The following is a 55,651-nucleotide window of genomic DNA, read 5'->3' as shown; positions in this document are numbered from 1 at the left end:
CCGTGCTGGCGTACCAGCTCGAACACCAGTACCGCCAGACCGGCAGCGGGGCCGCTGACCTGTAGCGGCGATCCGGCAAGGAACCCGACGACAATGCCGCCGATAATCCCAGTAATCAGGCCTTTCGCCGGTGGCATGCCCGAGGCGATCGCAATGCCCATGCACAACGGCAGGGCCACCAGGAAGACCACCACCGATGCCAGCAACTCACGCGGCAGGGCCGCTTTCAACTGTGTAATGTTCACCGTGTTTCTCCTTTCTCTAGTCGCACGGCCATTCCCCTGGCCGTGGGCACGTTTGCCCCTGACAAGCGCGCAGGCGCGGGCCGCCAGCGAGCACGCCGGCAGGGCAGTCAGGGAATTCAAGGCAGCCGAAGGCCGCGCCACACCCCTGTAGGGTGCAGCCGGCTATCAAGGTTCTAGCGGCGGACGGGTCGCTTAGTAGCGGCCTCTCGGAGTGGCGCAGGGAACGGGTTCACCAGCGGCCAAGGGCAGGAAGCTGTCGCTGGCGGCGTCGTAGGCTTCGATCTTGCTGGTCTCGATGTCGTACACCCAACCATGAATGAACAGCTCACCGGCCGCCAGGCGCGAAGCCACCGAAGGATGGGTGCGCAAGTGATGCAACTGGGCGATGACGTTCTCTTTGGTCAGCACTTGCATCGTCTCGTGCTCGCTGCCGCAGGAGCAGTTGTTCTCGACCACGGTGCGGGCTACTTCAGCGTGGCGCAACCAGGCGCCAACGGTAGGCATCTTGGTCAGCGACTGCGGGTTGAGTACCGCACGCATGGCGCCGCAGTCGGAGTGGCCACAGATGATGATGTGGTGCACTTTAAGCGCCATTACGGCGTACTCGATGGCGCTGGAAACGCCCCCGTTCATCTGGCCATAAGGCGGTACCACGTTACCCACGTTACGGGTTACGAACAGGTCGCCTGGCGAGCTTTGGGTGATCAGCTCGGGAACGATGCGCGAATCGGCACAGGTGATGAACATGGCGCGTGGTGTTTGCGCGGTGGCGAGCTTCTTGAACAGCTCTTGCTGATCAGGGAAAACATCATGGTGAAAGCGCAGGAAGCCGTCGACGATGTGCTTAAGGGCAGCATCGGCGCTTTCCGCGGGGACCTGCGGTACGACCTTGGATGGGTCCTTGACGGGCATGATTCATCCTCTTGACGGTGTGTAGGTAAATCCATTTTACCGGTGAAAGATTCAGGCTATGCAGGGTTTTAGATGACACGCACGGGCCATAGATCACAGTCGGTGTGGACTTATTACCTACGCTAGCGGGGAAAACTTAACTGAAACTTAATTAGAAGGCTCTAGAACGGGCGTTCCAGAGAAAAAGGCGGGAGTTGGATAATAGCAAAAAAACATCAGTTGCCAATATGTATTAGCGCAATTATTGGTTGTTATTAGTAGCGTTGTGAGCAATGCGCAGCCCTTGTGTGAGCGGGATCAAGTCAGAACAGCGTCATCTGCCCACCCGGCGGGCAGAACGCCGAGCAATCCAGCGCCTGCGCCTCGCGCCCTTCGAAATCCAGCCGCTTCATTGCCTTGGCAAAGCGCTGCGCCAGCAACTCGGCAAACACCCCTTCACCACGCATGCGTACGCCGAACCGGCTGTCATACAGCGCGCCACTGCGGCTCTGGCGGATCAGGCTCAACACATGCGCCGCCCGCTGCGGGTAATGGTCCTGTAACCACTGCTCGAACAACGGCGCCACTTCCAGCGGCAGGCGCAGCATCATGTAGGCCGCACTCTGTGCGCCAGCCTCCCTGGCCGCCTCCAGCAGGCGCTCCAGCTCACTGTCGTTGATCATTGGAATCATTGGCGAACACAAAACACCCACCGGTACGCCCGCTTCACGCAATACTCGGATGGCCCTCAACCTCGCACCGGGTGAGGCCGCTCGGGGTTCGAGCACGCGCTTGAGGCTGTCGTCCAGCGTGGTCAGGCTGATCATCACCCGTGCCAGGCGCTGGCGGGCCATCTCAGCCAGCAGGTCAAGGTCGCGCAGCACCAGTGAACCCTTGGTGACAATGGTCACCGGGTGACGAAAACGCAGTAACACTTCGAGCAAGCGCCGGGTCAGTAACTGTTCCCGCTCAATCGGCTGGTAGGGGTCGGTGTTGGAGCCCAGATTGATCGGCGCGCACACGTAGCCCGGTTTGCTCAATTGCTGTGCCAGCACCTCGGCTGCGTTGGTCTTGGCTATCAGTTTGGTCTCGAAATCCAGGCCGGGAGAAAGGTCCCAGTAGGCGTGCGAGGGGCGGGCATAGCAGTAGATGCAGCCATGCTCGCAGCCACGGTAAGGGTTGATGGAGCGATCGAAAGGGAGGTCGGGTGAAGTGTTGCGGCTGATCACCGACTTGGCTGTCTCAATCCGCACCTCGGTGCCCTGGGTTTGCGGCACTTCCTGGTACCAGCCATCATCTTCCGCCACCGAATGACCAGGGGCAAAGCGGTTGTGTGGGTTGTGCGCCGTGCCACGGCCCTTTTGCGGTGCTGGAGGAATCATGGCTCACCTATATACTGTATTCATATACAGTATCGTGCATGCCGGGATCTTTCCAGCACCTCTGGTCTGACTACTTCAGGCCATGCCAGCTGAGATACGCTGCCTGGCTCGATGGCCGCCCAAGAAACGCCTCGATGCCTTCACGTAACGGGCGCGATGCCCCTGGAGCGAACAGTGCTTCCTGCAGTGCCCGACCCGTGGCTTCGTTCAACAGGCCCTCGGCTTCGAAGCGGGTGAACAAATCGAAGGCATGCACATCCGACCACAGGTAGGCGTAGTAACCAGCATCGTAGCCGTTCACAAGGTGGTCGAAGGCATGCGCCGGATGTTCGAAATCAGCCAGCGGCCAGTAACCACAACGTTCGCGGGCATCACCCAATCGCTGTTCCAAGGACCTGCCATCGTTTGGTGTGCCATGCAGGTCCATGTCGAACAACGCCAGGCACAGATCACTCGCGATCTCCTCCACGCCCTGCTGTCGTAACTGCTGCAGGCACTCATCGGCTTGCTTGCGGGATAGTTGACGGCCGTCCTGCGTGCGCGCCGAGATCGCCACCAGATAGTCCGCGTCCCAGACCCAACGCTCGAACAGCTTGCCGAACAACTCCACACCATCGGTGCCCAGCTCGGTCACGTTGGACATGACGTGGTTCGTCGTACGTACCAGCAGGTGGTGCAAGGCATGGCCGAATTCATGGAAAAGCTTGCGCAGTGACAAATGATCGAGCAACGGCTGTAAACCTGACAGCGCTTGCGGCACATCACTGAACACCACCACCGAGGCTGCCTGGTAGATACCCTCTGCATCGACCCGACGATTCCTTACATAGGTGGTAAACACCGCGTCTGGCTGCTTGCCTGCGTGTTGCACGGCATCCAGATACAGAAAACCAATGAAAGCGCTGTCCTGCCACACCTCGAACGGCTGCACGCTGTCATCCCAAGCAGGCAGCGCTTTGGGCTGCAGCACTACACCAAACAACTTCTGCGCCAATTGCTGCAACGCACTGACAACGGTATTCAGCGGGAAGTAATCGCGCAGCGCTTCGGCAGGAAACTCACTGCGCGAAGCACGCCGCAGGTACTCGAAATCCCAGGGTAGGGGTTGGCCCAGGCCCTGCTCGGCAGCCCCGCGCTCCACCTGCGAACGCCACCGCAACATGGCAGGTCGCACATGATCGGCCAGATCGTGGAGAAAACCGCACACCTGGGCTACCGAACCCGCACTCTTCACCTGCAAGCTCTGCTCCAGATGGCCGGAGTAACCGAGCAGGAGGGCCTTCGCCTCAAGCAACTGCGCCAGTTGCTGCAGATACGTGCCGTTGTCCTGTTGCGGATCATGGCTGACGCCGCGGGCGTGGAAAGCCCGGTACACACGCTCACGGAGCTGGCGGTTGCCAGCATGTTTGAGCACCTCACGAGTAGTCACCGTGTCACACGCAATCAACCACCCCTGCTTACCTGCTTGTTGTGCTCCTGCAGCCAATTCGTCGCGTACCCGCTGTGGTATGCCGCTCAGTTCGGCTTCATCGGTGATATTCAAGCCCGGCCGGTTGATGTTGCTGCGGAACGCCTCGCGTGCGGTGCCAATCTGCGCCTGAAGGTTTGCCAGACGCGCTTTGCCTGCGGAGTCGAGTAACGCGCCGCCAGCGGCGAACTTGTCCAGATGCCAACGCAAGGTGGCGCGCTTCCCGGCATCCAGTTGTTTGCCGATGTCACTGCCGGCCAAGCGTTCATACAGCTCATGCAAGCCAGTGTTGGCGAACTTCTGTTCGAAGCATGCCGTCGCTCTGCCGTAGAAATCGATGATGGCGTTGGCCCAGGCCGTATCCCGGCCGACCAGTGGTGAAGCGGCATACAACACTGCCAGCAGCTGGCTATCCAGCCCATCCACCGCCAGCACCATGTCATCCCAGGTGGGCATGGTTCGTTGATCACGGATGATGCGTTCTACACCGTTCTCGTGTGCCAGCAGCACGTGAGCGAATGCCGCCTGCATGTTTTCGAGGGTGATGGAGGAGTAATCGACGGGGATATGGCTATTTTGCAGAAGAGGGTTGGCCATGACGCACACCTTGCTGGTAGAAATGAGCAAGAGAGCTTGCATGGCCAACGTGCGCCAGGTGGCCTGACTATCTAACACCTGTCCATGCCTGCCCGGGCATTGCACCCGGGCGGCATGACTGTATTACTCAGCCGGCTTTTTCAGCTTCGGATTTGGGAAGAACTGCACGGTCTGCACCTTGGCCGGCGCGGCTTTCGGCGTCAGGTGGTTGACCCGGGTGCCCAGTTCTTTCGGCACCGACAAGCCCTGCTCGTTGAGGGTGTCGGTAAAGCCGCAAGCCACACACTCACGGTGCGGTATGCCGTCTTCGTTCCACATCATCAGCTTGTCGGGCTCGCTGCACGCCGGGCACACGGCACCGGCAATGAAGCGCTTCTTTGTCTTGTTCACAGCTACCTCACTCATGCTGCAGCGTCCTCGGTGAGACCACTGTGGCGCAGCAATGCATCGATGGAAGGCTCACGGCCACGGAAGTCGACGAACAGCTCCATCGGCTCGCGCGAACCACCACGGGCCAGGATCGCCTCGCGGAAGGCGCGGCCGGTCTCGGCGTTCAGCACGCCTTCTTCCTCGAAGCGCGAGAAGGCGTCAGCCGACAGCACTTCGGCCCACTTGTAGCTGTAGTAGCCCGCCGCGTAACCGCCCGCGAAAATGTGCGCAAAGCTGTTGGGGAAGCGGTTGTAAGCCGGCGGGCGCATGACCGACACCTCGTCACGCACACCTTCGAGCACCTGCAATACGCTGCGGCCGTCGCCATGGCTGGCGTGCAGCTCGAAATCGAACAGCGAGAACTCCAGCTGGCGCACCATCATCATGCCCGACTGGAAGTTTTTCGCGGCCAGCATCTTGTCCAGCAGGTCCTGGGGCAGGGCGGCGCCGGTTTCGTAGTGACCCGAAATCAGTGCCAGGCCTTCCGGCTCCCAGCACCAGTTTTCCATGAACTGGCTTGGCAGCTCGACCGCATCCCAGGCCACGCCGTTGATGCCGGACACGCCGGCATGCTCGATGCGGGTCAGCATGTGGTGCAGGCCGTGACCGAACTCGTGGAACAGGGTGGTGACTTCATCGTGGGTCAGCAACGCGGGCTTGCCGGGCGCGGCCGGAGTGAAGTTGCACACCAGGTTGGCCACCGGGCTCTGCAGCTGGCCGCCGACAGTGCGGCGACGGTCACGGGCGCCGTCCATCCAGGCGCCGCCACGCTTGTTGGCGCGGGCGTACAGGTCGAAGAAGAAACGGCCAACGTGCTGACCATTTTCCTTGATCTCGAACAGGCGTACGTCCGGGTGCCAACTGTCGAAGCCTTCAAGCTCGGCGATTTCGATGCCGTACAGGCGCTGCACGATGCTGAACAGGCCGCCCAGCACCTTGTCGATCGGGAAATAGGCGCGCAGGGCTTCCTGCGACACGCTGTAGCGCTGCTCGCGCAGCTTCTCGCCAAAGTAGCCGGCATCCCAGCTGGCCAGCTCGGGGCAGCCTTGTTCGGCAGCGTAGGCCTTGAGCTGTTGCAGGTCCTGGGCAGCGAACGGCTTGGAGCGCTTGGCCAAGTCACGCAGGAAGCTCAGCACCTGGTCGCTGGACTCGGCCATCTTGGTGGCCAGGCTCAGCTCGGCGTAGTTCTTGTAGCCCAGCAGTTCGGCCAGCTCCTGGCGCAGGTCGAGGATTTCGCGCATCACCGGGCCATTGTCGAACTGGCCGGCATTCGGGCCCTGGTCGGAGGCGCGGGTGCAGTAGGCGGCGTATAGCTCTTCGCGCAGGGCGCGGTCACTGGCATAGGTCATCACCGCGTAGTAGCTGGGGAACTCAAGGGTGATCAGCCAGCCGTCCAGGCCCTTGGCCTGGGCTGCAGCGGCCATCTGCGCCTTGGCCGAATCGGTCAGGCCGGCCAGCGCAGCTTCGTCGGTAACATGTTTGGTCCATGCCTGAGTGGCGTCGAGCAGCTGATTGGAGAAACGGCTGCCCAGCTCGCTGAGCTTGCTCTGCACCTCGGCGTAACGCTGCTGCTTGTCCGCTGGCAGGTCGATACCCGACAGGCGGAAGTCACGCAGGGCATGCTCGAGGATAGTCTTTTGCGCCACGTCGAAGCTGGCGGCCTCCGGGCTGTTGATCAGCGCCTGGTAGGCTTCGAACAGCGCGCGGTTCTGGCCCAGTTCGGTAGAGTAGGCACTCAGGGCTGGCAGGCAAGACTCGTAAGCCTCGCGCAGCTCGGCGCTGTTGCACACCGCATTGAGGTGGCTGACCGGGCTCCAGGCCGCGCCCAGGCGGTCGTTCAGTTCGTCCATGGCCAGCACCAGGCCGGCCCATGTAGGGTTCTTGCCCTGCTTTTCTAGGATCTCGGCAATGGCTTTACGGTTGTCGGCCAGGATCGCTTCGATCGCCGGCAACACGTGTTCGGCACGAATTTGCGAGAAGGGCGGCAGATCGTGGGATTGCAGAAGCGGGTTGTTCGCAGTCACGGTTTGGATACCTTGGCAGAAGAAACACTGCCCCATCTTAATTACAATCGACGCCGACCGCAGCAGGCAGCCTGCCTATCGGCACAGATGAGAGACGCTATCATGGCCATTCGCAGCTTCCAGCAACACACTCCGAAAGTTGGGCCCAGGGCCTTCGTCGACCGTTCGGCGGTGGTGCTGGGCGACGTGGAGATCGGTGAAGACAGTTCGGTCTGGCCGTTGACCGTGGTGCGCGGCGACATGCACCGCATCCGCATTGGCGCGCGCACCAGCGTGCAGGACGGCAGCGTGCTGCACATTACCCACGCCGGGCCTTTCAACCCGGACGGTTTCCCGCTGATCATCGGCGACGAAGTGACCATCGGGCACAAAGTGATGCTGCATGGCTGCACCTTGGGCAACCGCATCCTGGTGGGCATGGGCAGCACCATCATGGACGGTGCCATCGTCGAGGACGAAGTGATCATCGGCGCTGGCAGCCTGGTGCCGCCGGGCAAACGCCTGGTCAGTGGCTACCTGTACATGGGTAGCCCGGTGAAACAGGCCCGGCTGCTGAATGACAAGGAGCGCGCATTTTTCTCCTACAGCGCCGGCAACTACGTGAAGCTCAAGGACCAACACCTGGCCGAAGGCTACGATCAACCTGAATGACCGCATTCGCGGGCGCGCCCGCTCCCACGGGTTCAGTGGAGCCATCAAGGCCTGCGCTGTACCTGTGAGAGCGGGCATGCCCGCGAAGAAGGCCACGCAGCTCTCAAGTGGAACCCTGTACATGCACCAGCAAAACATCCTCTTCGACCTCGACGGCACCCTGACCGACCCACGCCTGGGCATCACTCGCTCGATCCAGTACGCCCTGGCCAAGCTGGGCATCGATGAACCGGACCTGGCCCGCCTCGAACACTTCATCGGCCCACCCCTGCTGCAGGCTTTCATGCAGTTCTACAACTTCGACGAAGCCAAGGCCTGGGATGCGGTGAACTTCTACCGGGAGCGCTTCCGCGTGACCGGGCTGTACGAAAACCTGGTGTTCGCTGGCGTCCCCGAATTGCTCGAAGCCCTGAACGGCCAGGGCCGCACGCTGTACATTGCCACGTCAAAACCGTGGGAGTTCGCCCGCGAAATCGCCCGGCACTTCGCCTTCGATCATCACTTCAAGGTGATCTACGGCAGTGAGCTGGACGGCACGCGCACCAACAAGGTCGAGCTAATTCGCCATTTGCTGGATGAAGAAGGGCTGGACCCTGCACAGACGCTGATGATCGGTGACCGCAAGCATGACCTGATCGGCGCGCGCAGCAACGGGCTGCAGGCAGTAGCGGTGGGGTACGGGTTTGGCAGCCGGGAAGAGTTGATGGCAGAGGAGCCTGCCTTCCACTTTGCCACCTTGGCCGAGATGCATCAGGCATTCCTCAAGGCGTGACGGCCCTGGGGGCTGCCTTGCGGCCCCCTGGATCTTACCGGCCAGCCATCAACCCCTGTAGCGCTGCCTTTCTCTCATCAATGGGCAAACGCCCCAATTGCTCGACTCGCTCATAAAACCGGGCCCAGTCACCATCAACCTCATGGAACAGCGCGGCAAACGCCGGCACCCACTGGTCATACAGCCCGAACGGCAACAACTTGGCATTATTCATCGGCCCATGCATCCAGGCGTCATAGCGTTTGTCCCCACCCCATTGGCCATCACGCAACTGCCGGTATTCCTGCCTTAACCGGTCGAACTCCGCCCGCTTGGCCAGCCGCTTGTGCGCATCATCCAAAGGCCCGTCATAAATGGCCTGCAATCGCTCACGACAGGCCAGCACCAGGCGGATGAACTGGTCACGCTGCTGCTGCCTCTGCCCTGCGCCAACCGCTGCCAGCCCGCGCGCCGCCCGCCATTGCCGCGTGCCCTCCTGCTCGACGAACGAGGCGAAGGATTCATTGAATTCGGTATCGTCCTGCACGTAGAAGCGCTGGTGGGCCAGTTCATGGAAGATCAACGTAGCCAGGCGCTCATCGCCCCAGCCCACCATCGACGACAGAATCGGGTCATCGAACCAACCCAGGGTCGAATAAGCTTCCACGCCCCCGACGTAAACATCCAGGCCATCCTGGCGCATCAACGCCGCCGCGCCCCGCGCCGCGCCTTGCTGGTAGTAGCCGCGGTACGCCACGCACCCTGCTATCGGAAAGCAGTGCGTTACCGGTTGCAACGACAACTCGGGCGTGGCGAACACATTCCACACCACGTAGGGGCGGCCAAGGTCGGCGTATACCCGGTAGCTGCGGTTGTCTGGCAGTTTCAATTGCTGGCTGGCAAACACCCGCGCCTGTTCGGCCTGTTGCAGGTGCGCGCGCAAAGGTGCAGGGGTAGCAGGGTCGGCCAATACCTGCTCTACAGGCTGCCGCGCCCGCAGCAACTGCCACTGGCCCTCGGCCAGCTGCCCATAGTAGGCGACATTGCTGCAACCGTTCAGCAGGAGCGCCGCAAGCAGCGGAACCAAACGGGTGAAAATGCGGTCGAGTGCCCCAAGGCCTGAGCGCTGCATAAGAAAAAGTCGAAGCATCCGGTACTGTCTGACTCGCTCAAGACCATTTCGCTCCAAGACTATCTCGCCAAGGGGGAGTTTCGCCATGCGTGCATTGTTGGTCGCCGGCTCACTGTTGTTGATCTCTGCCTGTTCAACATTGCCAGACCCAGACCCGAATCAGGCGTGGGTCGACCTCACGCGCTACGACAACACCTCGCTGTACGCCGTGCAGGTAGATGAGCGTGACTGGGCTGACAGCCGCTATTTCGAGGTTCAACCCGGCAGCCACGAACTGACCGTGCGCTATCAGTTTCCGGTTAATCCCAGCAATATCGGCCCCGTCAATGAGCCACTATGGCGCGATTGCCAGGTCAAGCTGACCTTCAAGGACTTCAGCGCCGGGCAGCGTTATCAACTGCAGGCTGGCAGCATTGGCTTCCGCCCTTGGATAAAACTCTACGACCACCAGCAAAAACTGCTGGGTCAAGGGCTGCCGGCGGGTTGTCAGCGCACCTGAACCGCACAAACGGCGCTATGCTTGTTACTTGTAAATCGCAAGTGGGAGTTTCGCCATGCGCCAGCCCATGATGCTGATCGCCCTCAGTACACTGGGGGCTTGCGCCAGCCCCTTGCCGCCAGTCGACCCGAAGCAGGCGTGGGTCGACCTGTACACCATGACTCCCGGCCGGGTGATCATGGCCGACCGCCTCGATGGCAAGCGCCTGGAGGATGGCCGTTACTTTCAGGTGACGCCGGGCAAGCACGAACTGGTGGTGCGCTTTGATTATGAAATCTACTCGGGCGGCATCATGTCAGAACCCAGGGACCGAACCTGTTACCTGACCGTACGCTTTGACAACTTCAAGGCCGGCGAGCGCTATCGCCTGGAGGCGCGAGCGCCAGTGATGGAGCCGCAGGTGCTGCTGTATGACGCCAACCGCAAGGTGGTGGTGAACGAGCCTAGCGAGGTGTTCTGCATACCGTGAATTCGGGGCTGCATTGCAGCCCCGAGCTCTGATGCTTATCGATCGTTCTTCTGGTAGATAATCTTCTTCGTCCCGCCATCGCAGGTCCCGACGACCATGTTCTGGTCCTCGACCTCGCTGTTGGGCACGATCTCCAGCGTGTAGGACGTAACCCCTTGGGCCTGGATCTTGGCCTCGATCTCGGCTTTCAGCTCCTCGCATGGCTTGACGGCCGCCAGCGCAGACGTGGCGACAAGGGTAGCCAACACAGCGATAGCTACGCGAATCATGGAACGGCTCCTGGAAAGGGCAGTGGCGCTGCCGACGTTCTTTAGACTACAGCAAACCACTACCGTTGCACCGCTTCACCCCACCAACGCGGCATCCAGGCTGATCTTCGCATTCAAAACCTTGGACACCGGGCAGCCTTCCTTCGCCTTGCTGGCAATCTCCAGGAATAGAGCCTCGCTGGCCCCGGGTACCTTGGCCCTGAGCACCAGGTGCACGGCAGTAATGGCAAAACCGTCCACTTGCTTGTCGAGCGTCACCTCTGCAGCCGTGTCGATCCGCTCTGCGGTAAGCCCCGCCTCGCCGAGCATCATTGATAGCGCCATCGAGAAACAACCGGCATGCGCCGCGCCGATCAGCTCCTCCGGGTTGGTACCGGGTGTGCCCTCGAAACGTGTATTGAAGCCATAAGGGTTCTGCTTGAGTGCGCCGCTTTCGGTAGAAAGCAGACCTTTCCCATCCTTCAGGCCACCTTGCCAGATCGCCGATGCTGTCTTTTTCATGATGCCTCCTGATCACTGGGTTGCTTGCCTACGGTTCAGAGGCCCGCCGCCTGCCGCAAGTTCAGAGCAATATGCTTGCAGGCATTGAATCCAACGAATGCGCCCATACAGAATCAAAAAGGCCTCTGGCCAATCATTCTTGCGGAGGCTCCATGACGCAGCTGCGTGACCTGAAGATTTCTACCCTGGACCTGGTGCCCGTGCGCGCCGACGCCGGCCCCGCGCAATCGCTGCGCAACTCGCTGGACCTGGCGCAGCATGTCGAGCGCTTTGGCTATAACCGTTTTTGGGTGGCCGAGCACCACAACATGGACGGCATCGCCAGTTCGGCGACTTCGGTGCTGATCGGCTACCTGGCCGGTGGGACCTCACGTATTCGCGTGGGCTCTGGCGGGGTAATGCTGCCCAACCATGCGCCGCTGGTAATTGCCGAGCAGTTCGGCACCTTGGCCAGCCTGTATCCGGGGCGTATCGACCTTGGCTTGGGCCGTGCGCCGGGTTCGGACCAAATGACCGCCTATGCCCTGCGACGCGAGCGCGCTGGCAGCCCGGATGACTTCCCGGACGATGTCGAGGAGCTTTCGCGCTACCTCGGGCCACGCACCGATGATCAAAAAGTGATCGCCGTACCCGGGCACGACACCGACGTGCCAATGTGGTTGCTGGGATCCAGCCTGTTCAGCGCCCAGCTGGCCGGCATGCGCGGCATGCCCTACGCCTTCGCCTCGCATTTCGCACCACGCTACATGCACGAGGCGATTCGCGTATATCGCAACCATTTCAGGCCCTCGACCACGCTGGATAAGCCGTATGTGATGCTGGGCATACCCATGGTGGTGGCGCAGACCGACGAGAAGGCCGAATACCTGGCAACCTCGGTCTACCAACGCATCCTGGCGCTGATTCGCGGACAGAGCCTGATGCAGAAGCCACCCGTGGAGAGCATGGATGGGCTGTGGTTGCCCCATGAGCGAGAGACGGTGGGCAGCTTCCTGGGGTTGGCCATGATTGGCAGCCCGCAGAAGGTAAAGGCCAAGGTAGAAGTGCTAATGGACCAGACGGGTGCGGATGAACTGATCTTTACCTGTGACTTGTATGAACATGCGGACCGCATTCGGTCATATGAGCTGATGGCGCAGGCCCTCAAGACCGAGTGACCCTCGTCGCGGGCTCGCCCGTTTCCACAGGTTGACTGAAGCCTTCAAGGCCTGCGCTGTACCTGTGGGAGCGGGCAAGCCCGCGAATGAGCGGGGCCATCAGCCGCGGCGGTACACAATCTCCTTGGTGCCGGCCTCGCAGCTACCAATGACCTTGCCCGCCGGCTCGCCTTTTTTGACGATCTCCAGCTTGTAGCCAGTGACGCCCTTGGCATCCAGCTTGGCCGCAATTTCCGCCTTCAACTCCTCGCACGGTTTGCCCGCTGCCAGCGCACCACCGGCCAGGGTCATCAGGCCCAGCGCCAGAATCAGTTTTTTCATCACTCGCTTTCCTTGTGCAGATGAAATCAGAAGGGGACCCCACCAAGGCGCCCCGTTCCTGAATACCTCATCACGCCGAGATCATGCAGCCCGACGCTATATCAGCTATTGGCGATACGGAAGCCGACCTTCAGCGTGACCTGGAAGTGCGCCGCCTTGTTGTCACGGATATGGCCACGGGTATCGACCACTTCGAACCATTCCAGGTGCTTGATGCTTTTGCCGGCTTCAGCCAGAGCATTGTTGATGGCGTCTTCGATACTGGTGGGCGAAGACCCTACCAGTTCGATTTTCTTGTAGGTGTGATGATCGGTCATGAGTGCTCTCCATGGGTGACAGTGAGTTTCAGCCTAGCAGCGCAGGCCTGGTTTACCTGCGAGCAGTCACTGTCAGCGAAAGTTCGATCGCACTTTCTCGCAGGCCAAGGGTCGCAAACCTTAGAGCCCATACTGCAAAGGAGAGTCAACATGCACCGTAACTCGCTGCGTAAAACGTCCCTGGAAAGCATGGAAGCAGAGATCGAGAGCCTTCTGAAAAGCTTGGAAAACCTCAAGCATGATGCGTCGGAAGAGTCCCAGAAGTCGGTGAAGGCAATCCGCAGCAACGCTGAAAGCGCACTGCGTCATTCGCGCAGCCTACTGAGCGATGCGTACGAGGAAGTGAAGCAGCGCACCCGCCAGACCGGCATAGCCACCCGGGACTACGCCCAGGAACACCCCTACACAACCGCTGGTGTGGCCATTGGTGCGTTGGGCCTGCTGGCGGCCTACCTGATGTGCAAGCGAAACTAAGCGCCCTGCCGCGCAAGTTCCGCCCGTAACCACTGCGCCAACTGCTCGGCGCGCCCGTCTGCGGCGCGCCGTGGCACCCACAATGCCAGCGCCGCCTGGGTAGGTGAAAACCCCCACGGCGCACTCAAACGGCCCGCCCGCAGGTCATCGGCGACCAGTGGCTGCGGTGCAATCGCAACGCCCAATCCGGCCACGGCAGCTTCCAGCAGGTAATACAGGTGCTCGAAGGCCTGGCCATAGTGAATGGCCGCCGGGTCCAGGCCCTGTTGCACCGCCCAGGTCGGCCAGGCTTGCGGGCGTGAAGTGGTGTGCAGCAAGGCTTCGCCCAGCAGTGCCTGGGCGGGCGCCCCCCGCAAGCGCTGGAAGCCTGCGAAATGCGGGCTGAGCACCGGTCCGATACATTCCTCGGCCAGCACATGCACCTGCATATCCGCCGGCCACGGTGGCTCGGCATACACCAGCAACGCATCCAGCCCAGGCCGCCGCGGGTCAAGGTCGCCCTCACCCGCCGACAGATGCAAGCGCAGCTCAGGCAAATCCGCCTGCAACCGCCCCAGCCGCGGGATAAACCAGCGTGCCAGCAGGCTGCCCGAGCAGCCCAGCACGAACGGCGCCTCGCTCACATCACGGCTGAGTTCGGAACACACGCTGCGCAGCCGGTCGAAGGCCTCACCGCTGGCATCGCGCAGACGAACGCCTGCATCTGTGAGTTTGATGCCGCGCCCGTCCTTGACGAACAGGGCGACGCCCAGATGCTCCTCAAGCACCTTGATCTGCCGGCTGACGGCGCCGTGGGTGACGTGCAGCGCTTCAGCTGCCTGGCTGACACTGTTCAGCCTGGCTGTAGCCTCGAAGGCACGCAGGGCATTGAGGGGAGGGAGGTCGTGGGCCATTTTACCTGTGAGTTTTTCTGACAAGTTTGCGCAATCTTATCGGTTTTCAGCCGAGCTTGCCGTGGTTAGAGTAAAGCCCATCACTCATTCACTACGCCTTGGAGCGCCCCATGTCCCAGTCCCAATACCGCCCCGGCCCCGACGCCAATGGCCTGTTCGGCTCGTTTGGCGGCCGCTATGTGGCCGAAACCCTGATGCCACTGGTGCTGGACCTGGCCCGCGAATACGAAGCTGCCAAGGCAGACCCCAAGTTCCTTGAAGAGCTGGCGTACTTCCAGCGCGACTACATCGGCCGCCCTAACCCGCTGTACTTCGCCGAGCGCCTGACCGAGCATTGCGGCGGGGCGAAGATTTTCTTCAAGCGTGAAGAGCTCAACCATACCGGCGCGCACAAGGTGAACAACTGCATCGGCCAGGTGCTGCTGGCCAAGCGCATGGGCAAAAAGCGCCTGATCGCCGAAACCGGCGCCGGCATGCACGGTGTCGCCACCGCCACCGTCGCCGCGCGCTTCGGCCTGCCTTGCGTGATCTACATGGGCGCTACCGACATCGAGCGCCAGCAGGCGAACGTGTTCCGCATGAAACTGCTGGGCGCCGAGATCGTGCCGGTTACCGCCGGCACCGGCACCCTGAAAGACGCCATGAACGAAGCCCTGCGTGACTGGGTTACCAACGTCGAAGACACCTTCTACCTGATCGGCACTGTGGCTGGCCCACACCCGTACCCCGCCATGGTCCGCGATTTCCAGTCGATCATCGGCAAAGAGACCCGTGCCCAGTTGCAAGAGAAGGAAGGCCGCCTGCCTGATAGCCTGGTTGCCTGCGTCGGCGGTGGCTCCAATGCCATGGGCCTGTTCCATGAATTCCTCGAAGAGCCAAGCGTGCAGATCATCGGCGTTGAAGCCGGTGGCCATGGCGTACACACCGACAAGCACGCCGCCAGCCTGAACGGCGGCGTACCGGGCGTGTTGCACGGCAATCGCACCTACCTGTTGCAGGACCAAGACGGCCAGATCACCGATGCCCACTCTATTTCCGCAGGCCTGGACTACCCGGGCATCGGCCCGGAGCACGCCTATCTGCATGAGGTAAAGCGCGTCGAGTACGTCAGCATCACCGACGACGAAGCATTGGATGCGTTCCACGCAACCTGCCGTCTGGAAGGCATCATCCCAGCCCTGGAAAGCTCCCACGCCTTGGCCGAAGCGATCAAGCGCGCACCGAAGCTGCCCAAGGACCACCTGATGGTCGTGTGCCTGTCGGGCCGCGGCGACAAAGACATGCAAACCGTCATGAACCACATGGCCGCCCAGGAGAAACAGGCATGAGCCGTCTTGAACAACGCTTCGCCGAGCTGAAGGCCGAAGGCCGCTCGGCACTGGTCACCTTCGTCACAGCTGGCGACCCGGGCTACGACGCCTCGCTGCAGATCCTCAAGGGCCTGCCGGCTGCTGGCGCCGACGTGATCGAGCTGGGCATGCCGTTCACCGACCCGATGGCCGATGGCGTGGCCATCCAGCTGGCCACCCTGCGCGCCCTTGAAGCTGGCCAGACCTTGGCCAAGACCCTGCAGATGGTTCGCGAATTCCGTGTGGATAACCAGACCACGCCAATCGTGCTGATGGGCTACTACAACCCTATCCACCGCTTTGGTGTGGACACGTTCGTGACTGAAGCCAAGGCAGCGGGCGTCGATGGCCTGATCATCGTCGACCTTCCGCCAGAGCACGACGCCGAACTGGCTACCCCGGCCCAGGCCGCAGGCATCGACTTCATCCGCCTGACCACCCCGACCACCGACGACGCGCGCCTGCCGCGCGTGCTGGAGCGCAGCTCCGGGTTCGTCTACTACGTGTCGGTGGCCGGCGTGACCGGTGCCGGTTCGGCGACCACCGAGCATGTGACCGAAGCCATTGCCCGCCTGCGCCGGCATACCGATCTGCCGATCAGCGTTGGCTTCGGCATTCGCACGCCGGAACAGGCTGCGAACATTGCCCGCCTGGCGGATGGTGTGGTGGTGGGCTCGGCACTGGTCGACAAGATTGCCCAGGCCAAAAGCGCCGATCAGGCGGTGACCGATGTATTGAGCCTGTGCTCGGCATTGGCTGAAGGGGTGCGCGGCGCGCGCCGCTAAACCGCGTCGTCTGCTTCGCGGGTAAACCCGCTCCTACGGAACCAGCGCCACCCTCTGGCTCTGCGATAGCGTATAGGAGCGGGTTAACCCACGAAGCGGCCAGCACAGGCTACTCCCGCCTAGCCCCCAAAAATCGACAGATTCAATGGCCGCACGGCCCCCATCCAGATCGCATGATCCCGGTGATCCGCCAGTTCATCCCCGGTTTCCGGATGCATGAATACCACCAGGCCCTTGCGGTACAGCGCCAACCAAGGCAAAACCACCCCCACCACTTCCGGCCCGAACGCCAGCTGGCAACTCCAGTCCGGATGCGGCCCAACCGGTTTCTGGTGCATGCGCCCCATGGTCACGGGAAACAGCCGAGCCGCCTCCTCGCACAGTTCCCGGGCCTGCTCCATGGTGGCTGCGTCGTAATAAACGTGGGCGTGGTAACCCTTGATCCTCTGCACGATAACTCCTGATTGCGGTCCAACCATCACCACCTGTACACGGAGTGATGCAGTGAAAAACGCCGAAACCCCAGTATTCAAACTGGTCCTGTTCGGGCCTGAAAGCAGCTTGGGCAATGCCCTGGTGGCCGAACTGCTATCGCGCCAACACGAAGTCACCGCCGTGGTGGATGACCTCAACCGCCACACCGCCCGCCCCGGCCTGCACTTCAAGATAGGCGGGCTGAACAGTGCCGACCAGGCGGAGCAGGGCGCGGCAGGCGGTTCAGCGGTAATCGCCCTTTTATCGACGCTGGCGTCAGGTGACCTGCCGGGGCAAGCACGCCTGAGCGAAGCGCTGGTGGCGGGGCTTGAGCGTACGACTATACGCCGGCTATTGCTGGTGGGCGATTTCGCTGTGCTGGACGAGCCGAACAAGTACAGCCCAGCAGAGCGGGAGAGCGTGGATCAGGTAGTTGATGGGTTGCAGCGCAGCGCGCTGCGCTGGACCTTGATCAATACCCCGCAGCCGCTGCCGGACGCGGCGTGGGCGCGTGTGGCGGCGGGGATCGTGGATATGCTGGAGCTGGACCTGCACCGGGGCGAGCATCTTAACTTCGTGGTCTAGATGACCGCGCAGCCTCGGGGCTCAGCGGTTGCGCTCCTGCTCCAACCAATCCACGAACCGCTCGATCAACGCTCCACGCCGCTTGCGCGGTGGCAACACCGCGTAATAGCCGCGTTGCGAACGCAAGCTCCCCTCCAGCGGCCGACACAGCAACCCTTGCTCCACCAACCCATCCACCAGGTGCCCCCAGCCAATCGCCACTCCTTGCCCGGCAATCGCTGCCTGAATCAGCAAGGTATAGTTATCAAACCGCAACTGCCCCGCCGGCGGTGGGCTGGTCACACCAAACCCGCGAAATACCCCCGCCCAGTCAAACCAGCGGCTGGCCTGCTCGCCCTTCAAATGCAGCAGCGGCAATCGTTGCAAGGCCACAGCTGACAAGGCTTTGCCATGAATCAGACGGGGGCTGCACACCGGGAACACTTCCTCATCGAATAGCCAACGGCTTTCTCCTTGGTGAAAGCGTCCATCGCCAAACAGCACCGCCACATCGATGTCCGGGCGCAACATGCCCTGGCTGCGCTCACCCGTCACCAGGCTCACATCCACCTGTGGATAAGCCTCATGAAAGCGTTGCAGCCTTGGCATCAACCAGAACGCCGCAAAGGCAAAGTCGGTGGCCACCTGCAGCACTTCATGCTGGCCACGCCCGCTGGCCTGGGCGATACCGTCATCCATGGCCTGCAGCCCCTGTTGCACCTGTTCGAACAGCACCTGGCCAGCCTCGGTCAGCTCGATGCCCCGGTAAATGCGGTCAAACAAGCGCGTGCCCAACTGTGCCTCCAGGCGCTTCACCTGCTGGCTCACTGCCGGCTGCGTGGTACCCAACTCCAGCGCCGCAGCGGTAAAGCCACGCAGGCGCGCAGCAGCCTCGAATACACGCAAGGTATCCAGCGACAACCCGGCAAGGTGGTCAAACATAAGCGTAGCTAATCCCAGTCATTGCCCGCCATGGGCTTTACCCATGTTATCCACAGTCGCATCTTGGTAGGCAAGCGGTTCGCATAACCCTCAACGATGGAAGCCCCCATGACGCGTCCGAATATCCTGTTCATCATGGCCGACCAGATGGCCGCGCCCTTGCTGCCGATCTACGGCCCTTCGCCCATCCAGATGCCGCACCTCGGCCGCCTGGCCGAGCAAGCCGTGGTGTTCGACTCGGCCTACTGCAACAGCCCGCTGTGCGCACCATCACGCTTCACCCTGGTCAGCGGTCAGTTGCCCAGCCGTATTGGCGCCTACGATAACGCGGCCGACTTCCCTGCCGATGTGCCAACCTACGCCCATTACCTGCGTCGCCTGGGCTACCGCACCGCGCTGTCAGGCAAGATGCACTTCTGCGGCCCCGACCAGTTGCACGGCTATGAAGAACGCCTGACCAGCGACATCTACCCGGCCGACTATGGTTGGGCGGTGAACTGGGACGAACCCGATGTGCGTCCAAGCTGGTACCACAACATGTCCTCGGTGCTGCAAGCCGGTCCGTGCGTGCGCACCAATCAGCTGGATTTCGACGAGGAGGTGGTGTTCAAGGCGCGTCAGTACCTGTACGACCATGTGCGCGAAAACGATGGCCGGCCATTTTGCCTGACCGTTTCGATGACTCACCCGCATGACCCCTACACCATTGCCAAACGCTACTGGGACCGCTACGAAGGTGTGGATATCCCCATGCCCCGTGCCGAGTTCGGCCAGGCAGAACTCGACCCGCATTCGCAGCGCCTGCTGAAGGTCTACGACCTGTGGAACAAGCCACTGCCTGTGGACAAGATCCGCGATGCCCGCCGTGCCTACTTCGGCGCGTGCAGCTATATCGATGACAACATTGGCCAGCTGCTGCAGACCCTGGAGGAATGCAACCTGTCCGATGACACACTGATCGTGTTTTCCGGCGACCACGGCGACATGCTTGGCGAGCGTGGCCTCTGGTACAAAATGCACTGGTTCGAAATGTCGGCGCGGGTACCGTTGCTGATCCATGCGCCGAAGCGCTTTGCAGCGGGCCGGGTAACTGCCTCGGTGTCGACCTGCGACCTGCTGCCAACCTTGGTCGAACTGGCTGGCGGCGCTGTGGATAAAGACCTGCATCTGGATGGCCGCTCACTGTTGGGCCACCTGCAAGGGCAGGGCGGTCACGACGAGGTGATCGGCGAGTACATGGCCGAAGGCACCGTCGGCCCGCTGATGATGATCCGCCGCGGGCACTATAAGTTCGTGTACAGCGAAGACGACCCGTGTCTACTCTATGACCTGAGCCGCGACCCGCACGAGCGGGAGAACCTCACTGGCAGCCCGGACCACCAGACGCTGCTACAGGCATTTGTCGATGAAGCGCAACAGCGCTGGGACATCCCCAACCTGCGCCAGCAGGTACTGGCCAGCCAGCGCCGCCGCCGGCTGGTGGCCGAAGCGCTGGCCATCGGCAAGCTGAAAAGCTGGGACCACCAACCATTGGTGGACGCCAGCCAACAGTACATGCGCAACCACATCGATCTCGATGACCTCGAACGCAAGGCACGTTATCCACAGCCCGCCCCCCTGGATTGAGAAGAGAGGCCGCCATGCACAAGTTCTCCGCCGCCGTGTTCGCCCTGGCCCTGAGCGCCACCACGGCCCACGCCGCAGACAGCGACGCGCAATGCAGTACCGTGAAAATGGCCGACCCCGGCTGGAGTGATATTGCCTCGACCAATGCCGTGGCACGCCTGTTACTGGAAAGCCTGGGTTACCAGGTGAAGATCGACAGCCTGGCCGTACCGATCATCTATGGCGGCCTCAAGGACGGCCAGGTCGACGCCTTCCTCGGCAACTGGATGCCCGCACATCAAGGTTTCCATGACAAGTTCATCGCCAACGGCGATGTGCAGCAGCTGTCGCGCAACCTGGAGGGAACCGAGTTCACCCTCGCAGTGCCCGACTATGTATGGAATGCCGGGGTGAAGGACTTCGCTGACCTGCAAAAACACGCCGGGCAGTTCGACAAAAAGCTGTACGGAATCGGCTCCGGCGCCCCGGCCAACCTGTCGCTCAAGAAAATCATCGACAAGAATGAATTCAACCTCGGCCAGTGGAAGCTGGTGGAGTCCAGCGAGCAGGCGATGCTGGCTCAGGTCGACCGGGCGGTGAAGAAGCAGCAATTCATCACCTTCCTTGGCTGGACCCCGCACCCGATGAACGTGAAACTGAAAATGCATTACCTGACCGGTGGGGAAAAGTGGTTCGGCAGCAAGGGCGAGGTATACACGCTGACCCGCAAGGGTTATCCACAAGCCTGCCCCAATGCGGCGAAGCTGCTAGGTAACCTCAAGTTCACACTGGACATGGAAAACAGCATCATGGCAGAGGTTGTGGACAAGAAGATCAGCTTCGATGAAGCGGCCAAGGCCTGGGTGAAAGCGCATCCTGAACGGTTGGATGGGTGGTTGGCCGGGGTTACCACCAAGGCCGATGGGGATGCCCTGGAGGCCGTCAAAGCCAAACTGTAATCTCACAAAGACACACCAACCCTGTGGGAGCGGGCGCGCCCGCGAACACCGGCAAAGCCGGTGCCAAGCAACGCGTTGGCTTTTTCGCGGGCATGCCCGCTCCCACAGGGCTTGGCGACCCCTTAAGGATTGTGGATAACCCATGCATCGCCTCTCTTTACTGCTGCCCTTCCTCAGCTGGCTTCCCCGCCAATCGGGCCGCAGCCTGCGCCAGGACCTGCTGGTAGGCCTGAGCGGCGCCATCCTCGCCCTGCCGCAATCCATCGCCTACGCCCTGATCGCCGGCCTGCCCGCCGAATATGGGCTTTACGCTGCCATCGTGCCGGTACTGATCGCCTGCCTGTGGGGCTCTTCCTGGTACCTGATCTGCGGCCCGACCGCCGCCATTTCCATCGTGCTCTACGCCAGCATCAGCCCGCTGGCCGTGGCCGGTAGCGCTGACTACATCACGCTGGTGTTGCTGCTGACCTTTCTTGGCGGCATTTTCCAGCTGCTGCTCGGGCTGTTGCGCTTCGGCGCGCTGGTCAATTTCGTCTCCCATTCCGTGGTGCTCGGTTTCACGCTGGGTGCCGCCATCGTCATTGCCTTGGGCCAACTGCCCAACCTGCTGGGCATGGCCCTGCCCAGCCAGTCCACCGCGCTGAAGACCGTGCAAGACCTGGCCAGCCACGCAGGCGAGGTCGACCTGCCTTCCTTGCTGCTGGGCCTGGCCACCATAGTGATCGGTGTGGCCTTCAAACTCTGGCGCCCACGCTGGCCGAGCTTGTTGATAAGCCTGATCCTGGTCAGCTTGCTGGCGTGGCTGATGCCGGGCTTCTTTGGCCATGTGCCGCGGGTGGCAGCGTTCACCGGGCAACTCCCGCCTTTCAGCCCGCTGCCTTTGCTGGACGTGGAGCTCATGTTGCGTCTGCTGCCCAGCGCCGTGGCGGTAGGCATGCTGGGGTTGGTCACCAGCCTGTCGATTGCCCGTTCGTTGTCGGCACGTTCAGAACAACTGATCGACCCGGACCAGGAAATACGCGCACAGGGCCTGTCGAACATTGCCGGTGCATTTTTCTCTGGTTACCTGTCTGCCGGCTCCTTCACCCGCTCGGGCCTGAGCTACGAGGCGGGCGCCCGCTCGCCCATGGCCGGGGTGTTTTCGGCGCTGTGGGTGGCATTATTCGCCGTGACCGGCGCCGGCCTGATCGCGCACCTGCCGATACCAGCCATGGCCGGCAGCATTTTGCTGATCTGCTGGGGGTTGGTGGACCACCGAGGGATCCGTGCATTGTTCCGGGTCAGCCGCTCGGAGTTTCTGGTGATGGCGCTGACAGCTGCAGCGACATTGCTGCTGGAGCTGCAGACAGCCATCTATGCCGGGGTGCTGGCTTCGCTGTTCTTCTATTTGAAGCGCACCTCACGACCACGGATCCAACAAAGCCGTGAAGGGGATGCGGATGTACTGCGGGTAGGTGGGTCGATTTTCTTTGGTGCGGCGCATTACCTGCAGGTGCGCTTGCAGCGCTGCCAAGGGCCGCATGTAGTGATCGATGCCCGGCAGGTGAATTTCATCGATTACTCGGGTGTGGACATGTTGCACCGCGAGGCGCGGCGGTTGCGGCGATTGGGGGGGAGTTTGACCTTGCACCGGGCCAGGCCGCAGGTGATCGAGGAATTGCAGAAGCTGGAAGGGGTGGAGTTGTGCCCGATCCGGTTTGAGGATTGATTGGGGCCGCAAAGCGGCCCTGCAATCTCAGCCCCTGGCAAGTTGCCGACGCAGTTCGGCCAATACCGGCGCCGTATCGGGCCTCACGCCACGCCAGATAAAGAAGGCTTCAGCCGCCTGTTCAGCCAGCATCCCCAACCCATCCAGTACCTTGGCAGCCCCCAGCTTGGTAGCCCACTGGCAAAACGGCGTTGGCTCCTTGCCATACATCATGTCGTAGCAAACCGTACGACCCGCCTCGACCAGGCTGTCGGCAATCGGTGGCATTTCCCCGGCCAAGCTCGCCGAGGTGGCGTTGATGATCACATCCACAGGTTCCTGCAACCAGGCAAACCCGCTGGCCACCACCGGCCCCAGTTCATCGAACTCACGCGCCAGCTGCTCGGCCTTTTCCACGGTACGGTTGGCAATCACCAGCGACTGCGGCTTGTGCGCCAGAATAGGCTCCAGCACGCCGCGCACGGCGCCACCGGCACCGAGGATGAGAATGCGCTTGCCCGCCAGCTCGACCCCGGCATTCACCGTCAGGTCGCGCACCAGGCCAGCGCCATCGGTGTTGTCGCCCTGCAGGGTGCCATCAGCCAGTTTGCTCAGCGTGTTCACTGCGCCAGCGCGCCGGGCACGCGGGGTCAGGCTGTCGCACAGGCGGTAAGCCTCTTCCTTGAACGGCACGGTGACGTTGCCGCCACTGCCTTGCTTGAAGAAGCCGCGCGCGCAGTCGCTGAACTCGTCCAGCGGCGCCAGCAGAGTGGCATATTCCAGGTCCTGACCGGTCTGCTCGGCGAACAGGCGGTGGATCAGCGGCGACTTGCTGTGGCCGATGGGGTTACCAAAAACGACGTACTGGTCCATGACGGCTCCTTGTTTATCCACAGGCTTACTGGCCGAGCCAGTCGCGGTCCTGCAGGAAGTACTCTGTCAGGCGTGCCTCTTCACTGCCGGGCGCGGCCTTCCAGTCATAGCCCCAACGCACCTGCGGTGGCAGCGACATGAGGATGGATTCGGTGCGGCCACCGGATTGCAGGCCGAACAGGGTGCCACGGTCGTAGACCAGATTGAACTCCACGTAGCGGCCGCGGCGGTATTCCTGGAACTCGCGCTGTTGCGGGGTGTAAGGCGTGTCTTTGCGGCGCTGGACGATCGGCAGGTAGGCGTTGATGTAGGCATCGCCAATGGCACGGATGAAGGCGAAGCAAGTGTCGAAGTCCCACTCGTTCAGGTCATCGAAGAACAAGCCGCCGATACCCCGTGGCTCGCCACGGTGCTTGAGGTGGAAGTAGCGATCGCACCAGGCCTTGTAGCGTGGGTACACGTCGGCGCCAAACGGCGCGCAGGCCTGCTCGGCCACTCGGTGCCAGTGAATGCAGTCTTCTTCGTTGCCATAGTATGGCGTCAGGTCAAAGCCGCCGCCGAACCACCATACGGCCTCTTCACCTTCCTTTTCGGCAATGAAGAAGCGAACGTTGGCGTGGGAAGTGGGCACATGCGGGTTGTGCGGGTGTATCACCAGCGACACGCCCAAGGCTTCGAAACCACGGCCTGCCAGTTCGGGGCGGTGGGCACTGGCCGACGGCGGCAGGCCGGCACCAAACACATGGGAGAAGTTGACCCCGCCTTTTTCGATCACTTTGCCATCACCGATAACCCGCGTGCGGCCCCCGCCACCGGCTTCGCGCACCCAGGCGTCCTCGACGAAGCGGGCACCGCCGTCTTCTGTTTCGAGGGCAGAGCAGATACGGTCTTGCAGGTCGAGCAGGTAGGCTTTCACGGCCTCGGTGCGGCTAGTCATCGGGTCACCAGGAACGGGCAGGGAAGAATTCGCCGCGTAGCATACCACCGCCAGCGCGCGCGCCGCAGTTGACGACGACCAAGCAAAGGCGTCCGATAGAAGGCCTTTCCCGATCCCGACTACAGGAGTGCGAGATGGCCAAGCGTATCCAGTTCAGCCAGCATGGTGGCCCGGAAGTGCTGCAGTTTGTGGAATTCGAACCCACCCCGCCCGGGCCACAGCAGGTGCGTGTGCGTAACCATGCGATCGGCCTGAACTTCATCGATACCTACTTCCGAAGCGGGCTGTATGCACCGCCGTCCCTGCCTTCTGGGCTGGGTACAGAAGCGGCAGGTGTGGTTGAGGCCGTGGGCCAAGGCGTGTCCCGGCTGAAGGTAGGAGACCGTGTGGCACATGCCGGCGGCCCGCTGGGCGCCTACAGCGAGGTGCATACGCTACCGGAAGCCAACCTGGTCAAGCTGCCGGACACCATCAGCTTCGAGCAGGCGGCAGCGGTGATGCTCAAGGGTTTGACCGTACAGTACCTGCTGAAGCAGACCTATGAGGTGAAGGCGGGTGATGTGATCCTGTTCCATGCCGCAGCCGGTGGTGTAGGGTCGCTGGCTTGCCAATGGGCCAAGGCCCTGGGCGCCAAGCTGATCGGCACCGTGAGCTCTGCCGAGAAGGCCGAGCGGGCCAAGGCGCTGGGGGCTTGGGCGACCATCGACTACAGCCGTGAAGATGTGGCCAAGCGCGTACTGGAGCTGACCGACGGCAAGAAATGTCCGGTGGTGTATGACGGCGTGGGTGCCGACACCTGGCTGACCTCGCTGGACTGCCTGCAGCCACGCGGGTTGATGGTGAGCTTTGGCAACGCTTCCGGTGCGGTGAGCGGGGTGAACCTGGGGATTCTGGCGCAGAAGGGCTCGCTGTATGTCACCCGGCCGACCTTGGCGAGCTATGCCAACAATGCCGAGAACACCCAGGCCATGGCCGATGACCTGTTTGCGATGATTGCGAGCGGGAAGCTGGTTGTGGATATCCAGCAGCGGTATCCACTGAGCGAGGCGGCCAAGGCGCAGGCAGAGCTGTCGGCGCGGCGGACTGTAGGATCGACTGTACTAATCCCCTGAGCCACGCACATTCCCTGTAGGAGCGGGTTTACCCGCGAAGAAGCCACCGCGATGGATGGCACCGGCTTTGCCGGTGTTCGCGGGCAAGCCCGCTCCCACAGGTACTGAGTCGGCCTCGATAGCAGCGCTATGCCTTGGAGGCTGGGCGTGACGGCAATGGAGTCGACTCGATGCCATCGAGTATCGCCTCGATCACACCCTCTGCCATTTCAATCGCATGCAGGTTCGACCAGAACATGCCACGGCCTTCTTCACGCATGTAGTCCAAAGCTTTGTAGCCGGTTTCGTAAGCGCTGCGCAGGTACAGGGCTACGTGGACCAGAGCGTCCTCGGCAGAAATGTTTGGGTTGACGGTGAAGAGTGGATCGTGGCCGGCATCGCAGCGGCCGAAGGGGCGGGTGGAGGTGCAGGGTAGGGGTGGATCGGGGACTATTTTCTTCATCATTGGAAAATGCTCCTCAAGGCCGCCAACCTTCACTACCACGTGAATGGGTGGCGACTGTACGCGAGGTGGTAGACCCGGGCATTTTCCAATCCAGGCAGGCTCGAAAGCCTCCCACGCACAGCCACCATAGACTGTCATGGAAAAAATGCATCCGGGCTACCACACCCGATCGCCAAGTTATTCGGCGACGGATAGAGCCTAGAGGCAGAGGTTCCCACTTAGAAGGTGATGGAAGGAGACGCGGTTCGTAGGATATTTCCGAAGTGCCCAGCTGGACAGCCATTTTGGCAAAAATCAGAAAACCCTGATCACGCAAATGGCAACAGGAGGCGCATGCACAGCACGCGATAGAAAGGGCACTGCCTTGACCATGCTGGTTTGGAAGCGAAGCGTTTCTGCTTCAGGTTGTACTGGTGCGTCGGCTGAACTCAAGTTATCCGGGTGAGTACATCCTTACCATTTGGGCCGCTTATGCGGCCTTTGTTTTTTCGGGCGATAGGGCCTAGGCCACCCCCTCAATCGATTTGGCGCACGCAGACCGCGTAACGGCAACCAGGCGCTCGCCTTGGTTTCTGTGGTGTCGCGCAGATCGAGCGCCGCCCGCGCGGCGCATCGCGAGCTGCGCTCGCTCCTACGTTTGTTTCGGGCCAATTATTTCTGTGCCATTTGCGCGCGAACGCTTTGGCGTATGGCTCAAGATCGCATCGTAAAAACAAGGCGGTCGCGCGCGCCTGTAACAGGCGTTCCTGGCCAAAAACAAACGTAGGAGCGAGCGCAGCTCGCGATGCGCCGCGCGGGCGGCGCTCGATCTCATAGGCGAAGAGAGCTTCAAGGCAGGCACCCGTCAGCCCTCACACAATCGCCCGCCAACCGAGACAAATCAGAAAAATCTGCAGAAGGCTTGTGGAAAGATGTCAGCCCGGCCGAACAACTTCGCCGGTTGCCAGGTTGCGAATCACACTCGGGTTCTTCCGCCCGCCCAGAGCGCCACCCAGCACCAGGTCCAACTGGCCATGGAAGTACTGCTCAACCCGCAACCGGGTCTTCGCCGCCGGGCGCCCGCCAGGGTTGCACGAGGTGGAAATCAACGGCCCCACCAGCGCGCACAGCTCACGCACCACCGGGTGATCACTGACCCGCAGCGCCACCGTGTCATGCTGCCCGGTCACCCATTCGGGCAACAGGTCCTGGTGCGGCACCAGCCAGGTGTTCGGCCCCGGCCAGGTGCTGCTCATGCGGTCGATCCAGTCTTCGGGGAAGTCCTCGAACAGGAAGTCGAACTGACGGATATTGTCAGCGATCAGAATCAGCCCTTTATCCACAGGACGCGACTTCAGCGCCAGCAGGCGATACACCGCATCCTCGTTCCATGGGTCGCAGCCCAGGCCCCAGACCGCTTCCGTCGGGTAGGCGATCACCGCGCCCGCCCGGATCTCACGTGCGGCTTGTTGCACACGAAAACTGCTCACCATTGCTGTTTCTCCGCCTATATACCTTGCATGTGAGCAGTGTACTTAGCCCGCGCGGGCAAACCAACGCCCGGCTTCATTGCTGACCCGGCCTTCCAGCTCCAGCTCGGTCAACTGCGCCAGCACGTCGGCCAATGGCAGCTCGCTACAGTGGGCCAGGCTTTCACTGGTCTGGGGTGCGGCATGCAGCAGGGCAAGCAGGGGATGGTCAAATCTGTCCACAACCGCAGGCGGCAGGTTCTGCCAACCCTGCAAGCTTTCCAGGATCTGCTCCACAGTTTCCACCAGCAGCGCCCCATCACGAATCAGCTGGTGACACCCCTTGGCCCCCGGGTGATGAATGGAGCCCGGAATGGCGTACACCTCGCGGCCTTGTTCCGCCGCCAGACGCGCCGTGATCAGCGAGCCGCTGGCGAGGCTCGCCTCGACCACCAGCACACCGAGCGACAGCCCACTGATGATGCGGTTGCGCCGTGGGAAGTTGCCGGGCAGCGGCCCGGCATCCAGGGGATACTCGGAAACCAGCGCACTGCCATTGTCGATCATCGCCTGCGCAAGGTCCCGATGCCGCTGTGGATAAAGTTTTTGCAACCCCGTACCGAGCACGGCAATCGTGCCGCCGCCAGCCTGCAACGCGGCCCGATGAGCGGCACCGTCGACACCTACCGCCAGCCCGCTGGTAATGGTGAAACCAGCCTGCGCGAGGTAGCGGGAAAATGCCCGGGCGGTGTCGAGCGCCGGGGGTGTGGCACGTCTGCTGCCCACGATCGCCAGCTGAGGACGATCGAGCAAGGCAGGTTCGCCAGCGACAAAAAGCAGCGGCGGGGCATCGTCGATTTCTGCCAGCAAGGCTGGGTAGTCTGGGCCGTCCCACATCAGCAAATGCTGGCCAGGGCGCTCCAGCCAAGCCATTGCGGCCAGTGCGCCATCGCGCACCTCGGCACTGCGCCGGGCATCGATGGTAGCTTGGGGGATGCCCAACGCTCGCCAGGCCGAAGCGGGAGCACTGAGCGCAGAGGAGGCACTGCCGAAGGCTTCGAGCAACGTTCGAAAGCGCCGCAATCCAGCCTCGGGGAGGCGATGCAGGCGTAAGCGTGCCTCCAGTTCGGCAGGCGGGCAGGGCGACGAATGGTGACTGGGCATTGAGATCATCCTTGATCGAAACAGGGCCATTTACGTGGTACAAGCTGTGGATAACTCTGTGAGTAACACTTTGAAAAGCTGTCCATTGACTGGGGGCTATCAAGCCCATAGTCACCCTAGACGAGCTTGCCAGGTGCCGAAATCCCCGTTTCCCTTTATTATGTGTGCTCAGTTTTCAACCGAACGCACAGTGACTGCCTGACCTTATGGCCATCTTGAACATTCTCGAATTCCCGGACCCGCGCCTGCGCACCCTCGCCAAACCGGTGACGGAGTTCGACGACGCCCTGCGTCAGCTGATCGACGACATGTTTGAAACCATGTACGAAGCCCCTGGCATCGGCCTGGCCGCTACCCAGGTGAACGTGCACAAGCAGGTTGTGGTCATGGACCTCAGCGAAGACCGCAGCGAACCGCGCGTCTTCATCAACCCGTCGGTCGAAGAGCTGACCCATGACATGGGCCAGTACCAGGAGGGCTGCCTGTCGGTACCGGGCTTCTACGAAAACGTCGACCGCCCGCTGCGTGTCCGGGTCAAGGCCCAGGACCGCGACGGCAAGCCGTTCGAACTGGAATGCGAAGGCCTGCTGGCGGTGTGCGTACAGCACGAATTCGACCACCTCAACGGCAAGCTGTTCGTCGACTACCTGTCGCAGCTCAAGCGCGACCGGATCAAGAAGAAGCTGGAAAAGCAGCACCGCCAGCAAGCCTGATCCCTACCTTCCTGAAGGCTTGCTCCGGCAAGCCTTTTTCTTTTTTGAAGCGAGAACTCCATGCGCATCGTCTTTGCAGGCACTCCAGAGTTTGCCGCCGAACACCTCAAGGCCCTGCTCGACAGCCCCTACGAGATCGTGGCCGTCTACACCCAGCCCGACCGCCCCGCCGGTCGTGGACAGAAGCTGATGCCAAGTGCGGTCAAGGCACTGGCAGTGGCCCATGACATCCCGGTGTTCCAGCCGCAGACCCTGCGCGACGCCGATGCGCAGGCCGAACTGGCCGCACTGAAACCCGACCTGATGGTAGTGGTCGCCTACGGCCTGATCCTGCCACAGGTGGTGCTGGATATCCCGCGCCTGGGCTGCATCAACAGCCACGCCTCCCTGCTGCCACGCTGGCGCGGTGCGGCGCCGATCCAGCGTGCCGTGGAAGCCGGCGACGCCGAAAGCGGCGTGACCGTAATGCGCATGGAAGCTGGCCTGGACACCGGCCCGATGCTGCTCAAGGTAGTCACCCCGATCAGCGCCGAGGACACCGGCGGCACCTTGCACGATCGTCTGGCCGAAATGGGCCCGCCCGCAGTCGTTCAGGCCATCGCCGGCCTGGCAGACGGTTCGCTGCAAGGTGAAGTACAGGATGATGCCCTGGCCACCTACGCGCACAAACTGAACAAGGACGAAGCGCGTATCGACTGGACCCGCCCGGCGATCGAACTGGAACGCCTGATCCGCGCCTTCAACCCATGGCCGGTGTGCCACAGCACCCTGGATGGTGAAAGCGTAAAGGTGCTGGCCGCCAACCTGTCCACAGGCCAAGGCGCCCCGGGCGAGATACTTTCCGCCAGCAAGGACGGCCTCGTAGTTGCGTGCGGTGACCAAGCCCTGAGCCTGACCCGCCTGCAACTGCCTGGTGGCAAGGCATTGAGCTTCAGTGACCTGTTCAACAGCCGCCGCGAGAAGTTCGCCGCCGGCAAGGTGCTGGGCCAATGAACCCACGCCTCGCCGCCGCCCGTGCGCTTGCTGCTGTGCTCAGCGGCAAGGCTTCGCTGAACAGCTCGCTGCCCGCGCAACTGGACAAGGTAGATGAACGCGACCGCGGCCTGACCCAGGACCTGGCGTTCGGCACCGCACGCTGGCAGCCACGCCTCGACCTGCTGGCCGCACAGCTGCTGCAAAAACCGTTCAAAGCAGCCGATGCCGATGTTCAGGCACTGCTGCTGGTCGGCCTGTACCAGCTGTTCTACACACGCATTCCGGCCCATGCCGCCATCGGCGAGACCGTGGGCTGTGCCGACAAACTGAAGAAGCCGTGGGCCAAGGGCTTGCTCAATGCCGTGCTGCGCCGAGCACAGCGCGAAGGCGAGGAACTGCTCGCCGGCATGGAGCGCGACCCGGTGGTGCGTACCGCCCACCCGCGCTGGTTGCAGAAGGCGCTGAAAGCCTTCTGGCCAGAGCAGTGGGAAGCCATCTGCGCCGCCAACAATGCCCACCCGCCGATGATTCTGCGGGTCAATCGCCGTCACCATAGCCGCGATGCCTACTTGGCACTGCTGGCCGAAGCCGGCATTGGCGCCAGCGCATGCCAGTACAGCCGGGATGGCATCGTACTGGCCGAAGCCTGTGACGTGCGCGGCCTGCCAGGCTTCGCCGAAGGCTGGGTGAGCGTGCAGGACGAAGCTGCGCAGCTATCTGCCGACCTGCTGGAACTGGCCCCCGGCCAACGCGTGCTCGATGCTTGCTGCGCACCGGGCGGCAAAACCTGCCACCTGCTGGAGGCCGAGGCTGGCCTGGCGCACATGGTGGCCATCGATCTCGAAGCCAAGCGGCTGACCCGCGTGCGAGAAAACCTCGACCGCCTGCAGCTGGACGCCGAGCTGATCGCCTGCGATGCACGCGACACTGCCAGCTGGTGGGACGGCAAGCCATTCCAGCGCATTCTGCTCGACGCGCCGTGCTCGGCCACCGGCGTAATTCGCCGCCACCCGGACATCAAGCTGGCCCGCCAAGCCGACGACATCCCGGCTTTGGCCACGCTGCAAGGCGAGCTGCTCGATGCCCTGTGGCCGACCTTGGAAGTGGGCGGCATGCTGCTATACGCCACCTGCTCCACCTTGCCGACCGAGAACACTGAAGTGATCAAAGCCTTCCTCGCGCGCACCCCGGGCGCCCGTGAGCTGGACCTGGCGACCGAAGCCGGCCTGCGCCAGCCCCACGGCCGTCAGTTGCTGGCCCAGGAAGGCGGCCACGACGGTTTCTACTATGCCAAGCTGATCAAGATCGCCGCCTCGCGCGGATAAGAACAAAGGATAGGGAGTAGCGCATGAAGATCATCATCCTCGGCGCAGGGCAGGTAGGCGGTACGCTGGCTGAACACCTGGCCAGCGAAGCCAACGACATTACCGTGGTCGACACCGACAGCGACCGCCTGCGCGACCTCGGCGACCGCCTGGACATCCGCACTGTCCAGGGCCGCGGCTCACTGCCGACGGTGCTGCGCCAGGCCGGTGCCGACGACGCCGACATGCTGGTGGCGGTAACCAACAGTGACGAGACCAACATGGTTGCCTGCCAGGTGGCCTATTCGCTGTTCCATACCCCGACCAAGATTGCACGGGTGCGCGAATCGTCCTACCTGACCCGCGAAGAGCTGTTCGACAACGACCATATCCCGGTCGACGTTCTGATCAGCCCCGAGCAGGTGGTGACCAATTACATCAAGCGCCTGATCGAACACCCAGGCTCGCTGCAAGTGATCGACTTCGCCGAAGGCAAGGCCCAGCTCGTGGCAGTGAAGGCCTACTATGGCGGCCCGCTGGTCGGCCAGCAATTGCGCCAGATCCGTGCGCACATGCCCAACGTCGACACCCGCGTGGCAGCCATCTTCCGCCGCGACCGGCCGATCACCCCGCGTGGCGACACGGTGATCGAAGCCGACGACGAGGTGTTCTTCATTGCCGCAAAGAAAGATATCCGCGCGGTGATGGGCGAACTGCGCCGCATCGACGAGACCAATAAACGCATTGTCATCGCCGGCGGCGGGCAGATTGGCGAGCGCCTGGCGGAAGCCATCGAAAGCCGATATCAGGTGAAGATCATCGAGATGAGCCCGGCGCGTTGTCGCCACCTCTCCGATACCCTCGAAAGCACTGTAGTCCTGCAAGGCAGCGCCTCGGACAAAGACCTGATGCTCGAAGAGAACATCGCCGACGCCGATATTTTCCTGGCCCTGACCAACGATGACGAAGCCAACATCATGTCGTCGCTGCTGGCCAAGCGCCTGGGCGCAGGCAAGGTGATGACCATCATCAACAACCCGGCTTATGTCGACCTGGTGCAGGGCGGCGAAATCGACATTGCTATCAGCCCGCAGCTCGCCACCATCGGCACCCTGCTGGCGCACGTCCGTCGCGGCGACATCGTCAGTGTGCACTCGCTGCGCCGTGGTGCAGCCGAGGCTATCGAGGCGGTGGCACACGGGGACTCGAAGTCGAGCAAGGTGGTCGGCAAGGCAATCGAAGACATCACGCTGCCACCGGGCACCACGATTGGTGCGATCATCCGTGATGAAGAGGTGATGATTGCCCATGACGACACCATGATCGAATCAGGGGACCATGTGATCCTCTTCGTTGTGGATAAAAAGCATATTCGCGATGTGGAGAAGCTGTTCCACGTCGGCTTGAGTTTCTTCTAGGAGAAGAGGGCATGCGCGAGTCGCTGGAGAAGATGCTGGCCAAAGGTGTGGATAACCCGCTGCTGAGGTTTGGCCTGGGCAAGGCCTGGCTGGATGAAGGCAACGGCGCTGAAGCAGCGGTGCACCTGGCGCGCTGTGTAGAGCAGGATCCGAAATACTCGGCAGCATGGAAGCTGCTGGGCAAGGCCTATCAGTTGCAGGGCGACCTGGCGGCGGCGCGCAAGGCGTGGGAAGACGGGATCGTGGCGGCGCAGGCCCATGGTGACAAGCAGGCCGAAAAAGAGATGACCGTATTCCTGAAGAAGCTCAACAAAGCAGCGGGTTGACGCGGCCCCTGTAGGAGCGGGTTTACCCGCGAATGCGTCGGTGAATCAAACATCGCATTCGCGGGTAAACCCGCTCCTACAGAGGGCGGTGAATGGCTTAATACCAGCGCGGCTCGCCAGCCGGGCGCTTCTTGAAGCGCTTCATGCTCCACATGTACTGGCTCGGGTACTCACGCACATAGCGCTCGACCACCTTGCTCATCGCCGCCGCCGACACGTTCACATCGGTGCTGTACATCTCTTCCGGAGCAGCTTCGAGGAACACCTTGAAGCCCGAGCCATCAGGCAACCGCAGCGCATGCAGGAACACGCCTACCGCCTTGCCACCGGCCAGCATGTTCGGCACGAACTTGCTGGTCAGCGCCTGGGTGCCGAGGAACGGCACGAACACGCCCGCCGATTCCGCCGGCTCCGGGTCGGCAGGAATACCCACCTGGCCACCACGACGCACTTCCTTGATCACGCTGAGGATGCCTTCCTTGGTCGACGGTGCCACGCGATTGCCCATCTGCACACGCTGCTCGCGCAGCAGGTCATCCACCGCCTTCAACTTCGGCGGGCGGTAGAAGATGATCGGTTTGCACTGGTTACAGTAGAAGTGGTTCAACACTTCCCAGTTGCCCAGGTGGCTGGTGATGCCGACCACGCCTTTACCCGAGGCCAGGGCCTGCTCCAGCACTTCCAGGCCATGCACTTCCTTGACCAGCTCCAGCGAGCGCTGTGGCGGCCATATCCAGGCACAGGCACTTTCGACAAAGGATTTACCGATATCCCGCAGCGCCTGGCCCACCAGTTGCTCACGGGCAACCGGGTCCATCTCCGGGAAACATTTGGCCAGGTTGATCCGTACCACGTTGCGCGAACTGTTGGGGATTTTCCACATCAGCCAGCCAATACCGGCGCCGACACGCTGCACAGCGCCCCAGGGCAGCTTGGCAAACAGGCGCAGCACCCCGACCATCAGGGCGCCCTTGAACTTTTCCACAGGCGAATTCCTTATTTCAGCAAGGCGCGCATTGTAACCCTCAGCGCGACAAGGCGGCGTAGCGATCGCAGTCGGTGGTGTGGTCCATGACCATGCCGGTGGCCTGCATGAAGGCGTAGCAAATAGTCGGACCGACGAACGTGAAGCCAGCTTTCTGCAGGGCCTTGCTCATTGCCTTGGCTTCATCGGTAACCGCCGGCACGTCGCCGCGAGCCTTGAAGTGGTTGATCTTCGGCGAGCCGCCGACGAACGACCACAGCCATTCGGCAGGGTTATCCACAGCCAGCCAGGCCTGGGCGTTGCGCCGCGCAGCCTTGAGCTTGAGGCGATTGCGGATGATGCCTGCATCCTGCATCAATTCTTCGATACGTTCGTCGCTCATGGCCGCCAGCTTTAAGGGGTCGAAGCCGTACATCACCTGGCGATAACGCTCGCGTTTGCGCAAAACGGTAATCCACGAAAGCCCCGCCTGGAACCCTTCGAGCAAAAGCATCTCGAAGAGCAACGCCGGGTCGCGCTGTGGCATTCCCCATTCCTGGTCGTGGTAGGCCTGGTACAACGGATCGTCGGTACACCAAAAGCAGCGTGGCATAAGGCTCCAATGAGTAGAGGGCGAGGCGAATCAGGTTATACTCCCGCTCTTTACATCCGCATCCCCAGATACAGGTGAATTTCGTGAGCCAGCCTACGCCAGCCGTGCGTACCTTCCAAGACCTGATCCTCGCCCTGCAGAACTACTGGGCAGCTCAAGGTTGTGTGGTACTTCAGCCCTACGATATGGAAGTAGGCGCCGGCACTTTCCACACCGCTACATTCCTGCGCGCCGTGGGTCCAGAAACCTGGAACGCCGCCTATGTGCAGCCTAGCCGTCGTCCTGCCGACGGGCGGTATGGCGAAAACCCCAACCGCCTGCAGCACTACTACCAGTTCCAGGTGGTGCTCAAACCGAACCCGGCCAACTTCCAGGAGCTGTACCTCGGCTCGCTGAAAGCCATCGGCCTGGATCCGCTGGTGCACGACATTCGTTTCGTCGAAGACAACTGGGAATCGCCGACCCTCGGCGCCTGGGGTCTGGGCTGGGAAATCTGGCTCAACGGCATGGAAGTCACCCAGTTCACCTACTTCCAGCAGGTAGGCGGCATCGAGTGCTACCCGGTCACCGGTGAAATCACCTACGGCCTGGAGCGCCTGGCCATGTACATCCAGGGCGTCGATTCGGTTTACGACCTGGTGTGGGCCGACGGCCCGTTCGGCAAGGTCACCTACGGTGACGTGTTCCACCAGAACGAGGTGGAGCAGTCGACCTACAACTTTGAACATGCCAACGTCGACAAGCTGTTCGAACTGTTCGATTTCTACGAAAGCGAAGCCAACCGCCTGATCAAGCTGGAGCTGCCGCTGCCGACCTATGAAATGGTCCTGAAGGCCTCGCACACCTTCAACCTGCTGGACGCCCGCCGCGCCATCTCGGTAACCGAGCGCCAGCGTTACATCCTGCGTGTACGTACCCTGGCCCGGGACGTGGCGCAAAGCTATCTGCAAGCCCGCGCACGCCTGGGCTTCCCGATGGCCACCCCTGAACTGCGTGACGAAGTGTTGGCTAAGCTGGAGGCTGCACAATGAGTGCTCAAGATTTTCTGGTAGAACTGGGCACCGAAGAGCTGCCACCCAAGGCCCTCGCCAACCTCGGCGACGCTTTCCTGGCCGGTATCGAAAAAGGCCTGCAGGCGGCTGGCCTGAACTACACCGCCAAGCAGGTGTACGCCGCGCCGCGTCGTCTGGCCGTACTGATTCGCCAGCTGGACGTGCAGCAGCCTGACCGCAGCATCAACATCGACGGCCCGCCCCTGCAGGCAGCCTTCAACGCCGAAGGCCAGCCGACCCAGGCTGCGCTGGGCTTTGCCAAGAAGTGCGGTGTTGAACTGGCCGAAATCGACCAGAGCGGCCCCAAGCTGCGCTTCTCCCAGCACATCCCGGGCAAGGCCACCACTGACCTGCTGCCGACCATCGTCGAAGATTCGCTGAACGACCTGCCGATCCCCAAGCGCATGCGTTGGGCGACCAGCCGTGAAGAGTTCGTACGCCCGACCCAATGGCTGGTAATGCTGCTGGGCGACCAAGTGGTCGACTGCACCATTCTGTCGCAGAAGGCCGGCCGTGAATCCCGTGGCCACCGCTTCCACCATCCGGAAGCCGTGGTCATCACCACACCGGCAAACTATGTCGAAGACCTGCGTAAAGCGTACGTGCTGGCCGACTTCGCCGAGCGCCGCGAGCTGATCAGCAAACGCACCGCCGAGCTTGCCATGCAGCAGGAAGGCACTGCCATCGTGCCACCGGCGCTGCTGGACGAAGTGACTGCTCTGGTCGAATGGCCAGTGCCGCTGGTGTGCTCGTTCGAAGAGCGTTTCCTTGAAGTGCCGCAGGAAGCCCTGATTACCACCATGCAGGACAACCAGAAGTACTTCTGCCTGCTGGACAGCGAAGGCAGGCTGCTGCCGCGCTTCATTACCGTGGCCAACATCGAAAGCCGCGACCCGAAGCAGATCGTGCAAGGCAACGAAAAGGTCGTGCGCCCGCGCCTGACCGACGCCGAGTTCTTCTTCAAGCAGGACAAGAAGCAGCCACTGGAAACCTTCAACGAGCGCCTCAAGAATGTGGTGTTCCAGGCTCAGCTCGGCACCGTGTACGACAAGGCCGAACGTGTTTCCAGGCTGGCCGCCTTCGTTGCCCCGCTGATCGGCGGCGATGCCCAGCGCGCTGGCCGTGCCGGCCTGCTGTCGAAGTGCGACCTGGCCACCGAGATGGTCGGCGAATTCCCTGAAATGCAGGGTGTTGCCGGTTACTACTACGCGCTCAACGACGGTGAGCCGGAAGACGTGGCCCTGGCCCTGAACGAGCAGTACATGCCGCGCGGTGCAGGCGCCGAGCTGCCGCAGACCCTGACCGGTGCTGCCGTGGCCATCGCCGACAAGCTCGACACCCTGGTGGGCATCTTCGGCATCGGCATGCTGCCTACCGGCAGCAAGGACCCGTACGCCTTGCGCCGTGCTGCTCTGGGCGTGCTGCGGATCCTGATCGAGAAGCAACTGGACCTGGACCTGACCGGTGCGGTCGAGTTCGCGGTCAAGCAGTTCGGCCCCAAGGTCAAGGCCGCCGGCCTGGCCGAGCAAGTACTGGAGTTCATTTTCGACCGCCTGCGCGCGCGTTACGAAGACGAAGGCATCGACGTGGCTACGTACCTGTCGGTACGCGCACTGCAGCCAGGCTCCGCGCTGGACTTCGACCAGCGCGTGCAAGCCGTACAGGCGTTCCGCAAACTGCCGGAAGCCGAGGCCTTGGCCGCGGTGAACAAGCGCGTGTCGAACCTGCTGAGCAAGGCCGAGGGTGCCATCGCCGAGCAGGTCGAACCGAAGTACTTCGACAATGCCAACGAGTTCTCCCTGTACTCGGCCATCCAGCAGGCCGACCAGGCCGTGCAACCGATGGCTGCAGCACGTCAGTACAGCGAATCGCTGGCCCGCCTGGCGGCCCTGCGTGACCCGGTCGATGCCTTCTTCGAGGCTGTCATGGTCAACGCCGAAGACGCCAAGGTACGTGCCAACCGTTATGCCCTGCTCAGCCGCCTGCGCGGCCTGTTCCTGGGCGTGGCTGACATTTCGCTGCTGGGGTAAGCCTTGAAACTGCTGATTCTCGACCGTGACGGGGTGATCAACTACGACTCCGATGCGTACATCAAGACGCTGGAAGAATGGGTGCCGATCCCCGGCTCGGTCGATGCGATCGCGCAGTTGAGCAAGGCGGGCTGGACGGTGGCCGTGGCCACCAACCAGTCCGGCATTGCCCGTGGCTACTACCCGCTGGCAACCCTTGAGGCCATGCATGCGCGCCTGCGCGCGCTAGTGGCCGAGCAGGGCGGCGAAGTGGGCCACATCGTGTATTGCCCGCATGGGCCGGACGAAGGGTGCGATTGCCGCAAGCCCAAGCCCGGCATGCTGCGGGCGATCGCCGAGCATTACCAGATTGGCCTTGAAGGCGTCTGGTTCGTCGGCGACAGCAAAGGTGACCTGGAGGCCGCCCTGGCCGTCGGTGCACAACCCGTGCTGGTGAAGACCGGCAAAGGTGAGCGGACCCTGGAAAAAGGCGTCCCGGAAACTACACTGATTTTCGACGATCTGGCAGCTATCGCCAGAGAACTAATTTAAACAGTGCGCCTTCGGGCGCATTTTTCTCAGGCGGGCATGCCCGCAATGGTACAAGCCACTATGTCGATCCTGCAGGCGATCAGAATCTTTCTTTTTTACCTGCTGCTGGGCACCAGTTCGCTGCTGTGGTGCTCGCTGAGCTTCTTCGTCGCGCCGTTCCTGTCGTTCCCCAAGCGCTACAGGTTCATCAACGTGTACTGGTGCCGCTGCGCGCTGTTTCTGGTGCGCACCATCCTGGGCATCGACTACAAGATCACTGGCGCCGAGAACGTGCCAGCTGAGCCTTGCGTGATTCTGTCCAATCACCAGAGCACCTGGGAAACCTTCTTCCTGTCGCAGTACTTCTCGCCGCTTAGCCAGGTGCTCAAGCGCGAACTGCTGTATGTACCGTTCTTCGGTTGGGCCATGGCCATGCTGCGGCCCATCGCGATCAACCGCGACAACCCCAAGGAAGCGCTGCGCCAGGTGGCGAGCAAGGGTGACGAACTGCTCAAGCAGAAGACGTGGGTGCTGATTTTTCCAGAAGGCACCCGTGTGCCGTTCGGCACCATCGGCAAGTTCTCCCGCGGCGGTACCGCACTGGCCGTGAATGCCGGGCTGCCGGTGCTACCGATTGCCCACAACGCCGGCAAGTTCTGGCCCAAGACCGGTTGGGGCAAGCGTGCCGGTACAATCGAAGTGGTAATTGGCGAACCGATGTACGCCAACGGCACTGGGCCACGGGCTATCGCCGAACTCAACGACCGCGCTGCAGCCTGGAACGAAGCGACCCAGCGGGCCATGGGATCTCTGCCGCCAGCAGAGGAAAAACCTCAGGAGCAGATGGCATGACCTTCTGTGGATAACTTGTGTGCAGTTTTTGGATTAAATGCTTGAATTGATAGCTAAGTATTTGAATTTGCTATTTATTTTTCTGTATGAATTTTTTCTGAAAATCGTGCATAAGTTTTTTTGAGGCATAAAAAAACCGGCTTTTACAGCCGGTTTTTTTATGGCATGTGGACAGCATCAGACTTTGTCGATATCTACATCCTTGGTTTCCTTCAGACAGAAGATCCCTACCACCAGGCTGATCCCGGTCACCAGCACCGGGTACCACAGCCCGTAGAAGATATCCCCGGTATAGACCACCAGCGCGAACGATACGGTAGGCAGGAAACCACCGAACCAGCCATTACCAATGTGGTAGGGCAGTGACATCGAGGTGTAGCGGATGCGGGTCGGGAAGAGCTCGACCATCACCGCCGCCAACGGGCCATAGGTCATGGTCGCGATCAGGATCATCGCCACGATCAGTACCACCACCATTACCTGATTGACCTGCGCAGGGTCGGCTTTGGCCGGGTAACCAGCCTGCTCGATTGCAGCACGCATGGCAGTTTCGTCAAATCCGTTGATGGTCTTGTCACCGATGTTCACCACCACTTCACTGCCGGCCACGCTTACCGAGCTGTACGGCAGGCCCTGCTTGACCAGGAAGGTCTTGACCTTGTCGCACGGGCTGTCAAAACGAGCCTTGCCCACTGGGTCGAACTGGAATGTGCAGCCTTGCGGGTCGGCGGTGACCACGATCGGCGCCTGACGGCTGGCGGCGTCGATCTGTGGGTTGGCGTAGTGGCTCAGCGCCTTGAACAGCGGGAAGTACAGTACCGTAGCCAGCAACAGGCCGAGCATCAGGATCGGCTTGCGGCCGATACGGTCGGACAACCAGCCGAAGAACACGAAGAACGGCGCGCCAATCACAACGCTGATGATGAGCAGGGTATTGGCCTGAGCCGAGTCCATTTTCAGCATCTGGGTCATGAAGAACAGAACGTAGAACTGCGCCGTGTAAAAGGTCACCGCCTGCCCCGCGTTGATACTGAACAGGGCGGTAAGCACCACTTTCAGGTTTGGCCAGGAGGTGAAGGACTCGCGGATGGGCGACTTGCTGACCTTGCCCTGAGCCTTCATTTTCACAAAGGCCGGCGACTCGTGCATGCTCATGCGAATCCAGGTCGAGATCGCCAGCAGCACGATCGACAGCAGAAACGGCAAGCGCCAGCCCCAGGTTTCGAACTGGTCGCCACTGACGTAGCGACTACCCAGCACCACCAAGAGCGACAACAACAGGCCCAGCGTTGCGGTGGACTGGATGAAACCGGTGTGCAAGCCACGCTTGCCGGGGGGCGCATGCTCGGCCACGTAAGTGGCGGCACCGCCATACTCACCGCCCAGCGCCAGCCCCTGAAGCATGCGCAGGACCACCAGGATGATCGGTGCGGCGATGCCGATGCTGGCGTAGGTGGGCAACAACCCAACAGCGAAAGTGGACAGGCCCATCAGCACGATGGTGACCAGAAAGGTGTACTTGCGCCCGATCATGTCACCCAGGCGGCCGAACACCAGCGCGCCAAACGGCCGCACCAGAAAGCCTGCAGCAAAGGCCATAAGGGCGAAGATGAAAGCGGTGGTATCGTTTACGCCAGCGAAGAACTGCTTGCTGATGACCGCTGCCAACGCACCATAGAGAAAAAAGTCATACCACTCGAAAACCGTCCCGAGGGATGACGCGAAAATGATCTTGCGTTCTTCACGGCGGCTGGGGCTGCTGGCCACCGCATCCTGCTCTTGGATGTAATCCGACATCGTTGCTGTCCTCGGCCCGTAGGCCACAGTGATTATTCTTGTTGTTCCACTGTCGGCGACTTCTGACCGCAAGCCGCCGGTACTGCACGCACCCGGGTCAGGGCGTCGGTAACGCGTCTTCGTTCAGGTTGGTCTGGGTAGCAGCTCCTTTGAGGATCAGTTGCGCCGCCTTTTCAGCGATCATCAGGGTGGGGGAACATGTATTGCCGGAAGTAATCTGCGGCATGATCGAAGCATCTGCCACGCGAAGACCGGGGATGCCATGTACACGCAGTTGGTTATCCACAACGTCCATGGCACCGTTGCCCATGCGACAGGTACCGACCGGGTGGAAGATGGTGGTGCCGATCTTGCCAGCGGCCTCGAACAGTTCTTCCTCGCTTTGCAGCGCTGGGCCCGGCAAATATTCCTTGGGCTCGAAAGCGGCGAGGGCAGGGGCCTGGACGATGCGCCGGGTAAGGCGAATGGCTTCGGCGGCAACGCGCAAGTCCTGGGGAGCACTGAGGTAATTGGGGTCGATCAGCGGTGTGCTGTTCATGTCGGTGCTGCAGATATCGATACGCCCGCGGCTGGCTGGGCGCAGGTTGCACACCGAGGCAGTAAAGGCCGGGAACTGATGCAACGGCTCACCGAAGCGTTCCAGTGACAGCGGCTGCACGTGATACTGAAGGTTGGCGGTGGCCTGTTCGGGGCTTGAACGCACGAATACGCCTAACTGGCTCGGCGCCATGGCCAGCGGCCCGCTGCGGTCGTAGAGGTAACGCACGCCCATGCCCATCTTGCCCCACAGGCTGTTGGCCATCTGGTTCAAGGTGCGGGTGTTGCGGATCTGGTAGATCAGGCGAAGTTGCAGGTGGTCCTGCAAGTTGCCACCAACGCCGGGCATATCGTGGCGAACACCAATGCCCAAGCTTTCCAGCAACTGACGCGGACCGATGCCGGAGCGCTGGAGGATGCCCGGTGAACCAACCGCCCCAGCACAGAGGATGATCTCGCGACGCGCCGCAAACTCATGCCAGGCCCCTTGCCAGAGCGCCTTCACCGCCCTTGCGCGGGTGTTGTCGAGCAGTACCTGGTCAACCTGCACGCCAGTCAGCACAGTGAGGTTGGCGCGATCCTTGATCGGCCGCAGGAAGGCTTTGGAAGCGTTCCAACGCACACCACTGCGCTGGTTGACCTGAAAATATCCACAACCTTGGTTGTCGCCGGTGTTGAAATCTTCGACCTTGCCAATTCCGCTCTGCTCGGCGGCATCACGGAAAGCATCAAGAATCGGCCAGCTGTAGCGCTGGCGCTCGACCCGCCATTCGCCCTCCGCGCCATGGTGCTCACTGGCGCCGGCAAAGTGGTTTTCACTGGCCTTGAACAGCGGCAACACATCTTTCCACGCCCAGCCGTCGTTGCCTTGCGCGGCCCAATGGTCATAGTCGGCGGCTTGGCCCCGCATGTAAATCATGCCGTTGATCGAAGAACAGCCACCTAGCACCTTGCCCCTTGGATAACCCAAAGCGCGACCGCCGAGGCCCGGCTGTGCCTCGGTCTTGAAGCACCAGTCGGTGCGTGGGTTGCCGATGCAGTAGAGGTAACCGACGGGGATGTGGATCCAGGGATAATTGTCACGACCACCCGCCTCCAGCAGCAGCACGCGGCAGGAAGGGTCGGCGGACAAACGATTGGCCAGCAGGCATCCGGCGGGACCGGCCCCCACCACCACGTAGTCGAAGACAGAATCGGCTGATGGCATGTGCAACCTCGCGCCTGTTTTTTATTCTTGTCCCGGTCCATCTTAGTGAGTAATTTCGTGGTGGAAACACGAGATTTCGCGCAGCCGCTGTGCGTTTTAGCACAGTGGCAAGCCTGTAACGACCTCTTCGCGGGCTCGCCCGCTCCCACCGGGACCACGTTGCCTGCAGGATGTTCAGCGCACCTGGACTGCCCGCGGAGAGGCCGGAACGAACTGCCAAAAAGGACAAGCATGTTCGACTGGAACGATCTGCGGTTTTTCCTCGAGTTGCAGCGCAGCGGCCGCCTGCTGACCGCCGCCAAGCGCCTCAACACTACCCACAGCACCGTGGCCCGGCACATCGAGAGCATCGAGCAGAGCCTGGGGACCGCGCTGTTCGTGCAGCATGCCCAGGGGTACGAGCTGACCCCATCGGGCCAAGCCCTGCTCAAGCATGCCGAAGCCATGGAAAATGTCGCCCTGCTGGCGCAGGAAGAAATCACCCAGGCCATCACCCCGCTGGGCAAGATTCGCCTGGGGGTAACCGAAGGCATCGGCATCATGTTCTTCACCCCGCGCATGAACGCGTTGTTCGAGCGCTACCCCGGCCTGGAAGTGGAGCTGGTAGCGGTGCCGCGTTTCGTCAGCATCCTCAACCGCGAGGCGGAAATCAGTATCCATCTGGAGCGACCCAACGCCGACCTGCTGATCACCCGCAAACTCACCGACTACCGCTTGGCGCTATACGCCAGCCAGGACTACCTGGACCGCGCGCCGCCACTGCGCCACCGCGAAGACCTGGCTCGGCACAGCTGGATTGGCTACGTCGACGATTTGCTGTTCAGCCAGGAACTGCTGTTTCTCAACAGTTTCTGCCGAGCACCCAACGTGGTGTTTCGCAGCACCAGCGTGATCGCCCAGCAAGCCGCCGCCCGCGCGGGGCTGGGCATCGCCGTGCTGCCCAATTACATGGCCCGCCACGACCCGACACTGGTGCGCGTGCTGCCGGGTGAGACCATCCAGCGCAGCTACTGGATCTGCACCCGCCGCGAGCTGCACAAGTCTGTGCGCCTGCGGGTGGTGTGGGACTACCTGCTGGCGTTGTGCGCGGCCGAACAGAGCGAGTTGCTAGCCCAGTAACGCCTTGCCGGCCAACAACAAGGCAGCGGCCCAACCTGCCAAGGCAAACATCTGCTGCAGGCGCGGCCCGGCCAACCTGGCTGCCAATGGTCGCGACAGCAACAGGCCGAGCACCGCGCCGACGGCAAACGGGGCGCCAACCTGCCAGTGCATGACGCCCGCAAGGCTGGCGCTGACCACACTGCCGGTAGAGACCAGGGCAATCACCGCCAGCGAGGTGGAGACGATGCTGGCCATGCGCAGATTGGTGTAGCGGTTCAGGGCCGGGATGATGATGAACCCCCCACCCACGCCGAGCAGGCCGGACAACAAGCCGGACAAGGCCCCCGTGAATGCCAATGCGCGCGCGCAGGGCAGTGTCCAGCGCAAACGACCCTGCAGCGGGTTCAGCACACACGGCTCGATAAAGCGATGAGCTTCATTGGCTTCGCCACGCAGTTCTTTGGCCGCCTTGCGCCAGATACGCAGGCAGGCATAAACCAGCACCCCGGCGAATACCAGCTGCAACGGTGTATTTGGCAGGCGGTGCGCCAGCATCAGCCCGAACGGCGCTGCTGCCACACCAACCGACGCAATGAACAGCGCAGCCCGATAACGCACCAGCCCTTGGCGCAAGCCCAGCACTGCGCCAACCCCCGCAGCCAAACCAACAGCCAGCAGGCCGACCGGGGCCGCCTCGACTATCGATAACCCCAGGCCGAACACCAGCAAGGGTACAGCGAGAATGCCACCGCCTGCGCCGGTCAGTGCCAGCACCGCGCCGATGATTGCGCCCAGGCCCGCCCCTAACAGTTGATGCTCGATCACTGCCCACCCTCGGCTACCAGTTGCGGACGTGCCAACCACTCGCGCCCCTTGAGCATGCCTTGCCAGTACAACGGTGGCAGCGCCTGTGCCTTGAGCAGCCAGGCCAAGCGTGTTGGCTTGCGGCCATCCAGCAACCAATTGGGGAAGCTCGGTGCCAGCTTGCCGCCATAGGTGAACTCGGCCAGGACGATCTTGCCGCGCTCGACGGTAAGCGGGCACGAGCCATAGCCGTCGTAATGGGCCAGGGTTCCCAGCCTGCCCAATGCCACCAGCACATTGTTGGCGACCACCGGTGCCTGCTTGCGGGCCGCCGCGGCGGTCTTGGCATTGCTGGTGTTAGCCACGTCACCCAGGGCATGAACGTTGGTGTATTTGCGATGGCGCAGGGTATGCGGATCGACGTCGACCCAGCCGGAGCTATCGGCCAAGGGGCTTTCGCGAATGAAGTCTGGCGCCACCTGTGGTGGCACCACGTGCAGCATGTCGAAGGCCTCAATGCGCGTTTCGCTGCTGCCATCGGGCAAGGTACGCAAGAATGTAGCGCGCTTGCCCGGGCCATCTACGGCAAGCAGCCTGTGGGAGAAGTTGAGATCGACGGCGTATTTCTCGATGTATTTCATCAGCGCGGGCACGTAGTCGGCGACACCGAACAACACGGCACCCGCATTGTAGAAGCTGGCTTTCACCGCGCCCAAATGGCCATGGCGTAGCCAGTGGTCGCAAGACAGATACAGCGCCTTCTGGGGTGCACCGGCGCACTTGATCGGCATGGGCGGCTGGCAGAACACCGCGCGTCCTTGCTTGAGCTTTTGCACCAGTTCCCAGGTATAGGGCGCCAGGTCGTAGCGATAGTTGGAGGTGACACCGTTGCGGCCCAGGGTCTCGCTGAGCCCATCGATGGCCACCCAGTCCAGCTTGAGGCCGGGGCAGACGATCAGCTGTTCATAGCTGATGGTGCGACCATCATCGAGGATGACCAGCTGGCCCAACGGGTCGAATCCCTTTACCCGAGCCTTGACCCAGCGCACACCACGAGGAATGGTCGACGCCATGGTGCGGGCCGTGCTTGGTGCCTTGAACACACCTGCACCGACCATGGTCCAGCCGGGTTGGTAATAGTGCACTTCGGCAGGGTCGATCAAGGCGACGTCCAACGACGGGTCGCGGCTGATCAGGCTGGAAGCAGTGGCGATACCGGCGGCACCGGCACCGACGATGACCACTTTGTGGTGGTCGGTATTGGCAGGGGACAACGAGGCAGGCATGGCGGTAAATCCTGGAAATCTGATTATGGAGGGCAGGGCGGTTACAGCTTGTTCAGCGGGATTTTCAGATAGCTCACACCGTTCGCCTCCGGTGGGGGCAGTTGGCCGCTGCGCATGTTCACCTGCACTGAAGGCAATATCAGCACCGGCATTTCGAGCGTCTTGTCGCGGGCTTCGCGCATGGCCACGAAGCTGTCCTCGTCGATACCCTGGTGGATGTGAATGTTGTGGGCGCGCTGCTCGGCGACAGTAGTGACGTACTGCATGTCGCGGCCACCTGGCAGGTAGTCGTGGCACATGAACAACCGCGTCTGATCGGGGAAAGCCAGCAGGCGACGGATTGAGCGGTACAAGGTGCGGGCATCGGCCCCGGGGAAGTCGCAGCGGGCGGTGCCATAGTCGGGCATGAACAAGGTGTCTCCAACAAATACCGCAATCTCGCCGGCATCCTCGATCATGAAACTCATGCACGCGGGCGTGTGCCCAGGTGTGTGCAGCGCCCGGGCCTGCAGGTTGCCAATCCGGAAACCTTCCTCGTCTTCGAGCAGCACATCGAACTGGCTGCCATCACGGGCGAATCCGGGCTCTGCATTGAACAAGGCGCCAAACACTTTCTGCACCTGGGTGATATGCGCGCCGATAGCGGTATGACCGCCCAGCTTTTCCTTCAGGTAGGCAGCGGCTGAAAGGTGGTCGGCGTGTACATGGGTTTCCAGCACCCACCGCACACTGGCATTCAGCTCGTTCACACGCTCGATCAGGCGATCAGCCGAAGCGCTGCAGGTGCGCCCGGACTTGGGGTCGTAATCCAGCACGCTGTCGATCAATGCGCATTGTCGGGTTTCACGGTCCATGACCAGGTAGCTGATGGTCGAGGTCGCCTCGTCGTAGAAGGCGTCCACGTGAAGGTTGTTGCCGATGATCATCACGTTCTCCAATTTATCCGCCCCGCCTTGTACAGGCGTAGGCAGTGACAGGAGCTTTATCAAGATGCATGCCAGGCTTTTTGCCACTCACTGGCCAATAAAACCGGCCAGTTGCAGACTGCTGCCGGCAAAACTGGCAGCCCAGGTGGCAGTCGACTGACAGCCAATGGCAGTGTTTGGCAGTCCTTGTTACCCTGCGTCGGTCATCCATACGGTGCCGTCATGCCTGAAGCCCATCCCCTCATCCTAGCTCTGGTTTCCTACCTCGAGCACGATGCCCTCCCGACCATCGTGTTGGACACCGACTACAACATCCTCGCGGCCAATGCGGCCTATCGCCGTCAGTTTGGGCGGCATGATCAGGCCCCACTGGGCGAGAAGTGCCACAGGGTTTCGCATCACTACGCTGTGCCGTGCGACCAGGCTGGCGAACATTGCCCGATGCGCAAGGCGTGGGACAGCAAGGTACCGGAGCGGGTATTGCACATTCATCACACACCACGCGGCCCGGAGCATGTGGATGTCGAGTTGCGGCCGATCCTGGATGAACAGGGCAAGGTAGTGGCCTTTGTCGAACGCCTCACCACCATCACCCTCGCCTCGGCGCAGCCACAGGAGCAAGGGTTGGTCGGCCGCGCGCCAACCTTCAAGGCCGCGCTGGCCAGCCTGCAGCGTGCGGCACCGGCGCAGATCCCGGTGTTGTTGCAGGGGGAGTCGGGGACCGGCAAAGAGCTGTTCGCCCGCGCAGTGCATATGGGCAGCCCCAGGGCCAACGGCCCACTGGTGGTGGTCGACTGCACCGGCCTGACCGAGTCGTTGTTCGAGAGTGAACTGTTCGGCTATGAGAAGGGTGCGTTCACCGGGGCGAATCAGCGCAAGATCGGCTTGGCCGAGGCAGCCCATGGCGGCACCCTGTTCCTCGACGAAATCGGTGAAGTGCCGCTGGCGATGCAGGTGAAGCTGCTGCGCCTGATAGAGTCCGGCAGTTTCCGTCCTGTGGGTAGCCTGCGCACTGTCCATTCAGATTTCCGCCTGATATCGGCCACCCATAAACCACTTAAACAAATGGTCGCGGATGGCTCCTTCCGGGAAGACCTGTATTACCGCATCAGCGGCTTCCCGATTCGTCTGCCTGCATTGCGCGAACGGGTGGAAGATCTGCCGCTGCTCGCACAGAGCCTGCTGCAGCGCATGGCCGGCCAGCCGACGCCCAGGCTGAGTGAAGACGCCTTGCAGCAACTTGCGTTGCATCCGTTTCCGGGCAATATCCGCGAGCTGCGCAACATTCTGGAACGCGCGCGTTTGTTTGCCGATGACGGTGTGATCAGACCGGAGCATTTGCCGGAAGACACCGGACTGGCTGGCGCAGCTAAAGGAAGCGGCCGTCACAATGACCTGGGTGAATTGGCGCAGGCGCTGGAGCAGTTCAAGGGGTCGCGTAGCGAACTGGCCAGTCACCTTGGCATGAGTGAACGCACGCTTTATCGCCGCTTGAAAGCGCTCGGGCTGCACTGAAAGAACGGCAGACTTTACCGGACCTTTACCTGCGCCCTGACATTACAAGGGAAAAATCGTGGTCTGATCAGTTAACCGAACCTGGCAATCAATACGTGCCAGGCGATAACAGGCAGAGGACCACATCAAATGAAGAAACCCCTAACCGTGATCTGCGCCGCGCTCATACTCAGCGTACCGCTGGTCGGCTTCGCGCAGCCTGGTCCACCTGATCGACATGATGGCAGCCGATCGCACCAAGGCAACCCGCCACATGCCCAGTCATACCAACAGGGCCGCCATGACAACGGCCACGGTCCTGCTTACCGAGATCCCAACTTCCGCCCACAACACGGCATGCCGATACCTCATAAGCAGTGGCACCGTGGTCATGCCGTTGATCCACATTACCGTGGTGACCGTTACTGGGTAACCGACTGGAAAGCGCGCCACCTGTATGCGCCACCTCGTGATCATCGCTGGCTGTATGTGAATGGCGACTATGTGCTGGTGGCTATTGCCAGCGGTGTGATCGTGAACATTCTCACCGGCTACTGATTCTTTGCAGGCACTAAAAAGCCCGCATCAGCGGGCTTCTTAGTGTCTGGCGAATTACACCGGATCAGAAGTCCAGGTTCGACACCGACAGCGCGTTACTTTCGATGAAGTCACGACGCGGCTCGACCGCATCACCCATCAGGGTGTTGAAGATCTGGTCTGCTGCGATGGCATCCTCGATAGTGACCTTGAGCATACGGCGAACGGTCGGGTCCATGGTGGTTTCCCACAGCTGGTCCGGGTTCATCTCACCCAGCCCTTTGTATCGCTGAATCGTATGGCGCTTGGTGGTCTCATTCATCAGCCAATCCAGGCCCTCTTTGAACTCGACGATCGCCTTGCGCCGTTCACCGCGCTGCACATACGCACCTTCACCCAACAGGCTCGACAGCTTGGCACCAATGTTGACTACGGTACGGTAGTCATTGCTGCCGAAGAAATCACGGTTGAACGTGATGTAGCTGGCCAGGCCATGAGAGGTGATTTCTACTTCTGGCAGCCATACGTTGCGCTCTTTGTCTTCACGCAGGCTGGCGTTGTAAGCCAAGCCAGACTTCTGATTGGAGTTCAGACGCGCCTGGAACTGGGCCAGCCAGGCTTGCATCACAGCGTGGTCACCCAACTGCTCCAGAGTCACCTCAGGCAGGTAGACGAAGTGCTCAGTCAGCTCTTCCGGGTACAAGCGCGACAGGCGCTTGAGGGTCTTCATGACACTACGGAACTCATTCACCAGCGCTTCCAACTGCACACCGGAAACTGCTGGCGCCGATTCGTCCAGGTGCAGGCTGGCATCCTCCAGAGCCGACTGGGTCATGTACTCTTCCATGGCCTCATCGTCCTTGATGTACTGCTCCTGCTTGCCTCTTTTCACCTTGTACAGCGGTGGCTGGGCAATATAGATGTAACCACGCTCGACCAGCTCCGGCAGCTGACGGAAGAAGAAGGTCAGCAGCAGTGTACGGATGTGCGAACCGTCAACGTCAGCATCGGTCATGATGATGATGTTGTGATAACGCAGTTTATCGATGTTGTACTCTTCGCGGCCGATACCACAGCCCAGCGCGGTGATCAGCGTGCCCACTTCCTGGGAAGAAATCATCTTGTCGAAGCGCGCTTTCTCGACGTTGAGGATTTTACCCTTCAGCGGCAAGATCGCCTGGGTACGACGGTTGCGGCCTTGCTTGGCCGAGCCACCCGCAGAGTCACCCTCCACCAGGTACAGTTCGGAGAGAGCAGGATCCTTCTCTTGGCAGTCCGCCAGTTTGCCCGGCAGGCCAGCGATATCCAGCGCACCTTTACGGCGGGTCATCTCACGGGCTTTACGGGCGGCTTCACGGGCGCGAGCAGCGTCGATCATCTTGCCAACGACGGCCTTGGCCTCGTTCGGGTTTTCCAACAGGAAATCGGCGAAGAACTTGTTCATCTCCTGTTCCACGGCAGTTTTCACCTCCGAGGAGACCAGCTTGTCTTTGGTCTGCGAGCTGAACTTCGGGTCCGGTACCTTAACCGAGATGATCGCAGTAAGGCCTTCACGGGCGTCGTCGCCAGTGGTTGCCACCTTGTTCTTCTTGGCCAGGCCTTCCTGCTCGATGTAGTTGTTAAGGCTACGGGTCAGCGAGGAACGGAAACCCACCAGGTGGGTACCGCCATCACGTTGCGGAATGTTGTTGGTGAAGCACAGCAGGTTTTCGTTGAAGCTGTCGTTCCATTGCAGGGCGACTTCAACACCCACGCCATCGTCGCGCTGAACGTTGAAGTGGAACACCTGGGAGTTGACCGGCGTCTTGTTGGTGTTCAAGTACTCGACGAACGCACGCAGGCCGCCTTCGTACTTGAAGAACTCTTCCTTACCGCTGCGCTCATCCTTCAGCAGAATGCCAACGCCCGAGTTGAGGAACGACAGTTCGCGGATGCGCTTGGCCAGGATGTCCCAGCTGAAGTGAATGTTCTTGAAGGTTTCAGCCGATGGCTTGAAGTGGATGTGGGTACCCGTGGTTTCACTGTCACCGACAACCGCCATAGGCGCTTGTGGAACACCGTGAACGTAAGTCTGTTCCCAGATCTTGCCACTACGGCGAACGGTCAGAACCAGCTTCTCGGACAGGGCGTTCACAACCGACACACCTACACCGTGCAGACCGCCGGATACTTTGTAGGAGTTGTCGTCGAACTTACCGCCGGCGTGCAGCACAGTCATGATGACCTCGGCTGCGGAAACGCCTTCTTCCTTATGCACATCGACCGGAATGCCGCGACCGTTGTCGCGCACACTGATAGATTCGTCCGGGTGGATGATGACAGTGATGTCATCGCAGTGACCGGCGAGGGCTTCGTCGATCGAGTTGTCGACCACCTCGAAGACCATGTGGTGCAGGCCACTACCATCATCGGTGTCGCCAATGTACATGCCGGGACGCTTGCGTACGGCATCCAAACCTTTCAGCACCTTGATGCTGGAGGAGTCGTACGTTTGATTTTCGCTCATGCCTTCACTCCCGATGGTCGTGGGTCTGGGTGATACGGCCTTGTTCCACGTGGAACAAAGCAACTGGCGTTTCCGTCTGCCAGCCTTCCCTCAGTAATTCGTGATCTACACAGGTGATGAACACCTGGCAGCGTAATTCTTCAAGCAAGCGGCACAGTGCGCGGCGATGCTGGTCATCCAGTTCGGACGGCAAGTCATCCACGAGATAAATACAGTGACCGCGGCGAGCCTGACTAACGAGGTGGCCTTGGGCAATGCGCAATGCGCATACCACCAACTTTTGCTGACCACGCGACAGGATGTCGGCCGCGTTGTTGCCAGCCAACCGCAAACGCAGATCAGCACGCTGCGGACCGGCTTGGGTATGGCCCATCTGCTGATCGCGAAGGAGAGAGGAGGCGAGTACTTCTTGCAGTTCCCGGTCCTTGTCCCAGCCTCGGTAGTAGCTCAGGGTCAACCCGTCCAGCTCGACCAGTTCGCTCAGGGTTCGCTCGAAGACGGGCTTCAAGGCCTTGATGTAGTTGCGACGGTATTCATCTATTTCCGCGCTAGCCAGGCACAGTTCCCGGTCCCAGGCGGCTTGCGAAGCTGGGTCAAGTGTACCATGACGCAACCATGAGTTCCGCTGCCGTAGCGCCTTCTGAAGGCGTTGCCAGGCTGGCAGAAAACGAGGTTCCACGTGGAACACACCCCAGTCCAGAAACTGGCGGCGTATTTTGGGGGCACCTTCAAGCAGCCGGAAACTGTCTGGGTTGATCAGCTGAAGCGGCAGTAACTCAGCCAATTGCGCAGCACTGCGCGCATTCTGCCCATCGATGCGGATAGTAAACTCCCCTTGGCGCTCACGGGACACCCCCAGGTTGCTCGTACCACCCTCCGTCAGCTGAACCTCGCCGAACACAGTACAGGCAGCCTGTTCGTACTGAATAACCGGATTAAGGCGGGTGCTGCGAAAAGAACGGGCCAGCCCGAGCAAATGCACGGCTTCTAGCACGCTGGTCTTGCCGCTGCCGTTGGCGCCGTAAAGGATGTTGATGCGGGGGGAGGGTAAGAGTGTCACCGGGTGCAAGTTGCGCACCGCGGTGACCATGATACGTCGAAGGGACATTTCGCCTGCTACAGGTTACAGGCGCATCGGCATGACAACGTAGGAAGAATCGTCATTGCCAGCTTCCTGCAGCAGCGCACTGCTGTTGGAATCGGACAAGATCAGACGAACTTGCTCAGTAGTCATCACGCCCAGCACGTCCAGCAAGTAGCTGACGTTGAAACCAATCTCCAGCGAGCTACCTTCGTAGTCCACGCTGATTTCTTCTTCAGCTTCTTCCTGCTCGGGGTTGTTAGCCTGGATCTTCAGTTGGCCAGCTGCCAGTTGCAGGCGAATACCGCGGTACTTTTCGTTGGAAAGAATCGCGGTACGGCTGAAGGCCTCACGCAGCGCCTGGCGGTCTCCGACAACCAGCTTGTCACCGCCTTTGGGCAGTACGCGCTCGTAGTCCGGGAACTTGCCGTCCACCAGCTTGGAGGTAAAGGTGAACTCGCCAGTAGTGGCGCGGATGTGATGCTGGCCCAGCACGATGCTGACCATACCTTCAGGGTCGGTCAGCAGGCGCGCCAATTCCAGGATACCTTTACGCGGCACGATGACCTGGTGTCGATCCTCTTGCTCGATCGGCGCGCTCATCGAGCAAAGCGCCAAGCGGTGACCGTCGGTGGATACGGCGCGCAACGTGTTGCGGGAAACCTCAAGCAGCATACCGTTGAGGTAATAGCGCACATCCTGCTGGGCCATGGCGAAGCTGGTTCGCTCGATCAGGCGGCGCAGCTTGCTCTGCTCCAGGTTGCAGGTCAGCGAACCCGGGCCTTCTTCCACAGTCGGGAAGTCGTTGGCAGGCAGGGTCGACAGGGTGAAGCGGCTGCGGCCGGCCTTTACCAACAATTTCTGCTCATCGACCTTGATATCGATCAGGGCGTCGTTAGGCAAGCTTTTACAGATGTCCATCAGCTTGCGCGCCGGAACAGTGATTTCGCCAGGCTCGGCCGGCTCATCCAGTTGCACGCGGCCTACCAGTTCGACTTCCAGGTCGGTACCGGTCAACGAAAGTTGCTGGCCTTGTACGACCAGCAATACGTTGGACAGGACCGGCAAGGTCTGACGGCGCTCGACGACACCGGCGACCAGTTGCAGGGGTTTCAACAGGGCTTCGCGTTGAATGGTGAAATGCATGGTCTAGTCCCTTGCCTTCAATTAGCTGCGCAGACGGCCATCAGGTCGTCAGCGTCCGCAGCAGGTTCTTGTAGTCCTCGCGGATGTCCGCGTCGGATTCCTTCAGTTCATTGATTTTGCGGCAGGCATGCAGCACGGTCGTATGGTCGCGACCACCGAACATGTCGCCGATTTCCGGCAGACTGTGGTTGGTCAACTCCTTGGACAGGGCCATGGCTACCTGACGCGGGCGCGCGACAGAACGCGAACGACGCTTGGACAGCAGATCGGAGATCTTGATCTTGTAGTACTCAGCAACAGTACGCTGAATGTTATCCACACTGACCAGTTTGTCTTGCAGCGCCAACAGGTCCTTGAGCGATTCACGAATCAGCTCGATGGTGATGTCACGCCCCATGAAATGCGAGTGAGCGATAACCCGCTTCAGTGCACCTTCCAGCTCACGGACGTTGGATCGAATGCGCTGAGCGATGAAAAAGGCTGCGTCATGCGGGAGCTCGACTTTGGCCTGGTCGGCCTTCTTCATCAGAATTGCTACGCGGGTCTCCAGTTCTGGCGGCTCGACAGCCACCGTCAGCCCCCAACCAAAGCGCGACTTCAGACGCTCTTCCAGGCCTTCGATTTCCTTGGGATAGCGGTCAGAAGTAAGGATTACCTGCTGGCCACCCTCAAGCAAGGCGTTGAAGGTGTGGAAAAACTCTTCCTGCGAGCGCTCTTTGCGAGCGAAGAACTGGATATCGTCGATCAGCAACGCGTCCACCGAGCGGTAGAAGCGCTTGAATTCGTTGATGGCGTTGAGCTGCAACGCTTTGACCATGTCCGCGACGAAACGCTCCGAATGCAGGTACACCACCTTGGCGTTCGGATTCTTCTTCAGCAGATGGTTACCCACAGCATGCATAAGGTGGGTTTTACCCAAACCCACACCGCCGTAAAGGAACAGCGGGTTGTAGCCATGCTTGGGGTTGTCCGCAACCTGCCAGGCAGCCGCGCGGGCGAGCTGGTTCGACTTGCCTTCGACGAAAGTGTCAAAGGTAAAGGTTCGGTTCAGGTAGCTGGTGTGCTTGAGCGCACCTTCAACCTGCACGGTGCGCTGTTCAGCCCGGCCACCACTGGGCGGCGCCGAAGCGGGCTCTGCCATGGCATCAAAGCTGTCACGCGAAGACGTCTCGACCAGCACAGGCTCGGCCGCAGCCACGGCAACAGGCTCAACCGCTGCAGCCGGGGCCGCCTTGTGTGCCTGGGTCTGCGCCAGCGAAGCCGCAACGGCAGCGCTGACTGGCGCGTTCGGCGCAGCCCTCGGGGCCGAGCTGCGTCGGCTACCTATTAATAAGGAAAGGGCAGGTGCAATGCCGCTACCGTTCTCACCCAACAGCTCGAGCAAGCGACCCAGGTACTTTTCATTGACCCAATCGAGGACGAAACGGTTAGGCGCATAGACGCGCAACTCGTCGCCTTCGGCTTCGACCTGTAGCGGACGGATCCAGGTGTTGAATTGCTGGGCAGGCAGTTCATCGCGCAGAAGCTCCACGCACTGCTGCCAAAGTTCCACTGACACGGATATCCCCTGAGTTTGAAAGCCGGATGAGGCAAAAACAAACCGCCATTGTACCGGTCGAGCGTTCACTTATCCACATGTGGACACGTTAGGAACCATG

55 protein-coding genes (1 of these 55 cut by a window edge) are annotated in these 55,651 nt (G+C 61.3%); 25 read left to right on the top strand and 30 right to left on the bottom strand.

The annotated features are described in order from the left end of the window. From QCL51_RS00275 to prlC, 6 genes are all read right to left on the bottom strand, one after another. Nucleotides 1–245, bottom strand: partial view of a SulP family inorganic anion transporter gene (locus tag QCL51_RS00275; protein WP_021784581.1) — the beginning only. It extends 1,288 nt beyond the left edge of the window; the window shows 245 of its 1,533 coding nt (coding positions 1–245); its start codon is at nt 243–245; its stop codon lies off the left edge, out of view. A gap of 192 nt (nt 246–437) precedes the next feature. Beyond that, nucleotides 438–1,157, bottom strand: a complete 720-nt coding sequence (locus QCL51_RS00270; RefSeq protein ID WP_003253046.1) for a carbonic anhydrase — start codon at nt 1,155–1,157, stop codon at nt 438–440. Nucleotides 1,158–1,459: 302 nt separating this feature from the next. Continuing rightward, entirely contained in the window at nt 1,460–2,518 is a 1,059-nt protein-coding gene (locus QCL51_RS00265; protein ID WP_021784580.1) for a PA0069 family radical SAM protein, read from the bottom strand. A gap of 70 nt (nt 2,519–2,588) precedes the next feature. Next, complete coding sequence (locus tag QCL51_RS00260) at nt 2,589–4,583, bottom strand: M3 family metallopeptidase (protein WP_338444492.1); 1,995 nt, start codon at nt 4,581–4,583, stop codon at nt 2,589–2,591. Between the two features lie 123 nt (nt 4,584–4,706). Next, nucleotides 4,707–4,988 (bottom strand): YheV family putative zinc ribbon protein, encoded by a 282-nt coding sequence (locus QCL51_RS00255; protein WP_135192423.1) that lies wholly within the window; start codon nt 4,986–4,988, stop codon nt 4,707–4,709. Then, entirely contained in the window at nt 4,985–7,072 is a 2,088-nt protein-coding gene (gene prlC / locus QCL51_RS00250; protein ID WP_021784578.1) for an oligopeptidase A, read from the bottom strand. Before prlC ends, QCL51_RS00255 begins: the two co-directional genes overlap by 4 nt. A gap of 66 nt (nt 7,073–7,138) precedes the next feature. Here prlC and QCL51_RS00245 point away from each other — a divergent pair, with 66 nt between their 5' ends. Both QCL51_RS00245 and QCL51_RS00240 read left to right on the top strand, forming a co-directional pair. Then, nucleotides 7,139–7,687 (top strand): gamma carbonic anhydrase family protein, encoded by a 549-nt coding sequence (locus QCL51_RS00245; RefSeq protein WP_004575263.1) that lies wholly within the window; start codon nt 7,139–7,141, stop codon nt 7,685–7,687. Between the two features lie 121 nt (nt 7,688–7,808). Next, entirely contained in the window at nt 7,809–8,459 is a 651-nt protein-coding gene (locus QCL51_RS00240; protein ID WP_021784576.1) for an HAD family hydrolase, read from the top strand. A 34-nt stretch (nt 8,460–8,493) separates the two neighbouring features. Here QCL51_RS00240 and QCL51_RS00235 read toward each other — a convergent pair whose 3' ends face one another. After that, entirely contained in the window at nt 8,494–9,570 is a 1,077-nt protein-coding gene (locus QCL51_RS00235) for an aminopeptidase (protein WP_325949716.1), read from the bottom strand. Nucleotides 9,571–9,655: 85 nt separating this feature from the next. Between QCL51_RS00235 and QCL51_RS00230 the strand changes: the two genes are divergently transcribed. Beyond that, nucleotides 9,656–10,069, top strand: coding sequence for a hypothetical protein (locus QCL51_RS00230; protein WP_103443609.1), 414 nt, complete (start codon nt 9,656–9,658; stop codon nt 10,067–10,069). A 55-nt stretch (nt 10,070–10,124) separates the two neighbouring features. Then, the gene (locus QCL51_RS00225; RefSeq protein ID WP_021784573.1) at nt 10,125–10,538 is read left to right on the top strand and encodes a hypothetical protein; all 414 of its coding nucleotides are present in this window, start codon (nt 10,125–10,127) and stop codon (nt 10,536–10,538) included. A gap of 35 nt (nt 10,539–10,573) precedes the next feature. Here the strand turns inward: QCL51_RS00225 and QCL51_RS00220 are convergent, their stop codons facing one another. Both QCL51_RS00220 and QCL51_RS00215 read right to left on the bottom strand, forming a co-directional pair. Further along, the gene (locus tag QCL51_RS00220) at nt 10,574–10,807 is read right to left on the bottom strand and encodes a DUF1161 domain-containing protein (RefSeq protein ID WP_021784572.1); all 234 of its coding nucleotides are present in this window, start codon (nt 10,805–10,807) and stop codon (nt 10,574–10,576) included. Between the two features lie 75 nt (nt 10,808–10,882). Then, entirely contained in the window at nt 10,883–11,308 is a 426-nt protein-coding gene (locus QCL51_RS00215; protein WP_103443611.1) for an OsmC family protein, read from the bottom strand. Between the two features lie 152 nt (nt 11,309–11,460). Between QCL51_RS00215 and QCL51_RS00210 the strand changes: the two genes are divergently transcribed. After that, entirely contained in the window at nt 11,461–12,465 is a 1,005-nt protein-coding gene (locus QCL51_RS00210; protein ID WP_338444487.1) for an LLM class flavin-dependent oxidoreductase, read from the top strand. 99 nt (nt 12,466–12,564) lie between these two features. On the opposite strand, the gene QCL51_RS00205 is transcribed toward QCL51_RS00210, so the two are convergent. After that, nucleotides 12,565–12,786, bottom strand: a complete 222-nt coding sequence (locus tag QCL51_RS00205; protein ID WP_021784569.1) for a DUF1161 domain-containing protein — start codon at nt 12,784–12,786, stop codon at nt 12,565–12,567. A gap of 101 nt (nt 12,787–12,887) precedes the next feature. Further along, entirely contained in the window at nt 12,888–13,103 is a 216-nt protein-coding gene (locus tag QCL51_RS00200; protein ID WP_012269893.1) for a dodecin, read from the bottom strand. A 150-nt stretch (nt 13,104–13,253) separates the two neighbouring features. Here QCL51_RS00200 and QCL51_RS00195 point away from each other — a divergent pair, with 150 nt between their 5' ends. Next, nucleotides 13,254–13,577, top strand: a complete 324-nt coding sequence (locus QCL51_RS00195; protein ID WP_016712811.1) for a DUF883 family protein — start codon at nt 13,254–13,256, stop codon at nt 13,575–13,577. On the opposite strand, the gene QCL51_RS00190 is transcribed toward QCL51_RS00195, so the two are convergent. Continuing rightward, nucleotides 13,574–14,470 (bottom strand): LysR family transcriptional regulator, encoded by an 897-nt coding sequence (locus QCL51_RS00190; RefSeq protein ID WP_021784568.1) that lies wholly within the window; start codon nt 14,468–14,470, stop codon nt 13,574–13,576. The two genes, QCL51_RS00195 and QCL51_RS00190, sit on opposite strands and share 4 nt — an antisense overlap. A gap of 110 nt (nt 14,471–14,580) precedes the next feature. Between QCL51_RS00190 and trpB the strand changes: the two genes are divergently transcribed. Together trpB and trpA are read left to right on the top strand one after the other, a co-directional pair. Then, nucleotides 14,581–15,798 (top strand): tryptophan synthase subunit beta, encoded by a 1,218-nt coding sequence (gene trpB / locus QCL51_RS00185; RefSeq protein ID WP_021784567.1) that lies wholly within the window; start codon nt 14,581–14,583, stop codon nt 15,796–15,798. Next, the gene (gene trpA / locus QCL51_RS00180; RefSeq protein WP_021784566.1) at nt 15,795–16,604 is read left to right on the top strand and encodes a tryptophan synthase subunit alpha; all 810 of its coding nucleotides are present in this window, start codon (nt 15,795–15,797) and stop codon (nt 16,602–16,604) included. The genes trpB and trpA overlap by 4 nt, the downstream gene beginning before the upstream one ends. 119 nt (nt 16,605–16,723) lie before the next feature. Here the strand turns inward: trpA and QCL51_RS00175 are convergent, their stop codons facing one another. Beyond that, complete coding sequence (locus tag QCL51_RS00175) at nt 16,724–17,056, bottom strand: DOPA 4,5-dioxygenase family protein (protein WP_003253084.1); 333 nt, start codon at nt 17,054–17,056, stop codon at nt 16,724–16,726. Between the two features lie 52 nt (nt 17,057–17,108). On the opposite strand from QCL51_RS00175, the gene QCL51_RS00170 reads away from it, so the two are divergent. Next, nucleotides 17,109–17,663, top strand: a complete 555-nt coding sequence (locus QCL51_RS00170; protein ID WP_021784565.1) for an NAD(P)H-binding protein — start codon at nt 17,109–17,111, stop codon at nt 17,661–17,663. 21 nt (nt 17,664–17,684) lie between these two features. On the opposite strand, the gene QCL51_RS00165 is transcribed toward QCL51_RS00170, so the two are convergent. After that, on the bottom strand, nt 17,685–18,584 hold the full coding sequence (locus tag QCL51_RS00165) for a LysR family transcriptional regulator (RefSeq protein ID WP_053870428.1): 900 nt from the start codon (nt 18,582–18,584) through the stop codon (nt 17,685–17,687). A 108-nt stretch (nt 18,585–18,692) separates the two neighbouring features. Between QCL51_RS00165 and betC the strand changes: the two genes are divergently transcribed. The 3 genes from betC (at nt 18,693) to QCL51_RS00150 (ending at nt 22,856) form a co-directional block, all read left to right on the top strand. Continuing rightward, the gene (gene betC, locus QCL51_RS00160) at nt 18,693–20,210 is read left to right on the top strand and encodes a choline-sulfatase (RefSeq protein ID WP_103469522.1); all 1,518 of its coding nucleotides are present in this window, start codon (nt 18,693–18,695) and stop codon (nt 20,208–20,210) included. Between the two features lie 14 nt (nt 20,211–20,224). Then, nucleotides 20,225–21,148, top strand: coding sequence for a choline ABC transporter substrate-binding protein (gene choX / locus QCL51_RS00155; RefSeq protein WP_021784562.1), 924 nt, complete (start codon nt 20,225–20,227; stop codon nt 21,146–21,148). A gap of 142 nt (nt 21,149–21,290) precedes the next feature. Then, nucleotides 21,291–22,856 (top strand): SulP family inorganic anion transporter, encoded by a 1,566-nt coding sequence (locus QCL51_RS00150; protein ID WP_028697694.1) that lies wholly within the window; start codon nt 21,291–21,293, stop codon nt 22,854–22,856. A gap of 27 nt (nt 22,857–22,883) precedes the next feature. On the opposite strand, the gene aroE is transcribed toward QCL51_RS00150, so the two are convergent. After that, complete coding sequence (gene aroE, locus QCL51_RS00145) at nt 22,884–23,708, bottom strand: shikimate dehydrogenase (RefSeq protein WP_021784560.1); 825 nt, start codon at nt 23,706–23,708, stop codon at nt 22,884–22,886. 25 nt (nt 23,709–23,733) lie between these two features. Continuing rightward, nucleotides 23,734–24,645, bottom strand: coding sequence for an oxygen-dependent coproporphyrinogen oxidase (gene hemF / locus QCL51_RS00140; protein WP_014754944.1), 912 nt, complete (start codon nt 24,643–24,645; stop codon nt 23,734–23,736). 134 nt (nt 24,646–24,779) lie between these two features. Here hemF and QCL51_RS00135 point away from each other — a divergent pair, with 134 nt between their 5' ends. After that, complete coding sequence (locus tag QCL51_RS00135; protein WP_021784559.1) at nt 24,780–25,757, top strand: NADPH:quinone reductase; 978 nt, start codon at nt 24,780–24,782, stop codon at nt 25,755–25,757. A 127-nt stretch (nt 25,758–25,884) separates the two neighbouring features. Here QCL51_RS00135 and QCL51_RS00130 read toward each other — a convergent pair whose 3' ends face one another. From QCL51_RS00130 to dprA, 3 genes are all read right to left on the bottom strand, one after another. Continuing rightward, complete coding sequence (locus QCL51_RS00130; protein WP_021784558.1) at nt 25,885–26,202, bottom strand: hypothetical protein; 318 nt, start codon at nt 26,200–26,202, stop codon at nt 25,885–25,887. Nucleotides 26,203–27,116: 914 nt separating this feature from the next. Further along, the gene (locus QCL51_RS00125) at nt 27,117–27,674 is read right to left on the bottom strand and encodes an L-threonylcarbamoyladenylate synthase (protein ID WP_014859478.1); all 558 of its coding nucleotides are present in this window, start codon (nt 27,672–27,674) and stop codon (nt 27,117–27,119) included. A 42-nt stretch (nt 27,675–27,716) separates the two neighbouring features. After that, nucleotides 27,717–28,814, bottom strand: a complete 1,098-nt coding sequence (gene dprA, locus QCL51_RS00120) for a DNA-processing protein DprA (RefSeq protein ID WP_084850788.1) — start codon at nt 28,812–28,814, stop codon at nt 27,717–27,719. Nucleotides 28,815–29,020: 206 nt separating this feature from the next. On the opposite strand from dprA, the gene def reads away from it, so the two are divergent. The 5 genes from def to QCL51_RS00095 are packed head-to-tail and all read left to right on the top strand — an operon-like array spanning nt 29,021 to nt 33,550. Continuing rightward, nucleotides 29,021–29,527 carry a peptide deformylase gene (gene def / locus QCL51_RS00115; protein ID WP_003253111.1) on the top strand — a complete coding sequence of 169 codons (507 nt, stop codon included), beginning with the start codon at nt 29,021–29,023 and terminating at the stop codon, nt 29,525–29,527. Between the two features lie 60 nt (nt 29,528–29,587). Then, nucleotides 29,588–30,520, top strand: a complete 933-nt coding sequence (gene fmt / locus QCL51_RS00110) for a methionyl-tRNA formyltransferase (protein ID WP_021784556.1) — start codon at nt 29,588–29,590, stop codon at nt 30,518–30,520. Next, nucleotides 30,517–31,827, top strand: coding sequence for a 16S rRNA (cytosine(967)-C(5))-methyltransferase RsmB (rsmB, locus tag QCL51_RS00105; RefSeq protein WP_021784555.1), 1,311 nt, complete (start codon nt 30,517–30,519; stop codon nt 31,825–31,827). The genes fmt and rsmB overlap by 4 nt, the downstream gene beginning before the upstream one ends. Before the next feature lie 23 nt (nt 31,828–31,850). Next, the gene (gene trkA, locus QCL51_RS00100) at nt 31,851–33,224 is read left to right on the top strand and encodes a Trk system potassium transporter TrkA (RefSeq protein WP_275966572.1); all 1,374 of its coding nucleotides are present in this window, start codon (nt 31,851–31,853) and stop codon (nt 33,222–33,224) included. 11 nt (nt 33,225–33,235) lie between these two features. Continuing rightward, nucleotides 33,236–33,550, top strand: a complete 315-nt coding sequence (locus QCL51_RS00095; protein WP_014589214.1) for a tetratricopeptide repeat protein — start codon at nt 33,236–33,238, stop codon at nt 33,548–33,550. 97 nt (nt 33,551–33,647) lie between these two features. Here the strand turns inward: QCL51_RS00095 and QCL51_RS00090 are convergent, their stop codons facing one another. Together QCL51_RS00090 and QCL51_RS00085 are read right to left on the bottom strand one after the other, a co-directional pair. Further along, nucleotides 33,648–34,535 carry a lysophospholipid acyltransferase gene (locus QCL51_RS00090; protein WP_003253121.1) on the bottom strand — a complete coding sequence of 296 codons (888 nt, stop codon included), beginning with the start codon at nt 34,533–34,535 and terminating at the stop codon, nt 33,648–33,650. A gap of 40 nt (nt 34,536–34,575) precedes the next feature. Further along, nucleotides 34,576–35,127 carry a DNA-3-methyladenine glycosylase I gene (locus QCL51_RS00085; RefSeq protein WP_021784553.1) on the bottom strand — a complete coding sequence of 184 codons (552 nt, stop codon included), beginning with the start codon at nt 35,125–35,127 and terminating at the stop codon, nt 34,576–34,578. A gap of 83 nt (nt 35,128–35,210) precedes the next feature. Between QCL51_RS00085 and glyQ the strand changes: the two genes are divergently transcribed. Genes glyQ through QCL51_RS00065 form a run of 4 tightly spaced genes read left to right on the top strand, consistent with a single transcriptional unit; the run spans nt 35,211 to nt 39,571 of the window. Next, nucleotides 35,211–36,158, top strand: a complete 948-nt coding sequence (glyQ, locus tag QCL51_RS00080) for a glycine--tRNA ligase subunit alpha (protein WP_003253126.1) — start codon at nt 35,211–35,213, stop codon at nt 36,156–36,158. Next, nucleotides 36,155–38,209, top strand: coding sequence for a glycine--tRNA ligase subunit beta (glyS, locus tag QCL51_RS00075; protein ID WP_338444474.1), 2,055 nt, complete (start codon nt 36,155–36,157; stop codon nt 38,207–38,209). Before glyQ ends, glyS begins: the two co-directional genes overlap by 4 nt. A gap of 3 nt (nt 38,210–38,212) precedes the next feature. Then, nucleotides 38,213–38,740, top strand: a complete 528-nt coding sequence (gene gmhB, locus QCL51_RS00070; protein WP_003253129.1) for a D-glycero-beta-D-manno-heptose 1,7-bisphosphate 7-phosphatase — start codon at nt 38,213–38,215, stop codon at nt 38,738–38,740. Between the two features lie 45 nt (nt 38,741–38,785). Next, complete coding sequence (locus QCL51_RS00065) at nt 38,786–39,571, top strand: lysophospholipid acyltransferase family protein (protein WP_103469532.1); 786 nt, start codon at nt 38,786–38,788, stop codon at nt 39,569–39,571. Nucleotides 39,572–39,748: 177 nt separating this feature from the next. Here QCL51_RS00065 and QCL51_RS00060 read toward each other — a convergent pair whose 3' ends face one another. Together QCL51_RS00060 and QCL51_RS00055 are read right to left on the bottom strand one after the other, a co-directional pair. Continuing rightward, nucleotides 39,749–41,368, bottom strand: a complete 1,620-nt coding sequence (locus QCL51_RS00060) for an MFS transporter (RefSeq protein WP_021784550.1) — start codon at nt 41,366–41,368, stop codon at nt 39,749–39,751. 97 nt (nt 41,369–41,465) lie between these two features. Next, a complete protein-coding gene (locus QCL51_RS00055) occupies nt 41,466–43,112 on the bottom strand; it encodes a GMC family oxidoreductase N-terminal domain-containing protein (protein ID WP_103443619.1) in 1,647 nt (548 codons plus the stop codon). 231 nt (nt 43,113–43,343) lie between these two features. Between QCL51_RS00055 and QCL51_RS00050 the strand changes: the two genes are divergently transcribed. Then, nucleotides 43,344–44,231, top strand: a complete 888-nt coding sequence (locus QCL51_RS00050) for a LysR family transcriptional regulator (protein ID WP_021784548.1) — start codon at nt 43,344–43,346, stop codon at nt 44,229–44,231. Here the strand turns inward: QCL51_RS00050 and QCL51_RS00045 are convergent. Genes QCL51_RS00045 through QCL51_RS00035 form a run of 3 tightly spaced genes read right to left on the bottom strand, consistent with a single transcriptional unit; the run spans nt 44,220 to nt 47,229 of the window. Continuing rightward, a complete protein-coding gene (locus QCL51_RS00045; protein ID WP_325949686.1) occupies nt 44,220–45,038 on the bottom strand; it encodes a sulfite exporter TauE/SafE family protein in 819 nt (272 codons plus the stop codon). The genes QCL51_RS00050 and QCL51_RS00045 overlap by 12 nt on opposite strands. Next, the gene (locus QCL51_RS00040; protein WP_021784546.1) at nt 45,035–46,303 is read right to left on the bottom strand and encodes an FAD/NAD(P)-binding oxidoreductase; all 1,269 of its coding nucleotides are present in this window, start codon (nt 46,301–46,303) and stop codon (nt 45,035–45,037) included. The genes QCL51_RS00045 and QCL51_RS00040 overlap by 4 nt, the downstream gene beginning before the upstream one ends. A 41-nt stretch (nt 46,304–46,344) precedes the next feature. Further along, complete coding sequence (locus tag QCL51_RS00035; protein WP_010951461.1) at nt 46,345–47,229, bottom strand: MBL fold metallo-hydrolase; 885 nt, start codon at nt 47,227–47,229, stop codon at nt 46,345–46,347. A 222-nt stretch (nt 47,230–47,451) separates the two neighbouring features. Between QCL51_RS00035 and QCL51_RS00030 the strand changes: the two genes are divergently transcribed. Both QCL51_RS00030 and QCL51_RS00025 read left to right on the top strand, forming a co-directional pair. Next, complete coding sequence (locus QCL51_RS00030; protein ID WP_338444470.1) at nt 47,452–48,744, top strand: sigma 54-interacting transcriptional regulator; 1,293 nt, start codon at nt 47,452–47,454, stop codon at nt 48,742–48,744. Nucleotides 48,745–48,873: 129 nt separating this feature from the next. After that, complete coding sequence (locus QCL51_RS00025) at nt 48,874–49,281, top strand: RcnB family protein (RefSeq protein WP_338444469.1); 408 nt, start codon at nt 48,874–48,876, stop codon at nt 49,279–49,281. A 64-nt stretch (nt 49,282–49,345) separates the two neighbouring features. Here the strand turns inward: QCL51_RS00025 and gyrB are convergent, their stop codons facing one another. The 4 genes from gyrB to dnaA are packed head-to-tail and all read right to left on the bottom strand — an operon-like array spanning nt 49,346 to nt 55,551. Further along, the gene (gene gyrB, locus QCL51_RS00020; protein ID WP_103469538.1) at nt 49,346–51,766 is read right to left on the bottom strand and encodes a DNA topoisomerase (ATP-hydrolyzing) subunit B; all 2,421 of its coding nucleotides are present in this window, start codon (nt 51,764–51,766) and stop codon (nt 49,346–49,348) included. A gap of 4 nt (nt 51,767–51,770) precedes the next feature. Continuing rightward, complete coding sequence (recF, locus tag QCL51_RS00015) at nt 51,771–52,874, bottom strand: DNA replication/repair protein RecF (protein WP_003253154.1); 1,104 nt, start codon at nt 52,872–52,874, stop codon at nt 51,771–51,773. 15 nt (nt 52,875–52,889) lie between these two features. After that, on the bottom strand, nt 52,890–53,993 hold the full coding sequence (gene dnaN, locus QCL51_RS00010; RefSeq protein WP_021785316.1) for a DNA polymerase III subunit beta: 1,104 nt from the start codon (nt 53,991–53,993) through the stop codon (nt 52,890–52,892). A 40-nt stretch (nt 53,994–54,033) separates the two neighbouring features. After that, on the bottom strand, nt 54,034–55,551 hold the full coding sequence (gene dnaA / locus QCL51_RS00005) for a chromosomal replication initiator protein DnaA (RefSeq protein WP_021785315.1): 1,518 nt from the start codon (nt 55,549–55,551) through the stop codon (nt 54,034–54,036). Nucleotides 55,552–55,651: the final 100 nt, after the last annotated feature.

Origin of the sequence: Pseudomonas sp. LTR0 (assembly GCF_036630035.1) — a bacterium.
Classification (GTDB): Bacteria; Pseudomonadota; Gammaproteobacteria; order Pseudomonadales; family Pseudomonadaceae; genus Aquipseudomonas; species Aquipseudomonas putida_Y.
This window is presented reverse-complemented; position numbering and strand designations above follow the sequence as displayed.

Excerpts from the sequence above, each read along its gene's own strand:
- QCL51_RS00055 (WP_103443619.1), bottom strand. The coding sequence starts at position 43,112 with ATGCCATCAGCCGATTCTGTCTTCGACTACGTGGTGGTGGGGGCCGGT.
- hemF (WP_014754944.1), bottom strand. The coding sequence starts at position 24,645 with ATGACTAGCCGCACCGAGGCCGTGAAAGCCTACCTGCTCGACCTGCAA.
- QCL51_RS00125 (WP_014859478.1), bottom strand. The coding sequence starts at position 27,674 with ATGGTGAGCAGTTTTCGTGTGCAACAAGCCGCACGTGAGATCCGGGCG.
- QCL51_RS00220 (WP_021784572.1), bottom strand. The coding sequence starts at position 10,807 with ATGATTCGCGTAGCTATCGCTGTGTTGGCTACCCTTGTCGCCACGTCT.
- QCL51_RS00270 (WP_003253046.1), bottom strand. The coding sequence starts at position 1,157 with ATGCCCGTCAAGGACCCATCCAAGGTCGTACCGCAGGTCCCCGCGGAA.
- trpB (WP_021784567.1), top strand. The coding sequence starts at position 14,581 with ATGTCCCAGTCCCAATACCGCCCCGGCCCCGACGCCAATGGCCTGTTC.
- choX (WP_021784562.1), top strand. The coding sequence starts at position 20,225 with ATGCACAAGTTCTCCGCCGCCGTGTTCGCCCTGGCCCTGAGCGCCACC.
- prlC (WP_021784578.1), bottom strand. The coding sequence starts at position 7,072 with ATGGGGCAGTGTTTCTTCTGCCAAGGTATCCAAACCGTGACTGCGAAC.
- QCL51_RS00210 (WP_338444487.1), top strand. The coding sequence starts at position 11,461 with ATGACGCAGCTGCGTGACCTGAAGATTTCTACCCTGGACCTGGTGCCC.
- QCL51_RS00035 (WP_010951461.1), bottom strand. The coding sequence starts at position 47,229 with ATGATCATCGGCAACAACCTTCACGTGGACGCCTTCTACGACGAGGCG.
- QCL51_RS00040 (WP_021784546.1), bottom strand. The coding sequence starts at position 46,303 with ATGCCTGCCTCGTTGTCCCCTGCCAATACCGACCACCACAAAGTGGTC.
- QCL51_RS00205 (WP_021784569.1), bottom strand. The coding sequence starts at position 12,786 with ATGAAAAAACTGATTCTGGCGCTGGGCCTGATGACCCTGGCCGGTGGT.
- QCL51_RS00030 (WP_338444470.1), top strand. The coding sequence starts at position 47,452 with ATGCCTGAAGCCCATCCCCTCATCCTAGCTCTGGTTTCCTACCTCGAG.
- trpA (WP_021784566.1), top strand. The coding sequence starts at position 15,795 with ATGAGCCGTCTTGAACAACGCTTCGCCGAGCTGAAGGCCGAAGGCCGC.
- QCL51_RS00230 (WP_103443609.1), top strand. The coding sequence starts at position 9,656 with ATGCGTGCATTGTTGGTCGCCGGCTCACTGTTGTTGATCTCTGCCTGT.
- QCL51_RS00130 (WP_021784558.1), bottom strand. The coding sequence starts at position 26,202 with ATGATGAAGAAAATAGTCCCCGATCCACCCCTACCCTGCACCTCCACC.
- QCL51_RS00240 (WP_021784576.1), top strand. The coding sequence starts at position 7,809 with ATGCACCAGCAAAACATCCTCTTCGACCTCGACGGCACCCTGACCGAC.
- QCL51_RS00050 (WP_021784548.1), top strand. The coding sequence starts at position 43,344 with ATGTTCGACTGGAACGATCTGCGGTTTTTCCTCGAGTTGCAGCGCAGC.
- rsmB (WP_021784555.1), top strand. The coding sequence starts at position 30,517 with ATGAACCCACGCCTCGCCGCCGCCCGTGCGCTTGCTGCTGTGCTCAGC.
- fmt (WP_021784556.1), top strand. The coding sequence starts at position 29,588 with ATGCGCATCGTCTTTGCAGGCACTCCAGAGTTTGCCGCCGAACACCTC.
- QCL51_RS00165 (WP_053870428.1), bottom strand. The coding sequence starts at position 18,584 with ATGTTTGACCACCTTGCCGGGTTGTCGCTGGATACCTTGCGTGTATTC.
- QCL51_RS00260 (WP_338444492.1), bottom strand. The coding sequence starts at position 4,583 with ATGGCCAACCCTCTTCTGCAAAATAGCCATATCCCCGTCGATTACTCC.
- QCL51_RS00085 (WP_021784553.1), bottom strand. The coding sequence starts at position 35,127 with ATGCCACGCTGCTTTTGGTGTACCGACGATCCGTTGTACCAGGCCTAC.
- glyS (WP_338444474.1), top strand. The coding sequence starts at position 36,155 with ATGAGTGCTCAAGATTTTCTGGTAGAACTGGGCACCGAAGAGCTGCCA.
- dprA (WP_084850788.1), bottom strand. The coding sequence starts at position 28,814 with ATGCCCAGTCACCATTCGTCGCCCTGCCCGCCTGCCGAACTGGAGGCA.
- QCL51_RS00265 (WP_021784580.1), bottom strand. The coding sequence starts at position 2,518 with ATGATTCCTCCAGCACCGCAAAAGGGCCGTGGCACGGCGCACAACCCA.
- aroE (WP_021784560.1), bottom strand. The coding sequence starts at position 23,708 with ATGGACCAGTACGTCGTTTTTGGTAACCCCATCGGCCACAGCAAGTCG.
- QCL51_RS00060 (WP_021784550.1), bottom strand. The coding sequence starts at position 41,368 with ATGTCGGATTACATCCAAGAGCAGGATGCGGTGGCCAGCAGCCCCAGC.
- QCL51_RS00255 (WP_135192423.1), bottom strand. The coding sequence starts at position 4,988 with ATGAGTGAGGTAGCTGTGAACAAGACAAAGAAGCGCTTCATTGCCGGT.
- QCL51_RS00235 (WP_325949716.1), bottom strand. The coding sequence starts at position 9,570 with ATGCAGCGCTCAGGCCTTGGGGCACTCGACCGCATTTTCACCCGTTTG.
- QCL51_RS00200 (WP_012269893.1), bottom strand. The coding sequence starts at position 13,103 with ATGACCGATCATCACACCTACAAGAAAATCGAACTGGTAGGGTCTTCG.
- QCL51_RS00225 (WP_021784573.1), top strand. The coding sequence starts at position 10,125 with ATGCGCCAGCCCATGATGCTGATCGCCCTCAGTACACTGGGGGCTTGC.
- QCL51_RS00215 (WP_103443611.1), bottom strand. The coding sequence starts at position 11,308 with ATGAAAAAGACAGCATCGGCGATCTGGCAAGGTGGCCTGAAGGATGGG.
- QCL51_RS00025 (WP_338444469.1), top strand. The coding sequence starts at position 48,874 with ATGAAGAAACCCCTAACCGTGATCTGCGCCGCGCTCATACTCAGCGTA.
- QCL51_RS00135 (WP_021784559.1), top strand. The coding sequence starts at position 24,780 with ATGGCCAAGCGTATCCAGTTCAGCCAGCATGGTGGCCCGGAAGTGCTG.
- QCL51_RS00195 (WP_016712811.1), top strand. The coding sequence starts at position 13,254 with ATGCACCGTAACTCGCTGCGTAAAACGTCCCTGGAAAGCATGGAAGCA.
- QCL51_RS00095 (WP_014589214.1), top strand. The coding sequence starts at position 33,236 with ATGCGCGAGTCGCTGGAGAAGATGCTGGCCAAAGGTGTGGATAACCCG.
- recF (WP_003253154.1), bottom strand. The coding sequence starts at position 52,874 with ATGTCCCTTCGACGTATCATGGTCACCGCGGTGCGCAACTTGCACCCG.
- QCL51_RS00065 (WP_103469532.1), top strand. The coding sequence starts at position 38,786 with ATGGTACAAGCCACTATGTCGATCCTGCAGGCGATCAGAATCTTTCTT.
- QCL51_RS00190 (WP_021784568.1), bottom strand. The coding sequence starts at position 14,470 with ATGGCCCACGACCTCCCTCCCCTCAATGCCCTGCGTGCCTTCGAGGCT.
- QCL51_RS00150 (WP_028697694.1), top strand. The coding sequence starts at position 21,291 with ATGCATCGCCTCTCTTTACTGCTGCCCTTCCTCAGCTGGCTTCCCCGC.
- gyrB (WP_103469538.1), bottom strand. The coding sequence starts at position 51,766 with ATGAGCGAAAATCAAACGTACGACTCCTCCAGCATCAAGGTGCTGAAA.
- betC (WP_103469522.1), top strand. The coding sequence starts at position 18,693 with ATGACGCGTCCGAATATCCTGTTCATCATGGCCGACCAGATGGCCGCG.
- def (WP_003253111.1), top strand. The coding sequence starts at position 29,021 with ATGGCCATCTTGAACATTCTCGAATTCCCGGACCCGCGCCTGCGCACC.
- QCL51_RS00245 (WP_004575263.1), top strand. The coding sequence starts at position 7,139 with ATGGCCATTCGCAGCTTCCAGCAACACACTCCGAAAGTTGGGCCCAGG.
- trkA (WP_275966572.1), top strand. The coding sequence starts at position 31,851 with ATGAAGATCATCATCCTCGGCGCAGGGCAGGTAGGCGGTACGCTGGCT.
- dnaN (WP_021785316.1), bottom strand. The coding sequence starts at position 53,993 with ATGCATTTCACCATTCAACGCGAAGCCCTGTTGAAACCCCTGCAACTG.